The organism is Parasedimentitalea denitrificans (genome assembly GCF_011813015.1).
In the GTDB taxonomy this organism is placed as follows: Bacteria; Pseudomonadota; Alphaproteobacteria; order Rhodobacterales; family Rhodobacteraceae; genus Parasedimentitalea; species Parasedimentitalea denitrificans.
This window is the reverse complement of the sequence record NZ_QHLQ01000026.1, coordinates 1-40,471: the sequence shown is the minus strand read 5'-3', so window position 1 is coordinate 40,471 and position 40,471 is coordinate 1. Positions and strand designations below refer to the sequence as shown.

Annotated in this window: 29 protein-coding genes; 23 read left to right on the top strand and 6 right to left on the bottom strand. The window is 55.2% G+C overall.

Annotated features, from left to right (window positions below):
- Positions 1-54: 54 nt before the first annotated feature.
- Complete coding sequence (locus tag DL239_RS18900) at positions 55-1,482, top strand: phosphatase PAP2 family protein (protein WP_206188531.1); 1,428 nt, start codon at positions 55-57, stop codon at positions 1,480-1,482.
- Between the two features lie 18 nt (positions 1,483-1,500).
- On the opposite strand, the gene DL239_RS18895 is transcribed toward DL239_RS18900, so the two are convergent.
- Positions 1,501-4,371, bottom strand: coding sequence for a hypothetical protein (locus DL239_RS18895; protein WP_167685663.1), 2,871 nt, complete (start codon positions 4,369-4,371; stop codon positions 1,501-1,503).
- A gap of 786 nt (positions 4,372-5,157) precedes the next feature.
- Between DL239_RS18895 and DL239_RS18885 the strand changes: the two genes are divergently transcribed.
- From DL239_RS18885 to DL239_RS18855, 7 genes are all read left to right on the top strand, one after another.
- Positions 5,158-6,435 carry a plasmid recombination protein gene (locus tag DL239_RS18885; protein WP_167685661.1) on the top strand — a complete coding sequence of 426 codons (1,278 nt, stop codon included), beginning with the start codon at positions 5,158-5,160 and terminating at the stop codon, positions 6,433-6,435.
- Between the two features lie 190 nt (positions 6,436-6,625).
- Positions 6,626-6,877 carry a hypothetical protein gene (locus tag DL239_RS18880; protein ID WP_167685660.1) on the top strand — a complete coding sequence of 84 codons (252 nt, stop codon included), beginning with the start codon at positions 6,626-6,628 and terminating at the stop codon, positions 6,875-6,877.
- A gap of 558 nt (positions 6,878-7,435) precedes the next feature.
- The gene (locus DL239_RS18875; protein ID WP_167685659.1) at positions 7,436-8,512 is read left to right on the top strand and encodes a DUF2652 domain-containing protein; all 1,077 of its coding nucleotides are present in this window, start codon (positions 7,436-7,438) and stop codon (positions 8,510-8,512) included.
- A gap of 178 nt (positions 8,513-8,690) precedes the next feature.
- A complete protein-coding gene (locus DL239_RS18870) occupies positions 8,691-9,104 on the top strand; it encodes an ester cyclase (RefSeq protein ID WP_167685658.1) in 414 nt (137 codons plus the stop codon).
- A gap of 196 nt (positions 9,105-9,300) precedes the next feature.
- Positions 9,301-10,473: a YncE family protein gene (locus DL239_RS18865; protein ID WP_167685657.1), complete on the top strand. Its 1,173-nt coding sequence runs from the start codon at positions 9,301-9,303 to the stop codon at positions 10,471-10,473.
- A 61-nt stretch (positions 10,474-10,534) separates the two neighbouring features.
- Entirely contained in the window at positions 10,535-10,930 is a 396-nt protein-coding gene (locus tag DL239_RS18860; RefSeq protein WP_167685656.1) for a hypothetical protein, read from the top strand.
- Between the two features lie 32 nt (positions 10,931-10,962).
- The gene (locus DL239_RS18855) at positions 10,963-12,339 is read left to right on the top strand and encodes a hypothetical protein (RefSeq protein ID WP_167685655.1); all 1,377 of its coding nucleotides are present in this window, start codon (positions 10,963-10,965) and stop codon (positions 12,337-12,339) included.
- Between the two features lie 47 nt (positions 12,340-12,386).
- Here the strand turns inward: DL239_RS18855 and DL239_RS18850 are convergent, their stop codons facing one another.
- Together DL239_RS18850 and DL239_RS18845 are read right to left on the bottom strand one after the other, a co-directional pair.
- Positions 12,387-12,947, bottom strand: coding sequence for a hypothetical protein (locus tag DL239_RS18850; protein WP_167685654.1), 561 nt, complete (start codon positions 12,945-12,947; stop codon positions 12,387-12,389).
- Between the two features lie 27 nt (positions 12,948-12,974).
- Complete coding sequence (locus DL239_RS18845; protein WP_167685653.1) at positions 12,975-16,595, bottom strand: hypothetical protein; 3,621 nt, start codon at positions 16,593-16,595, stop codon at positions 12,975-12,977.
- Between the two features lie 281 nt (positions 16,596-16,876).
- Between DL239_RS18845 and DL239_RS18840 the strand changes: the two genes are divergently transcribed.
- The 13 genes from DL239_RS18840 (at position 16,877) to DL239_RS18780 (ending at position 34,316) form a co-directional block, all read left to right on the top strand.
- Positions 16,877-18,910 (top strand): multiheme c-type cytochrome, encoded by a 2,034-nt coding sequence (locus DL239_RS18840; RefSeq protein ID WP_240932005.1) that lies wholly within the window; start codon positions 16,877-16,879, stop codon positions 18,908-18,910.
- A 235-nt stretch (positions 18,911-19,145) separates the two neighbouring features.
- A complete protein-coding gene (locus DL239_RS18835; protein WP_167685652.1) occupies positions 19,146-20,732 on the top strand; it encodes an arylsulfatase in 1,587 nt (528 codons plus the stop codon).
- Positions 20,733-20,869: 137 nt separating this feature from the next.
- Positions 20,870-22,570 carry an alkaline phosphatase family protein gene (locus DL239_RS18830; protein WP_167685651.1) on the top strand — a complete coding sequence of 567 codons (1,701 nt, stop codon included), beginning with the start codon at positions 20,870-20,872 and terminating at the stop codon, positions 22,568-22,570.
- Between the two features lie 32 nt (positions 22,571-22,602).
- A complete protein-coding gene (locus DL239_RS18825) occupies positions 22,603-23,595 on the top strand; it encodes an AAA family ATPase (protein WP_167685650.1) in 993 nt (330 codons plus the stop codon).
- 15 nt (positions 23,596-23,610) lie between these two features.
- Positions 23,611-24,561 carry a DUF58 domain-containing protein gene (locus DL239_RS18820; RefSeq protein WP_167685649.1) on the top strand — a complete coding sequence of 317 codons (951 nt, stop codon included), beginning with the start codon at positions 23,611-23,613 and terminating at the stop codon, positions 24,559-24,561.
- Positions 24,558-25,046, top strand: a complete 489-nt coding sequence (locus DL239_RS18815) for a DUF4381 domain-containing protein (protein WP_167685648.1) — start codon at positions 24,558-24,560, stop codon at positions 25,044-25,046. The genes DL239_RS18820 and DL239_RS18815 overlap by 4 nt, the downstream gene beginning before the upstream one ends.
- On the top strand, positions 25,040-26,032 hold the full coding sequence (locus DL239_RS18810) for a vWA domain-containing protein (protein WP_167685647.1): 993 nt from the start codon (positions 25,040-25,042) through the stop codon (positions 26,030-26,032). Before DL239_RS18815 ends, DL239_RS18810 begins: the two co-directional genes overlap by 7 nt.
- Positions 26,029-27,555 (top strand): VWA domain-containing protein, encoded by a 1,527-nt coding sequence (locus DL239_RS18805; protein WP_167685646.1) that lies wholly within the window; start codon positions 26,029-26,031, stop codon positions 27,553-27,555. Before DL239_RS18810 ends, DL239_RS18805 begins: the two co-directional genes overlap by 4 nt.
- Positions 27,552-28,856 carry a BatD family protein gene (locus DL239_RS18800; RefSeq protein ID WP_167685645.1) on the top strand — a complete coding sequence of 435 codons (1,305 nt, stop codon included), beginning with the start codon at positions 27,552-27,554 and terminating at the stop codon, positions 28,854-28,856. The genes DL239_RS18805 and DL239_RS18800 overlap by 4 nt, the downstream gene beginning before the upstream one ends.
- A gap of 249 nt (positions 28,857-29,105) precedes the next feature.
- Complete coding sequence (locus tag DL239_RS18795) at positions 29,106-30,680, top strand: ABC transporter substrate-binding protein (protein ID WP_167685644.1); 1,575 nt, start codon at positions 29,106-29,108, stop codon at positions 30,678-30,680.
- Between the two features lie 110 nt (positions 30,681-30,790).
- The gene (locus tag DL239_RS18790; protein WP_167685643.1) at positions 30,791-31,744 is read left to right on the top strand and encodes an ABC transporter permease; all 954 of its coding nucleotides are present in this window, start codon (positions 30,791-30,793) and stop codon (positions 31,742-31,744) included.
- A 10-nt stretch (positions 31,745-31,754) separates the two neighbouring features.
- Positions 31,755-32,678 carry an ABC transporter permease gene (locus DL239_RS18785; protein ID WP_206188530.1) on the top strand — a complete coding sequence of 308 codons (924 nt, stop codon included), beginning with the start codon at positions 31,755-31,757 and terminating at the stop codon, positions 32,676-32,678.
- Positions 32,679-32,681: 3 nt separating this feature from the next.
- Positions 32,682-34,316, top strand: coding sequence for an ABC transporter ATP-binding protein (locus tag DL239_RS18780; protein ID WP_167685642.1), 1,635 nt, complete (start codon positions 32,682-32,684; stop codon positions 34,314-34,316).
- Between the two features lie 81 nt (positions 34,317-34,397).
- Here DL239_RS18780 and ilvD read toward each other — a convergent pair whose 3' ends face one another.
- Both ilvD and DL239_RS18770 read right to left on the bottom strand, forming a co-directional pair.
- Positions 34,398-36,233, bottom strand: a complete 1,836-nt coding sequence (gene ilvD, locus DL239_RS18775) for a dihydroxy-acid dehydratase (protein WP_167685641.1) — start codon at positions 36,231-36,233, stop codon at positions 34,398-34,400.
- Positions 36,234-36,331: 98 nt separating this feature from the next.
- Positions 36,332-37,528, bottom strand: coding sequence for a benzoate/H(+) symporter BenE family transporter (locus DL239_RS18770; protein WP_167685640.1), 1,197 nt, complete (start codon positions 37,526-37,528; stop codon positions 36,332-36,334).
- 101 nt (positions 37,529-37,629) lie between these two features.
- On the opposite strand from DL239_RS18770, the gene DL239_RS18765 reads away from it, so the two are divergent.
- Together DL239_RS18765 and DL239_RS18760 are read left to right on the top strand one after the other, a co-directional pair.
- A complete protein-coding gene (locus DL239_RS18765) occupies positions 37,630-38,187 on the top strand; it encodes a helix-turn-helix domain-containing protein (RefSeq protein WP_167685639.1) in 558 nt (185 codons plus the stop codon).
- Between the two features lie 91 nt (positions 38,188-38,278).
- Positions 38,279-39,136: a DMT family transporter gene (locus DL239_RS18760; RefSeq protein WP_167685638.1), complete on the top strand. Its 858-nt coding sequence runs from the start codon at positions 38,279-38,281 to the stop codon at positions 39,134-39,136.
- Positions 39,137-39,207: 71 nt separating this feature from the next.
- On the opposite strand, the gene DL239_RS18755 is transcribed toward DL239_RS18760, so the two are convergent.
- Positions 39,208-40,020: a helix-turn-helix transcriptional regulator gene (locus DL239_RS18755; protein ID WP_167685637.1), complete on the bottom strand. Its 813-nt coding sequence runs from the start codon at positions 40,018-40,020 to the stop codon at positions 39,208-39,210.
- Positions 40,021-40,471: the final 451 nt, after the last annotated feature.

Sequence of the window (40,471 nt, the reverse complement as noted above, 5' to 3'; positions counted from 1 at the left end):
AGAAATTAGACTGGTAAGATTTCAAGTCCATTATACAGGATAAGGAGAATTCAGATGACGTCGTCAAGGGGCATGGGTAGCGGCATGGGCATGGGTAGCGGCATGGGCATGGGTAGCGGCATGGGCATGGGTGGCGGCATGGGCATGGGTGGCGGCATGGGCATGGGTAGCGGCATGGGCATGGGTAACGGCATGGGCATGGGTAACGGCATGGGCATGGGTAGCGGCATGGGCATGGGTGGCGGCATGGGCATGGGTGGCGGCATGGGCATGGGTAGCGGCATGGGCATGGGTGGCGGCATGGGCATGGGTGGCGGCATGGGCATGGGTAACGGCATGGGCATGGGTAATGGCATGGGCATGGGCATGGGCGCGATCCCGGTTGGCGCAGATGGCGGCATTGGCTTCATCCGTAGCTACTACGCCACCCCTATCGAGCTGGCGCTGTTGCCCTGGTCGCTCAGCTTCACGCCTGACAACGCGGGCAACGCACCGTTTCCGCTGGCCTATGTCATTAACCCTTACCAGCCCGACAAGCCGCGGCTACAGTGGACGACGGAAGACTGGGACCCGGCGCTGCGCTTCTGGACGGTGCCATTCGATGAGCATCTTGGCGAATGGCTGCGGGCAGCCGAACGCGCCGAGCCTGCGACGCTGGCCGCGCTGGAATTTGCAGGGCATTACGAAAAATGGCTACCCCTGACTGAAAACTCCGATCCTCTGAACTGTTTTGAAGTGAACGATCTCGCCTGGCGACCTGCAACCGACAGCACCGCTGATCGCGCCATCGCATTTGAGTTCATCAAGGGCGAGTTGGAAACGCTCGTGCACTACATGGAGGATGAGCGGCAAAGTTACCTTGTGGAATCGGATGTGCAGGCAGACGGCCTGCCGGCCTATCTGGTCCATTTCCTCGGTATCAATTCCTTCGATCACCCCTACACACTGAAACTGATCGACATTGGTCTGGCGCTCGGTAACGTGGCTTACATGTCCTACAAGGCATTTTTCAAAAGGGTGCGCCCGTCGATCTTGCGCCCTGGGCTAACAGTGCCTTTCGGCCCGCCTGCCCATCCGGCCTTTCCCAGCGGGCACTCCTTCCTCGCACATCTGATTTCGCTGTTCCTATGCGAAATTCCAGGTGTCGCGTACCGCTACGGCGTTTTGCCCACGGGCGCGTCACCGGGGGATGGCGGATTGTTGCAAAAACCGCAAAAGAGCGATCTCGACGGGCGCAAGATAATTAATTCGCCGCTATTCACTATCGCACAGCGGATCGCGGTCAATCGCGAACGTATCGGGGTGCATTACCCATCCGACAGCTACGCCAGCCGCCATCTTGCGGCTGCGATCTGGGAACGGCTGATGAAGGACAAATCAGATGGCGACAGTATCGATTGTCCGACACTGGATACGATCATCGCACACGCCAAAAGCGAATGGCCGACGCCCTGGGGCGAACCAGCGCAGAGCAACTCATGAAATTTGAGCTGTCAGCGCTCAGGGCAGGTCGATCAGCATCAATCCGAGATTATTGTCGCCCGCGACCAGATCGGCCAGCGCACGGGGTTTGACTGGCGGTTTGTCACCGTTGGCATTGTCAATCTTAGCGGCGAGCAAGGCCTGCGGGTCCGAATTGGCCAGATCGTCGTCACAACTGCTCTCAAGCAAAATGACGAACGTCGCGCCGCCCATTTCCATTTGCTGGGTGAACATATCAGGGATCTCGACCTGGTCCTCTCTCCCTGCGATCAGCTCCGGCACTTCGTCGGCAACTGGATGAAACAGTATCCAATCGATGTTGTCGCCAAGATCCCAGTGATCCTGAGACATGTCGCCCAGCAACCTGCCAAGCCACATCCGCCGACGGATCCCTCCGGCAGGTTGCTGCCCGCGATTGCCAATGGTGAATCCCAGTCCATTGTCCACCATCCATTTTCGGTCGCCGGTCCAGTCAAGCGAGACGGGCGCGTAACTGCCGGGCCCGTAGATCGTGGTGCCGCCGGGCAGAACTTCGTCCGTTGGCCTATTGTCAAGGACATAGATATCTACCGGGGCCGCAAGGCCTGGCCCGTTGGTGGTCTTCAGCACGTCTTCGACAAACATACCCTGCGCCTCAAAAGCCCACCGCACCACCTTGTGTGAAACTCCGCCAGACCAAGTGTCCCCAACCGGTGGCGCGGGAGCGTAATCAAAGATGCCATGCGGCGGTGCAGGCACGTCGATGGGGGTGGTCATCAACTGGCTTGCGTCTTCCATGCCAAGCTCTAGCATCTCCGCTTTCGATGGCGACTGCGAAAACGCTGCGATCGCGCGGATCAACAGGTACAGCGTCATGAAAGAGGCGCGGTAACGGATGTAGTGGTCCGGGGCGCCACCAAGATTCGTGTCGCCGCCAATCGCGCGGTATAGCCGGAAGATCGAGGACGACAGAACCTGTTCGGTGAGATACCCTTTGAGGGTCTCACAGTTTACCGGTGGCGCGGCAAGTACGGACCGGTTCAACGAGCCATACCACGCCCAGCCCAACAGTGGCGACCGGTCGTGCCGCCGGGTTGTGAAGACAAAGGGGTAGGTGATCCCGCGAAAGTTCTCGCTGACATCGCCGCGCGTGTGGTTCAGTCGCGAATACGGATCGTACCAGACTGCCGCCAGCGCATCGCCCGCGCTGTGCGCAAAGTCGAACTCCAGCTTGCCCAGACGCGCGGCAATCAGGTAGTGCCCGAACTCATGCAACATCCAGCGACCGCTTGATGCGATCCCCAACGGTTCGGGACGCAGGAACCGGTCATCCGGGTGCGAAGACGGTGTGGCGTTCGGGTTTTTCGGCCGCGACCAGCGGTTGAGATTGGCCAGCGCCAGACGTATCTGTATCTTGGGCTTGTTGCTCTGTGCGGCCTCTTCACAGTCGAACGCAACCTGCGCATTGATCGTCCGGCCACTGCGTCCAGGGCCCGGAAAAATCCCATAACGATAAAAAACCTCGACCGTTTTTTGCGCCCGCACCACGAAAAGACTTGGGGGCAAACCGATATCGTTCAGAAAATTGAAAAAATCGAGGCTGTAGCAATAGGCCATGATTGCCGAATAATCGTTGCGGCGCGGGGCCGGGGCCTCTCCGCCGGGCAAGGGTACAGATTTTACACCGGGGCCTGCGGACTTGTCGTCAGGGACATAATTCGGGCAGCGGCGCACCTCAAAGCCGTCGGCCTCCAGTTTCATGCCCGTGGCAGGTCCTATGTCACGCGCGAGACGGTATGTCTCCAGCACCTCGTCTTCTCGCGTTGGCCGTCGTAGCGTGTAAAGGTAACTTATTCCACTTGGCTCCACCCATCCGGACGGCGTCTGAACGAAGACTTCGGCCGCGCCTGGATTGGCGGCATTTGAGACAAGAGGACATACCTCGGTGGACGCCAGCGAGTCCGTTGCGATGGGCAGATCGAAAGCTGAGACGATTTGATAGCTCTGCGATATCGGAAACTGCGATCTTACGCTGTAGTCGGCATCGACGGGTGCTGTGGACGCCGCCTTGGACACCAATGTCAGTCGTAACACCGACGCAGCGTCTGGCGTGGGTGGCGACACTGAAAACAACAATTGTTCTGCGTTCATTGTAGATTGGTCGACAAACGCGCTCTTGGCACTGAGCGCGGTGAGTTGGCCCAGGATTGAAACGCTTAAAGCGTCCCGCGAAGGAGTCCGCAATGGTGTCAACTGATCCAGAAGATTGTTGTCTCGCGAGGCCCAGCCCTCGGTGACACTAAAATAGCCTTTGGCGGGATGCTCTACGGTTATCGACCGGATGATCACCCGGACCTCGCTGCCCAGAGCCTCTACTGCCATCGGCACGCGGACGCCGAACGAATACGACATGACGTCTTCGTCCGGGAAGTATACCTCGGCGCCAGTCATCACGACAAAGGCCGGCAGGCCGCCATCTGCTTGTTGCGATAGGTTCCACGATGCAAGTGTGGGTGAGTCAGGGTCTGTGGTGGTGCCGATCGGGGGCCATATGTTGAGCCACTTGATCTCTCCCGGATCGGGCAGGTCGGCGCTCGGACCAAGCGCATCATGCCAGCTGTCCGGCATCAGTGGCTTCACGTCCGGCGAGGCCGTTTCAGGTTCCGGCGACTGCCAGTCGGAACCGAGCAGATCGCGGACACTTTCGAGATATTGGGCCGCAACCGTTTTCAGGGCCGCTTCGAGGTCGGCTTCGCCGCTGATCGTCGCCAAGTAAGGAACGTTGTTATGTGCCAGCAGCCGCGAAGGGCGACCGGACTCTGGATATTCGACCTCGTACCTTAGCCAATTTGGTGGCCAGAAATTTGTTTGGTATTTGTCAGGCGGCCATTTGTGGGTGGTGATTGTCATTTCCGATATCCTGTAGGCACATTCTAAGAAAACGGTTCATGAAATGTGACGAGGGTAACACAAGAAGTGCTTTCTGAACACTGAAAGGCAGAAACGCAGCTGTTGCAGCTTTCAGGCGCAGTAATCTTTTCCACCTGTCCGGACACTTGCTTAACCGTTTTTCTGCGCAGGACAGATAGGGACAAACTGCCAAGACAAAACAACTTTTCACCGATCAGATTCACTCAACCGAACAGGCACCTCTGTTCCAAACGCTCCGTGCCCCGTCACGCTTCGTATGCTGTATATTCATGCTGCAGAGGCCTATGACCGAGTTGTCCGCAACTCGGTCATAGGCCCCTGCGATCTCGCTGCGCCCACACTGGATGGCGGTTTTCATGTCAGGGCCGCAGCGTGGCGCGGGTCGATCAGGTAGACTGATTTTCTGCGCCTAACAAAGAATTGATTTGGATGCAGCGGCTGTGGGTTCCTACCAGCTGCGCACCGCGCGAATGGAAACAGCCAAGAATTTGCAAACTCCGTTAAGTGCGCTTAGCTGCCGTCGGAGCAGATAGCAGCGCACGGCAACAACCCGCCCTTATTGCGGAAATATGCAAGGTGCTGCAACCTGGCCCTTCCATTGTCCCCTACAATTGAGAATGGCCTTTCCCCATGATGCTTAAATGGAATTTGCAGTGCGGGTCTCTGCTCTGAAGCTAATGAACATTCTTGGTCTAAGATAAACCAGTTTTCCGTAATCGAACATGCGAACCCACGTCCCTCCCGAATTCAACGGGAGACGGAAACATGCCGACAGATATACCAAGCAAGAAGTATCCGGTGGTGCTTCGGTTTGAAGGCCTGTGGCCGCATCAGCTGGCCGGTTACGAGATGCACAGAAAACGAACCGGTGGTGACTTGGGGCACGTTGACCAGGATTGCTTCCATCCGAACAAGCGACTGATCGGTGAAGAGGACTGGGCCAGGAAAGCTCAGGCAGAGGTCGCGCAGATGCGGGCCGAGAACTTCGCTGATGAGCTTGACGGTTTGACACGTCGCAAACGGAAGTCGGATATCAGAAGACGGATGGTCGAAGGGCCGAAAGAGCCCTGGCGCAACTCGAAACACGGGCCAATGCGTGAGATCATTTTGACAGCCCACAAGGGTTGGTTCGAAGATGATATCGACGGGTTTCTGGGGCTGACATCTCGCGAAGAACAATTTGAAGAGCACGCCGTGTCTTGGCTGAAGGAAACATTCGGGGATGATGTTGTTCATGCTCGAGCAGATCGCGATGAGAAAACCTATCATGTTCACGCGGTGATTTTGCCACGCGCTGTCTCCGGCAAGGGGTCAGCCACCCGGCGGATGCTTCAGCCGTCAAAGCATGAAGTGATCAAGGACTATGAGGTAGCGCAAGACAGTGTTGGAAAGTGGTTTGCTGGACTTGATCTGACCCGGGGTGAAAACCATGCCGCCAAAATACGGGAAGCACGTGCCAAAGGGGAAACACCACCACCAAAGAAACGCCATAGCCGAACGCAAGAGTGGCGGGCGGAGCAAGAATTGAAAATTAAGGCCGACCGAGAGACGCTCGATCAGCAGGAACAGAAAGTTGCTTCTCGAGAAGAAGATGCTGATGCGATCCTTGCTGTTGCAGATGGATTGTCCAGTGGCTTGATCAAACTTGATGAGGTTGATGGCGCTGTACAGTTCAAGCAAACTGAAGCAGGAAAACACAGCCCAGACTCACCCGGACTTGCTGACAGGATCCGGAAATCGCAAGGCGGTGCTGAACGTGCTCGGCGGGCCTTTGGCAGGGCCTGGCGACTGATGACCGAGCGCGCGGATGCGCGAGCCTTAGCCGAGGCAAAAGCCAAGCTTGTCAAAGAGTATGAAGAAATCAGAGCGGCCGATACGGCGATCGTGAATATTACCGCTATGTTGCCGCACAGACTGGTCCGCCAGATTGTTAAGGCTCGCAAGTCACTCACCAAAAGCATTCTTGAACTAAAGAGAAGTCGCGGCCTCAAATCAGACGACCCGAAATCGAATTCGAGGAATGAGGACCCCGCAGAAAAATAACTCAAAAAAACCAGTCAAACCGTTTCCGCAAAACACCAAACGATCTGATGTGTTTTCTAGCGAAGGAATAATCCCCGCCAATAGCTGACACACCAAAGGATTACACTATGTCTAATGCTAATTTAACTGCCACTGACCGCGCGTTTAACCGGTTTAAAGAAGCGGTCGAAAAGACCAGAAGAAGGTCGTTGTGACCGATCTCGCACGCGAAAAAGCGTTTGGGCAAACCGTTAAGGCTTGGCTGTCCGCGCTTCCCCATGAGGAGTTAGTCCAAGCTTTCGTGCAATTTGAACAGGCTGCTTCTGCAAGCAATGCCAAGAAAATCGCAACCCACCCCATGCGTCCGGCAGCGGTTGATGCGTTGCTCGAACGAGAGCAAGCTAAGCGTCCGGCGGCGAAGCAAGAACAACACGCCAAGGTCGAGGATGTAGCCAAGAGTTGATCTAATCTATTGTAAAGCAAAAGCCGCGGTGAGGACTTCCTCCCCGCAGTTTTTTGTTTTGTGCTGTCGAACGTCGGAGCCAATTAATGGCGAACCTCTCCGTGCCTGGGAGGGCAGATCAAGGTAAGAGATCGCGATGAAAGGGACTGTCGAATTGGTGGTTCATTTTGAGACACAGATATCGGGTGAAAATCCTGAATATCGACATCAAACAGGTCAACTTACGGTGAAATCATGCTCCCGTAATCAAGACTTTGTCATAGAATACAATGCGCTATCGTCCTTCGGGGCGCTTCTTGCGTTCGGGTCCGAAGTCTTGGAAGCACTGTGGAAGTATTTGACGTTAAGTCTGGGCTGAAGGTTCCCACTTCGAGGCAGAAAGCATTGGTCTTGGTGCCTTGGTTGGTTTCTGCCGCTGACGCCAGAATGCTCAAATTCGGAAAATACAGGCTCAGCCCAGCGACATTTGTGGTCTTCCCTTCATTCCACCCCAGTTCATTTCATCAAGAGCGGGTGAATATGGATGTTCGGCCCGGCAATTGTTCAGGAGATAAACTGATGACAACGCAATATGGCTATTTGTTGATCGCAGATATCTCTGGTTATACCCAGTTCCTGACAACCTCTGAGCTTGAGCACGCCAACCCGATCTTGCAGTCATTGCTCAGCACTATGGTCGAGCAAATTGGCGAGCCTCTACATTTTTGGAAGATGGAAGGCGACGCGGTGCTGGCCTATTCAACCCAGCAAGGCTTCCCCACTGGTGAAACCTTTCTCGCGACATGTGAGAACCTGTACAATGCATTTGCCACCCGCCGACAAAACATCATCGCGAATAACACTTGCACTTGCCAAGCCTGCGCCAATGTAGACGGGTTGGATCTGAAAATCATTGCTCACCACGGTGGGTTCGATGAAATGCAAGTTGGCCCTATGAAAGATATTTCGGGCGCGGATGTGATTCTTGTCCACCGGATGACAAAGACGGATGTCAGCGCTGTCACAGGCATTCGTAGCTATGCGCTTTTTAGTGACGCAGCAGTTAAGGCCATGGGGGTGGACGCTGCGCTGGTGCCTTACTCGCAGCCGTTTGAACATTTCGGTGACGTCTCGATGCAGGTTTACGATCTTGCGAAGGCTTGGGAGAGTTTTCGCGCTGGATGCGATCATTACTATCTGGAGGAGGAGGACGGCGTGTGGACCTACCGCCGTCACTTTGATTTGCCTTTGGTTGCTGTCTGGGACGCACTTACCGCACCGGAGCTAAAGCAGCGGTGGATGGATGGGATGATTTCTGTGACAGTTGACCGGCCCAAGGGGCGCATCGGTGCTGGTTCGGGATATCACTGCGCACATAACGCTGCGGATTTTCGTTACTGGGTCACTGATTGGGAGCCGTTTGAGTACTTTTCCACCCGCATCCACGATCCGGGGCGTGAAGGCATCAGCATGCCCGAGACTTACAATCTGAAACCCACCGAAACAGGAACTGATTTTCGCTATACGATTGGCCAAGCGCATGATGCCGATGGCAACCGGTCCGAGGTCTCAGAACAAGAAGCGGTTGGTTTTCTATCTGAGTTCTGGCCAGTTTGCTTTGACGAAATGGAGATTATGCTTAGGGAGGCGAAGTAGATGGAGGGACAAGATCTCACTTGTCTATATGTCTCTTGTTCGTCCCGCTCTTGGCAAGCCGGGACGGTTTTGAGTTGAAAATTGCATCTCTGCCACGTTGTCTGGCGAAGTGATTGAAGCGAGCTACCTTAACGCGATCAAACCGCACAATGACGGTTTATTCAGACCGGAGGACATCATGACAATTAAGCAAACCGCCTGGGAATTTTTTGACGCCTGCGAAACCGGAAAAGGTTGGGACACCTGCAAACAATGGTGTCACGATGATGCTGCGTTTTCTGCCCAAGCGGATGCCCTTGGCGAGGTGACAACCCTCGAAGGCTACACCGATTGGATGAAGGGCTTGCTTACCCCCATTCCGGATGGCCGCTACGAGCTGAAGTCGTTTGCTGTGGATGAAGAGCGGGGCAATGTGACAGCTGCTGCAGTGTTCCACGGAACGCATACCGTTGATGCCGGAACAGGTGCGCCAACGGGTAAGGCTATCGCTGCCGACTATGTTTATGTGATGGATTTTGACGGTGATAAAATCAAACACATGACCAAGATCTGGAATGATGGCCATTCCCTGAAGCAGCTTGGGTGGGCATAAACACGACTTCGAAATCTTCGTGAGCATCGTTCCAGCGCCCCACCGATCACATTGGCGGACGCGAAACGGGAAAACTGGCCAGACAGCGCTACACTCACCGGAAGGGTATGGCCTGCAGTGATAGGGTGGCACGGAAAGTAACTTCGCCAATTCCTGCAGTACCGGCCTAACTTGATAGGTTTGGAGGAACGGTCTCATGAAGAAACGAATGACGCTACTCGCGACATGCGCGTTGGCTCTCTCTACCAGTGGAGTGTCTGCCGAAATCTTGGCGATGATGAGCTATGAAAGCAAACCGGCAGAAGATCTAAGAAGTCTGAAACTTTCTGGGACAGAGGAACGGCGCGAAGGGATCGCGATTATCGATGTTGATCCCAATAGTTCTAAGTTTGGGGAGTGGCTCGTTGATATCCCGTTGGATGCAACCGGAGTAGCGCACCATCTTTTCTATGATCGTACGATGTCCAAACTCTACCTGACCAGTTTAGGCCAGCCCGCACTGCAGGTTATGGAAATGAGTGATTTCCCGCCGCGTCTAAAGACGATCGATATTCCCAACTGCTCGATGGGTGAGGATATCATTATCGATGATGACAATGAGTATTGGTACCTGACCTGCATGAATTCGGGCAATGTGTGGCAGGGGCGGGTGTCTGACGATACGGTCACTGGAGAGATCAAGCTGCCCGGTACCAACCCACATGGGTTGGCCGTTGATACCAACATAGACCGTATTCTTGTCACTAGTACCATCAAAGGCGATTTAACCGATCCGGGTGAAACCATTTCGATTGTAAAGGCCAGTACGCTGGAGCTGCTTGAGGAAATCAAGGTATCGTCAAAACCCTCTCCATCCGGAGAAGCACCTGTCGAATTGCTTCGTGTGCCTGGTGGTGGGCCACCAACTTTCCTGGTTACCAATATGTTTGGTGCAAGCATCTGGGCTCTGACTTGGAATGAGAGCAGGCAAGAGTTTTCGGCCGAAATGGCGGTGGATTTCAGCCCTATGAAAGTTGGGGTGCCGTTGGAGATGTATTTCAATCCAGAAGGCGACAAGATGTTTGCCACCACTGCCGCGCCGGGGCACCTGCATGTATTCGATATCTCCGAAGGTATCATGGGGCCTAAGTTGTTGAATACTATCGAGACAGGTAACGGTGCCCACCATGTAGCGTTCACGAAGGACATGAAATACGGGTTCGTGCAAAACTCGTTCATCAACCTGCCCGAAATGCGGGATGGTTCGGTCTCGGTGGTGGATCTGGAAACGTCCGAGGTCGTAGCTTCGATGGATACCCTGAAAGATGCAGGTCTGAACCCGAATGTTATTGTGCTTCTACCTGAGTGGAATGCACTTGCCGGGCATTGAGACCGGTTAGTCAGAGGGCTGTGCCGGGAGTCTGGCACAGCTCCAATTGGAGCAACCACACATGAAATCCATTTTATTTAAGGCGATTACAATTTTTGCTTTCGTCATGGCCATTGGTCAGACTGAGGCCCACGAGACATCCCTTACAGATGCACATGAGACAGCTGATGATGGACCTGTGTTGGAGTTGACGGTCATGGTCAACCAAGCCGGTCCTGCTCCTGTTATTCAAATTCCAAAAGGGAGCAATGTGCATCTGGCGGTGACCGGTGCTGAGGGCCATGAGTTGCACTTGCACGGTTATGACATCGTCAGCGTTGGCCAAGCCGGGAACCCAGCGGTTTTCGCGTTTCTAGCCGTTCATACAGGACGGTTTGCTATTGTCGTGCACGGGGTAGAGGACCTCTTGGGGAGGACAGAGAAGGCTGTTGTCTATCTTGAGATCCGCACGCCATGAATAGGTGTTTGCTAGCGGTCACTCTCCTCTGTGTGGCTGTACCAGATGCAAGTTGGGCGCATGCGTTTGGCCAACGGTATGATCTGCCGTTGCCACTTGGTTTTTACCTTGCCGGTGCCGGGTTGACGGTGGCTCTTACATTTCTGGGATCAGCTCTTTTTCTGCGTGTCGAAAAACACATGCGATCTGCAATTGGCATCCGTGTCCCATATCAAGTAACCCGATTTATGGCTCCGTTGTTTCGAATGTTGGCAGTACTTGCGCTGGCTCTGATCCTGACAGTTGCCTTGTTTGGCCCCGCGTCGCCTACTCAGAACCTTGCAACGATTTTTATATGGGTCATCTGGTGGGTAGGCTTTGTTTTGTTAAGCGCATTGGTCGTCGATCTTTGGTCGAGCCTGAACCCATTTGCGACAGTCGTGGATGCTGCTCTGGCCCGATTTGAGCCCCGTAAACGTCGTTCTCATCCACCGGCTTGGGCCGGTTGGCTTGCGGTTTTTGGATTGATTTTCCTATCCTGGATCGAACTTGTTTCGGATTGGTCCGAGAACCCTAGGGCAATGGCTCTCATTGTTCTGCTCTATACCCTTGGGCTTTTCCTGGGGGCTTTCTGGCTGGGGCGATCAGCCTGGTTTCAGACTGCTGACCCGCTGACGCTACTGTTTGGATTGCTTGGGCGGCTTGCCCCAATCGGCATCCAACGTAATCGGGTGGAACTTCGTCTTCCAACATCAGGTCTGATCGGGCATTCCCTGAGTGTATCGCAGTCCGTATTTGTCGTAGCGCTTATTGCTATCGTCCTATTTGATGGAATCTCAGAGACACCAATCTGGTCCGCAGCTCTCGAATGGGTAACAGAGTCGACGACGCTGCGGCCCTGGTTGCTGACATTGCGCGAACACGGCGTGGATCTGCTGAAACTCATCCTTAGTATCGGGCTGATCAGTACAATCCTAGCCTCGTGGGTGCTCTATACCGCGCTATCATTCGCAATCTGGCTGGCAGCGGGTCGCGGTACAAAGTTTAGCAAGATATTTACCGGGTTTGCGACATCACTGTTGCCAATAGCCGTTGCCTACCATCTGGCGCACTATGTGTTCTTTCTAATGCTGGCCGGACAATTGATCATCCCTGCATTAAGCGATCCATTTGATCTTGGCTGGGCGCTTTTAGGAGACACAAATGGAATGATCGACGTTGGTGTCATGACTGCAGAGGACGTGTGGTGGATAGCCGTGATCGCCTTGGTGACTGGCCATGCCCTGTCGGTTCTTCTTGCCCATATCGAAGCCAGCCGCCTGTTCAAATCACATCGTCAGGCCGTTCTAAGCCAACTGCCCATGATGGTGTTCATGGTTCTGCTGACATCATTCAGCCTCTGGGTGCTTGCACAGCCGGTGGTCGAATAAGGGCTGCACTCGGTTCGTGAATGAACGGAATTACAATTGCGTAGACCTTAATCCGAGCTGTGGGTAACCGTTTCCAAACTCTCCATAAAGGCGCGGTCTTCTTCTGACAGTTCGCCTTCATCGTCGAACTCTTCATCGTCTTCCACAGGTTCTAGGTCCAACGCCTTGTAGCTGTCCTCGCTCACAGAGGCTATTGCACCCAGGCTGGTCTCGACCCGGTAGGGCAATCCGGTAAATCCATCGCGTGCGAAGAATACCAACTGGTCGTTGACTAGGGACGGGGCCTGAATTTCATCAAAGTCAGGCACACCAAAGTCGACCAGACGTATGACGCCCTCCTGCCACGGTGTATTTACATCCTCGCCTGCCAATTGTGCATTGTAGGCTTGGGCAAATGCGGATGGGTCAGTGATCACGGAAAAGCCACGCCCCTGAGAGATGTGGTTCACCGCCTTGGCGAGCGTCGTCGCTGCCTCGGGCTGCGCTAATCCCGGCACCATGGTCAGAAGTTGAGTAAGGTCAGCCGTTTTCTGCGCGTCATCAATGATGACCACATATTCTGCTTCGGCGGTGCGGACGAAATCAATATTAGGAAGTGCGTCAGCCATTTGTTTCGCCTTTCATCAGTTTGTGTTTCATCGAATTGATGCCCATTCTGCCTTGGCCCAATCGTCGGTCGCGGGGCGCATACTGCCCGGGGGAACGGTTTTCTGCCACAGCTGGGGTTCACCTGTTGTTGGGTCGGGTGCAATGACAAAGAAGGTATGATCTTCGGCGCTGCCCCAATTGCTGTCAGCAATTACAAATTCGGGTGCGCCAAGATCGCGCATCATGGCTGTTTTGGATTCACCGGCGGCCTGTTTCTTGAACCAAGCCTTTGCTTTGGCTTGATCAGTGTAGCCCTTTGCCTTTTCTGTCAAATAGGCATCAATGGCATTTTCGACAGCCGCATTTATCTCGGCTGGGGTGCAGGCATCACTTGGCCGGTGCGCTGTTGCGCCCTGTTCAAGGAGCGGGAGAAGCGTGGCGTCTCCGTCTATCTTCTTACGCTCAAGCTCGATCTGCTTGTCGAACAGATAGGCAGCACGTTTTTCCTCGATATCCGTGTCTTTCAATGCCTTACCAACGTCTATCAAATGAGTTTTTACGTTGGCCTCAATCTCGTCCTTGGTGTCACCCTTGAGCTTGGCAAGTGAAGGATCATTGGGCAACGCATTAAAGCCGTGCATTCCGACGGTGCGGATTGTGATCATCTCTTCCGGAGCGCCCGTGAAGGTTGAGAGCATGTTCCCCAGCAGCTCTTCGGTGCGATCCCCCATGTCGACAATACTGGTTTCCTTATCGACAAACTTCTTCTGTTCCATCTTGTCGCCAAACAGAGTTTTTGTTGCCGCCGTTGTCTGCCCGCCAGAGCTTTGCTCCCATGGTAGATAACGCGAGCCATCTGAATACTCTGGTGTGACGGAGTCGATGAAGGCATCCGTGCTTACAAAGGTGCGGACCTCATCAGCCTCATCCGAGGTCGGGTCCAATTCAGCAAAGGCAATTGCCACGTTGGCGATCTCGGTTGCAAAAGCGGCCTTGCTGCGGATCTCGTTGTTGTTGGTGTTGTTCACCAGGATATACCGACCGGTGGTAGAGCTTCCGTCGCTTGAATCGGTGATTTTTGAGGTCGGATCATAGGTGAATTCAAACGAATCTGCGATCGCGGTACGCAACTTATCTGCCTTGAACAGGCCTAAAACTCGTTCCTTGAGTGACCCAAACAAACCGGACAGGCCGCCTTTTTCTGACGCTTTGTCAGACAGGATATCCGTCAGTTTATCGGACAGGGCATCGGTTCCCTTATCCATTGCGGATTCAAAGCTCTTGGATCTCGACGATCCGGCGACCCTGGCTGTGGAGGTGGCGAGGGAGTATTCCCAACTGCGCATCAGCGGGTCTTCGTTTCTGGGCAGGTTGGTTACTGCCGCGACCTCAGGGCCAAAGGCTGGTTTGTATTTCCCTGTCCCGGCGATCGATGCATAGGCTTCCATTGCCTTAAGCGGTTCCGTCTCGCGCATGCGACGTGCCGGAGCGGTGGCAAAGCATGAGCCAACTGGCCCTTGGTCCAGAGGTTTCAGCATTGATGCCATCACTGCGGTTTGTGCATCGCCTTTTCCAACGGCGTCTCGGCCACGTTTGCGCAGTGCCTTGCGTACCAGTTTGCGGGATGTCTTGGTCGTGGTTTCCGGAATGTCCGATAGAATGCCGTTGGCCGCCTCGGCGTTGTCTGCGTCGCCCATGAATTCCAACGTCTTTACGACGTGCTCGTTCATGGCTGGCATTGGTTCACGCAATGAATGTGGGTTGAACAGGAGGTCTCCGACTGCGTCCTTGGCCTCTTGTGTGGTCAGGTCGATCTGCCCGTCTTTCAACAGCGCCTTTCCGACAACAGCAGAACGTTTCTGCGCCTTTGCAGTTTTGTCGGCGATCCGCATGTCGCCCATAGGGTCGGTAACATGTTGGCGCCCGGACGCCATGTAGTCGTCCATCCGCTCAAAGAACTCAGGGCCAACTGTTGCGCCCATCGTCAGCAGGTCTTTGGCGTATTTCTCGGCTACTTCTGGTTTAGCAAAGGCCTTACCTGTGGAATCGGCGAAACCCGTTTCGCGTTGGTCAATGATCTTACCTAGCCCCTTGGCCACTGCGTCGGGGTGTTTAGCGGTTTCGGCGGCTGCTATTGCGGCAGTGGTCAGGTCTGGATCCTTGCTGAACCCTTCGATCAGTGCCTTGGCGGCATCATCCGAGAAGGACTGCGCCGAGTTGGGGGAGAGTGGTCCAAATGCTAAGGCCTCGGACAGGCCTTTTTTGCCACGTGCCGCTTTTTCAAACTCTTTGGCGTCCTTTACTCTGTCCTTTAGGCCGTCAACGTCCAGCTGGGCGAGCCGAATGGCTTCGGCCTTGTTGGGGCCGTCTGCCAGTTTGTTGGCCTTGGCAAGTCGGGCCTCGGCCTTGGCCAAACGCTCTTCGGCTTTGGCAATTCCGTCCTTGGCCGCAGTCAACAGCTCTGGTGTTACCTCTTGATCGCCCAGCACGGCTGCAAAGCCGTCCATTGCGTCTTTGGCGGCAACAGATGCGCCGGGGTATTTTGTCTGAATGGCGGCGGATTGTTCGTAGCGATCAGCCGGAGCAGGCTTTCCTTCGGCTGCAAGGATCGCGTCTTTGGCAAGGTCCGCCGCGCTGCGGGCCGGTAGGTTGGCAAGCTGGGCCTCTAGGAACTTTTTAAGCGTAGAGACGATGCGCTCTGTCTTCTTCAGATCAGTGTCTATTGTTGCGCCAAATGCGTCGTGCAATTGTTTTGCTTTGGCGGTCAGGGATTTATCTCCACGCCCTTGGAAATCTTTGTACTGGTCCTGAAGTGCCGCAAACGCTTGGGTCAGCTGGTCGCGCAAGGCGTCTTGGTCTTCTTGCGCGGGCGGCTTAGCAGGCGGGTCTTCGGGCAGAGGTGGAGCATCTGGAATTGCTGCTTTGGCCTTGGCTTGAGCTTTCTCAAGCGCAACCTGTACCTTTTCAGCGGCTGCAGCTGCGGCCGAGACCTTGCCGCTTTTCATTGCGGCGACAACCTTTGCAAATACTTCTAGCAACGGCGCGCCAACGTCTGATGGCAGCGCTGCTAATTCGGGTTTCATCGCCACCAATTTCTGGGTCAATTCTTTTGCGGCTTCGGCCTTAGGATTCGGTTTTTCTGCTTCTTCCTGCTCTTTCTTGCCATCCTTAGTGGCCGGGGCAGGTTCAGACGCTTTTGTCGGTTCTGAAGGGGCCGAGGGACCTGACGGCGTGGAGGGGCTAGAAGGTGCGGAAGGTTCAGCTGGCTCTGTTGGTTTAGTTTTTTCCGCGCCCACTTCAGGATCATCTGGAATGTCGTCACTAATGTCGGATTCCAAAACTTTCCCAGTGGCATCGCAAATTTCTACGTTCAGCGGAACTTTCTGAGTGCGCAGATATTTCTTGAGCTTTTTGGCCATTGCGGGGAGCACAACGTCGCACTTTAGCGACAAAAGTTTGCCGTCTAGAGTTGCGGTGCCAAAAGCCGCCTTCGCGCCATCGCCAAGTTTCTTGGCTTCTTGCCCCAGCACTTTTGGTGGTTTTCGCTTGTCCAATCCCAGATACTGGGGATCACCCTTGCCGGGATTGTACGCGAACGAAATCTGTTTGTTGCGAGCTACCTTAAGCAGCTTTTTGATCTCTGGGCCTTCGACCTTGAAGCTACTCATAGTGAACTCCGCCGGGAACTGATCAGTGAATTTAGAAACTAATGAATAAAAGTAGGATAGCCGTATCTACCTATCTGTCTAGTGGCTTCCAGAGGCTAATACGAGTTGAACTGCTGCATAATCGAGTGTTTGGGTGGTTTCGAATTTGTGCTGTCTCATCAAATGATGTTGTGTTGCGCCAATGATCGTCGCTAACAATGTGGAGTAGATGGCGCGTAGGGTTGCTACGTCGCTGACAGCGGTATTTTGGATCAGCGGTGGCATAGCAATTGATTAGCATTTTGAACTGGAGATTTCCGAGGTTAGATCAACCGCTGGCTATTGCTGTTGTGTTTTTGATTTCTGGCCTGACGGCACCGGCCATCGCAGACGAAACCAATCCACCCCAGTATGTAGGTTCGGACACCTGTGTATCCTGCCACTCTGACGAGGTCGCCGATTGGCAAGGTTCACATCATGCCTTGGCATGGACAAAACCGACGGCGGAAACGGTGGCGGGTGGCTTCGACGGGCGCAGGTTTACACATCAGGGCAGTACAACGCGTTTTCTGAAGGACGGCGGTCAATACGTCATCGAGACTGAAGATGCCAAAGGGGGCAAACGACGGTTTGAGGTTACGGGCGTGGCAGGGATCGAACCGCTACAGCAGTACATCATTGAGACCGAACCGGGGCGTATGCAGTCGTTTGATGTGGTGTGGGATGTGGAGGAGGAGCGCTGGTTTCACCTTTATCCAGATCAGACCCTAACACCCGACGATGGCCTGCATTGGAGCGGCTCCTATAAAAACTGGAATGCCCGCTGTGCGGAATGCCACGCGACCGGGTTTGAAAAGAATTACGACCCCAAGAGGGATTTGTATCAAAGCCGCCAGGTGGAAACTGGGGTTGGGTGTGAGGCCTGCCATGGTCCGGCGCAGGCACATGTGGAATGGGCGCAAACAGACAATCGTCTGGACGGGACCAAATGGACTGGCACCAATGACATTGGGTTGCTGATCAATTTGCCTTCGGATGGTTCTGCTGAGGCTGAATTGCGTGGATATTTGGCCGGGACGCAGCAGCGGCTTAGCCGGTTAAGCAACTCAGAAACACAGATCCAGCAATGTGTCGGGTGCCACTCGCGCCGCGAACCATTTGAAGGTGGCAACCCGCTCCCCGGTACGCCGTTCCATGATGCCTATCGACTAAGCAATCTGCGCGCAGGGTTGTATCACCCGGACGGGCAGATCGAGGACGAGGTTTATGTCTATGGGTCGTTTTTGCAATCCAAGATGTATGCCAATGGCGTCACCTGCACAGATTGCCACAATCCCCATACCGCCGAGGTGAAGCTGGAAGGAAATGCCCTATGCGGGCAGTGCCATTCTCTGGCCGGAAACCCGGATTTCCCTACGCTTGCGCTCAAGGAATATGACGATCCTTCACACACCTTTCATGTTGAGGGCAGCAAGGGTGCGGAGTGCAAAAGCTGTCACATGATTGAGCGCACCTATATGGGGGTTGATGGCCGCCGGGATCATTCGTTTCGCATCCCGCGTCCGGATCTGAGCCTGCAAACACAGGCTCCGAATGCCTGCAATGATTGCCACAGCGATCAGACACCGCGCTGGGCGGCGGATGCGGTTGCCAGCTGGTACCCAGACAGCACAAAGGGTGGGCCGCATTTCTCTCAGATTTTGGCTGCCGGTCGCAATGATTTGCGCGGACAGGGTGAGGCGCTGGTTGGTTTGGCAGAATATGATGCGTTACCAGCCATAGTGCGTGCCACCGCGTTGGATATGCTTGTACCACTAACCAATCCGGCGCTGGCGACACGGCTAGAGCCGTTGTTGTCCAGCCCCGAACCGCTGATCCGGGTTGCGGCTATCTCTATTCAGCGCGGCGCCCCCGAGACAGAACGGTCTGCGCGGATTGTTGGACTGCTAGGGGATCCGGTCAAAGCTGTGCGTATCGCTGCAGCACGTGGCTTTTTGGGCATGCGCATCGCCTATATGCCCGAGAAGATGAACCACGATCTGAATACAGCAATGGGTGAATGGCAAGCGTCGTTGGCAGCCAAGGCGGATTTCCCTGAGGCGCAACTGGTTCTGGCTGGCATTGGGCTGACCACACGGCGGATGGATGTCGCGCTGAATGCCTTTGGCGAGGCAGTGGAAATGGATCCGCAGTTGACCCAGGCTTGGGTGATGATGGTTCGTATTCATGATGCGCTGGGCGATAGGCTGGCGGCGATTAAAACAGTTCGAGAGGCATTGGAGAGAAATCCAGAAGATGTGCAGCTAAACCTGATGCGAGCGGATATCGGCGGATAACCTGCAGGCAGCAACGTCATCAAACAAACTCCTAGACCCCTGTACTATGGAATGCTTATGTTGGTTGAGGTGGTGGGTGAGCTTCTACATTCACTTTGTAATTGCAATGTGTTAGCGATTTTGAACGAAGTGTATCCGACTTGTTGAGATATAACTGACCTAATTCTAACGATTAATCGCTGTCCGCACCCCATGTGTTGGTAAATGCGTAAGAACTCAATTTTGGGAGTTAAAAATGATCAAAGACATTCGTGACAAGGGTACGGGTCTATTGCTGGGCCTAAGTACGTTGACCGCTGTGGCGGCCTTGGCTGCGGTCCCTGCGGTGGCGCAGGACAAGCCAAACATTTTGGTAATCTGGGGCGATGACATCGGCCAGTCCAACATCTCGGCCTATACGATGGGGTTGATGGGCTACCGCACGCCCAATATCGACAGCATTGCTGCCGAAGGCATGATCTTTACCGACTACTATGGTGAGCAATCCTGTACTGCTGGCCGCTCATCCTATATCATGGGGCAAAGCGTGTTCCGCACCGGCCTGTCCAAGGTTGGCCTTCCTGGCGCCAAAGAGGGCATGCGGGTTGAAGACCCGACCATTGCTGGTTTGCTAAAGGCCGAAGGTTATGTGACCGGTCAATTTGGCAAGAACCACCTGGGCGACCTGGACGAAATGCTACCAAGCAACCATGGCTTTGATGAGTTTTTTGGCAATCTGTACCACCTGAATGCGGAAGAAGAGCCTGAAAACGAGGACTATCCAACTGATGTAGTTCTGGCTGACGGACGCACGTTCCGCGAAGCCTTTGGTCCACGTGGTGTTATCCGGTCCTCGGCGGATGGCACAGTCGAAGATACCGGCCCGCTGACCAAGAAACGTATGGAAACGGTTGATGATGAAACTATCGCCGCTGCACTGGACTTCATGCAGCGGGCGGTGGATCAGGAAAAACCGTTCTATGTCTGGTGGAACGGCACCCGGATGCACTTCCGCACCCATGTCAAAGACGAACTGCGGGGTATTTCCGGTCAGGATGAATATTCGGATGGTATGGTGGAACACGACCGGCATGTTGGCCAGTTGCTGGACAAGGTTGACGAACTGGGCATCGCCGACAATACCATCGTGCATTACTCGACCGACAATGGCGTGCATATGAACACTTGGCCCGATGCTGGCATGACCCCGTTCTTTGGTGAGAAAAACACCAACTGGGAAGGTGGTTGGCGGGTGCCGTCGATGGTGCGCTGGCCCGGCAAGATTGAAGCCGGATCGGTTAGCAATGAAATCATGCACCATATGGACTGGTTGCCGACCTTTATGGCAGCTGCGGGCAACCCGGACATCAAGGCTCAGCTGAAAGAGGGCGGTGTTCAGGCTATTGGGCGTGAGTACAATGTCCACTTGGATGGCTACAATTTCTTGCCCCACTTGACCGGTGAGCAAGAAGAGGGACCGCGCAAAGAGGTTTTCTATTTCTCGGACGACGGCGACCTGACAGCGCTGCGCTATGAAGACTGGAAAATGATTTTCCTAGAGCAAAAAGCCTATACCACTTTGCGTGCTTGGGTTGAGCCTTGGACCGAATTGCGTGTTCCGCTGATCTTTAACCTGCGCCGCGACCCATATGAGCGTGCCTATCGCACATCCAATACATATTGGGATTGGGTGATTGATCGCGTCTATCTGCTGGTACCTGCGCAGGCCTACGTTGGGCAGTTCCTGGCTACGTTTGAGGAATTCCCACCCCGTCAAAAAGCAGCGTCGTTCTCGCTGTCGCAGGTGATGGAGAAAATGACCTCCAATCTGGGTAGTCAATAAACTTATATGCCTCCAAATGTGGGGCGAATATGGCGCCGAGGGAAGTCCGTCGGCGCCGTTTCATTTATCAGTTTTAGGCGCGATTGTTTCAGCACCCCCTTGGGGACGGCCTTCCGTCGCATTTGAAGAGGTTTCCCATGTTGCAACAGTCTGTGAAATTCTATGCGGCCTTGATTGGTGCGGGCCTTATGGCGGCGACCGGCGGAGCAGCGCAGACCACGTCCTCTTCGCCGCGTTTGGTATTGCAAATCACCGTTGATCAGCTACGCGCCGATCTGATCGCGCGGTACTCTCAGGGGTATGGTGACGGTGGTTTTAACTACTTGCTGCGCACTGGTGCGGTGTTTGGCAATGCCCATCACCGTCATGCCAACACAGAAACCATTGTTGGCCATGCAACACTGGCAACTGGTGCTGATCCGGCAATTCACGGTATGGTGGCCAATCTTTGGTACGACCGCAAAGCGGGGCGGCAGTACTATAATGTGCAGGACGAAGACTTTCCGTTGTTGGGCGCGCAGGGAGTCGACCAAGACGGTGAGATAGACCCTACGCAACGTTCAGCCACCACGGATGGCCGATCCCCGCGCGCGATCTTGACCACGACCGTTTCCGATGAAATTGCAGATTTCTTTGGCCCGGATGCAAAAGTGTTTGGTGTCTCGGTCAAAGATCGCGGTGCCATTTCCATGGCGGGCCATGCCGGGACAGCCTATTGGTTCTCAAAATCCGAGGGACGGTTTGTTACCAGCACCTATTATCGCGATGCCTATCCTGACTGGGTTGGAGCCTGGCAGGATAAGGGACTGGTTGAATCCTATGCAGGCATGCAATGGACGCTGTCGCAACCTGTTGAGTCCTACCGCTTTGCCGAGCTTGATGATCAGCCTTGGGAAACAGAATTACCGGGTTGGGGCACCGTGTTCCCGCATGAATATGGCCCGGCGGACAACCCGTATTTCACCACTTTTCTAACCCTTAGCCCGGCAGGTGATGCGCTGACTGTGGATTTTGCCAAGACCCTGATAGATGTGGAGCAGGTCGGCGCGGATGAGGTCACTGATTATCTTTCGATCAGCCTGTCGTCGACTGACTATGTTGGCCATATTTTTGGTCCTTCCAGCTTGGAGTCCGAGGACAATCTAAAACAGCTGGATGGGCAGCTTGCCGACCTGCTTTCCTACGTCGATGCGCGTGTTGGGTTGCACAATACGCTGGTCATTCTATCCGCTGATCATGGCGGTGCCGAGAATCCGGGGTACCTGGAAACTCTGGGAATTGAGGCGCAGATGTTCAGCTTTGACAGCCTGGATACAACACCGGGTGCGCAGCGTTTGAAGGATGCATTTGGCGTTGGCCGGGAGCTGATCCAGAATTTCTCGGCGCCCTATGTCTATCTTGATCAGGATTTGATTGCAGAATTGGGATTGGATGCAGACGAGGTTGAAGGTGCGGTGGCGCAGGAGCTTCAGCAACTACCGGGTATTGCCTTTGCGGTTTCCAGCTCTGCCCTGCGACGTGGGCAGGTGGCGGACACGTCGATCAGCAAGTCGGTGCTGCGAAATTTTCACCCGGATCGGTCAGGCGACATCTATGTGGTGTTTGAACCGCATTGGTTCATCGGTGATTTGGATGGGTTAAGCGTTGCGGCCGCACATGGCTCGCCGTGGAGCTATGATAGCCATGTGCCGCTGATTTTTGCAGGACCGGGAATTCAGGCAAAAACTGTGGTGCGCCGGGTTGAAACTGTCGACATCGCACCGACAATCACCACCTATCTTGGCACCAAGCTGCCGTCTGGCGTTAGCGGTGTGCCGCTACCGGAAGTCTTTGAATGACACGGCACACCACACCTTTAGCGAGGTTCTAAATGAACGCACATGACGATATTTTAGCTCTGCAAGACCGGATAGCCCAATCGATCATTGGTCAGAAAGCCGTGGTAGAGAGTCTGGTTATTGGCGTTTTGGCCAATGGCAATCTATTGGTCGAGGGCCTGCCGGGGTTGGCCAAAACACGTGCGATCAAGGCGCTGGCGAAAAATCTGGATGCGCAGTTCTCGCGCATTCAGTTCACCCCGGATCTGTTGCCGTCGGATGTGACCGGAACCGAGGTTTATACTCAGACGGCCGAAGGCGGCAGTTTCCGGTTCGATCCGGGACCTATCTTTGCCAACATTGTACTGGCGGATGAAATCAACCGTGCTCCGGCCAAGGTGCAGGCGGCCTTGCTAGAGGCGATGGAGGAGCGGCAGGTGACCGTCGCGGGCGCCACGCACAAAATGGAACCGCTGTTCACGGTAATGGCCACCCAGAATCCCATTGAACAAGAAGGCACCTATCCACTGCCCGAGGCGCAGATGGATCGCTTTCTGATGCACGTCAATATTACCTATCCACCGGTCGAGGATGAGGTCGAAGTGATCCGCTTGGTGCGTGGGGAAGAGATTGCGGTCCTGGAAGGTCGCAAAGGAAACAAGCCCAAGAAAGAAAAACCACCGGCCATTTCACAAGAGGCTGTCTTTACCGCGCGGGCGGAAATTGGCCAGATTCATGTCTCGGATGAAATGGATCGCTATATGGCTGATCTGGTGCAAGCGACCCGAACGCCCGGTGCCGTCAGCGATGATCTGGCGCGCTGGATCGAAATTGGCTCTAGCCCGCGTGCGTCACTGGCACTGGATAAATGTAGCCGAGCGCATGCCTGGCTACACCATCGTGACTATGTTGCCCCGCAAGATCTGCGCGCAGTGGTGCATAATGTGCTGCGCCACCGTTTGACGCTCAGCTTTGAGGCGCAGGGCGATGGCAAGCAGCCTGATGATGTCGTGGATGAAATTGTCAAACTGGTGGCATTGCCCTAACCGCACGAGGCCCGCATGTCACAACGTGACGCCATCACTGAAAACGATCCGCGTATTCAGGTCAGCGCCGACCAATTGCGCAGGTTGGGACCGCGCGCCCGTTCGCTGAGCCTATTGCCGCACCAGCCGGCACAATCGGTATTGAACGGGCGACATGCGTCACGGCTGCGGGGTAGGGGCCTGAATTTCGAAGAGCTGCGCAATTACATGCCAGGCGACGATGTTCGAACCATCGATTGGAAGGTGACCGCACGTACCGGTGAACCTTATGTGCGCGTCTACAGCGAAGAACGCGACCGTGCGACATTGTTGCTGGTGGATCAGCGGATGTCGATGTTCTTTGGCTCTCAGGTGTACATGAAATCGGTCGTTGCCGCCGAAGCCGCTGCAATTGCTGCGCAGCGGGTGCTGGCGCAGGGCGATCGGGTTGGCGGTTTTGTGTTCGGGGACGAGGTGATTGCAGAACACCGACCACAACGTCGCGCCGTTGCTCTTCACCGGTTTCTGAATTCAGTGACCAAGGCTAACAACTTGCTGAATGCAGACTTGCGCCCGCAAAACACAATTGAGCTGAACGACGTGTTGCAAAGGGCCGCTCGTATTGCGGGCAGCAATGCGCTGGTTCTGGTGTTTTCCGATTTTGATGGGCTAAATAGTCATAGTGAATCTCTGATCCGAAAACTGGCCGCTGCAAATGACCTGATCCTTTTTTCGGTCACCGACCCATTGGCCCGGAACTTGCCAGCCAGGATGCGCGCGGCAATTTCAGATGGAGAGCTGCAGGCCGATTTTGATGCTAGTGATCCGGCCCTGCGCGACAAGGTGCAGCAAGCCTTTCGCAATCGAACCCGTGAATTGGAGCACTGGTCACGACGCTATGGGTTTCCGCTGGTGCCATTGGGCACCGAACGACCCGCACTCGATCAGATGATGCAGCACTTTGGTCTGCGGGCAGGTGGGGGATGAGCGATCATCTGAATGGTTTGAATCTGGTTGAACTGCTGGACCTGTTGGATCCGCCTCCTGAACCAGTACGAGTGGCGATGGTGCCGCAGACATCCGGCTGGATCGTGCTGGGGCTAGTCGTGGCGCTGTTATTGCTATGGGGGGCAGTGACCCTGTTGCGCCGCTATAGGGCCAATGCCTATCGCCGGGCGGCTTTGGGTGAATTGAATGAACTGACCCGCGATGGTGAAGACCCTGCCCAAATTTCGGTGTTGCTTAGACGGACAGCTTTGGCTGCCTATCCGCGGGGGCAAGTGGCAAGCCTGCATGGTGACAACTGGTTGCGGTTCTTGGACGCTCACTTCCCTGGTGAGGGGTTTTCTACGGGTCCGGGGCAGGTGCTGGCGACGGCCCCTTGGCGACCTGTTGCGGCTGATCCAGCGCTGACTGCGCTGGCCCGTGATTGGATACTGACACATCACCCACAGGGAGCCGTCGAATGCTGACTCTGGCCTTCCCTTGGGCGCTGGGCCTGTTGCCATTGCCTTGGTTGGTCTGGCGCTTTGCCCCGCCTTGGCGCAACCGGGTGGCCGCAATACGCATTCCGTTTTTCCGTCGGGTGACCGAGGCCGCCGACCTAAAGCCGCAACCGGGTGCGGTGGTGCTGCGTCGCAGGCCGGTGCAAATGATCGCGGCCATTGTGGTTTGGGGATTTGTTGTACTGAGCCTAGCGCGCCCTGAACGGTTGGGTGAGCCGATCGTAATCACCAGCGCCGCCCGCGATATTGTGCTGGCGTTAGATATATCTGGTTCAATGGATGAACGCGATTTTCTGACCCCAGATGGCAAGCCCAAACAGCGGTTGGCCGTGGTCAAGGACGTGATGGCTGAGTTCATTTCCGAACGAGATGCCGACCGAATGTCCCTGATCATATTTGGTTCTCGCGCCTTTGTGCAGGCACCATTTACCGAAGATCTGGACAGTTTGCAGGGGTTTCTGGATCAGACCGTGGTGGGCATGGCCGGGCCGCAAACCGCGCTGGGTGATGCGATTGGCCTGGCCATTCGCAGTTTTGAATCCAGCGAGGTGGAACAACGGCTGGTCATCCTGCTGAGTGATGGGGCTGACACATCGAGCAAAATGACGCCGGTGAATGCGGCAACGTTTGCAGCCCAGAAAGGGGTGACAATAACCACTATCGGTGTTGGCGACCCAGAGGCGAGTGGCGAAGGCCGGGTTGATCTGGCTGCGCTTGCGGATATTGCAGACCGAACGGGTGGATCATATTTCTTTGCCGATAACGAGGCGGGGTTGAAACAGGTCTATGACCAGATCGACGCATTGAACCCACGTGAGACCGAAACCCAGTCGTTTCGTCCGCGTGAAAGTCTGGCACATATTCCCCTAGCCATTGCCTTGCTGCTCATCCTTGTCACCTCAACTGTTCTTCACCTGCGCAGCTTGCGACATGGCCAAGGATCAAAGGCATGATCGAAGCGCTTGATCACTTCCACTTTTTGCGTCCGGTGTGGTTGGTGCTGATCCCGGTGATTATCGGGCTTTGGTTTTGGATAAGATCTCAGCCCAAGTACCAAAACAGCTCACAGGCCAGTTCGATTGCCTCACATCTGCAGGCTGCACTGCAGGTCGGTGGGGCGGCGCAACAACGGTTGCGACCCATTGATGGTGTGCTGCTGGCGGCAGGTCTGTTGGTGCTGGCTGTGGCTGGCCCCACATGGAGCCGCGAGCCAAATCCGTTGCTGGCAAACTCAGCGCCGCTCGTGGTGGCGCTAAAGGTCACTGACAGCATGTTGAACACCGACTTGACGCCGTCGCGGTTGGATCGTGCCCGGTTCAAGCTGCAAGACCTGATCACTCAGCGTGCTGGAGCACGCACGGCGGTCATTGCCTACGCAGGATCAGCCCACCGGGTATCGCCGTTGACCGAAGACGCCAATATTCTACGACCTTTGCTGGATGGGCTGTCGCCAGACATCATGCCGGTTGCAGGCAATGATGCGGGGGCTGCCTTGGTTCTAGCCCAAGACGTGTTGAGTACGGCTGACACGCCTGGAGCGATATTGTTCTTGCTGGATGATTTTGATCCATCGGATCTGGCTGCATTTGAGCAAGACAATGACCGGCCACGCCCGCCAGTAATTTTTCTAGTTACAGCCCCAGACAGTGTTTCATTGCCACAGCTAAACAGAGTGTCGAACGCTGATGTGATCCGGCTGACAGCAGATGACGCGGATATGGCCCATATCAAACGGCGCCTAAGGGCCGTTTATATTGCGGCATTGGCTGGTGATGAACGTCTACGTTGGCAGGATCGGGGCTGGCTGTTTGCTTGGCCGGTGGCAGCCTTGGCGCTGATCTGGTTTCGGCGGGGGTGGACCATGCGCTGGGTGATGGTTGCAGCAGTGGTGCTGGCGGGGTTTAGTCCGAGGGCAGCACGTGCTGACGGTTGGATGGATTGGTTTTTGACACCAGACCAACAGGGGCAGCGTGCCTATGATGACCTAGAATTTGCCAAGGCCGGAGAGCTGTTTGCTGATCCGTATTGGCGTGGATATGCCAAGTCTAGAGCCGGTCAATATGATGAGGCGGCTCAGGTCTTTACTAAAATCGACAGTCCTGAGGCAGCGCTGGCCGAGGGCATGGCGCTGATCCGAAACCGGCAGTACCGTCCAGCAATCGCTGCGTTCGAAACCGCTCTGAAACGTCGCCCGGATTATCCCGAAGCTCAGAACAACTTGGAAGTTGCCCGTGCCGTATTGGAGTTTGTGGAGACCACGAGAGAGCAATCAGACACCGGTGAAGATACCGGTATAGGTGCCGACGATGTGGTGTTCGATAACGAAGCAACCCGAGGCGCGGACAGCAGCATTGTCGTACCAAAGGAGGATGCCGCACCATTGACTGGTGATCAATGGATGTCGGCCATTGATACCGACATGGGAGATTTCCTGCGCAGCCGGTTCCTGCTGGAACATTCGGAGGCGCAAAGATGACTTCCCTGCGTGCTCTCTTCACTATGGCCTGCCTTTTGTTCGGCATGCAAGTTGCGGCACAGGACCAGCCGCAGGTGCAGGTAACCCTGTCCGACGCGCCGTATATCGTTGGACAGCCGATAACTCTGCGCGTGAAGATCCTTGTTCCTACCTGGATGCCAAAACCACCAATCTATCCTAATTTTGAGCAACCCGGCCTTTTGGTGCGGCTCCCAGAGAAATCCACTCACCCCATCAGTGAAACAGTGTCTGGGCAAACATGGTCTGGCACAACGCGGACCTATAGGATCTATCCACTGGAACCGGCCTCCTATCGCATCCCCGAGCAAACTATCAGCCTTACCTACGCCGATGATAAAGCGCAGCCAGTTCAAGTGGATCTGACCGTTGAACCGATTGAGTTTCAGGCGGTGTTGCCCGATGGGGCGGGGGACATGACCGCCCCTGTGATCATCGCCACGGGCTTTTCACTGGAGCAAGAGCTGGCTGAAACAGGGCATTTGGCTGTTGGTGAAACCGTGACGCGACGGGTGACGGCGCAGATCGACGGTACTACAGCGATCCTGATTCCGGCGTTGATCTCTGACTTGATAGAAACCTTCGATGACCCGGACACAGACAACGTGCCTCCACTACGGGCCTACCCCAAGGACCCCACAGTAGAGGAGACCGAGGTTGCCGGAATTCTGTCAGGAAGCCGTAGCGAAGAAATTACCTATCTGGCTCAGTCGGGCGGGGAGGTAACCTTACCGCCGATAGAAATGGATTGGTTCAATCTGACGACTGGCACAATCGAAACTGCCCGCCTAACGGGAGTGACATTTCAGATAGATGAGCCGCCAGCGCCGCAAATGGAGCGTCGCCAAGTTGTGATTTTGGTGCTGACGTCGTTGGTGTTTCTCTTTGTGCTGATTTGGTTGGGGAGCAAGGTTTTACCCAGATTAAAGAAGGGTGTGAAAACACTGGTGAAGCGATGGCATGGATCAGAGAATTACGCGCGCCTAGCGGTGCACCGAGCGATCCGATCGCAAAGTTTGGATCTGCTGATGGGCCAACTGACACTATGGTGTCGGCATTACCCGCGCCTTAGCGCGACAGAGCTGCTGGAATTTGAAAAGTCAATGGCCGACATTGGCCGAAATTCCTATGGACCGAAAACTGATGGTACGGTGAGCAGGGGCGCGAACTCTGATCATGATTGGGAGGAGGTTGCGAAGCAATTCAAAGTCCTGTGCCGTAAGGCAAGGGAACATGTTCGTCGTGCAAAGGCGGCTTCTGCCTTGCCCGAGCTCAATCAATAAACTTGTGGGTCCTTATATGAATCCTCATCAGAGGGGGGAGTCGTTAGATTGATGAGACAGGTCGCGTTTGACCCAACCCAGCCCCGAACCAAAGCTATCTTAAATCTCGACAGATTGCCGTGGATGAGCGTTTTGTGGCGTCGCCACGGTTGCGAAGAGTAAGGATTTAGAACATGGGTTGCACCGGAAACGTGTTGCAATACCGGATAATAACAACACAATAACGACAAAAAACAGTGGAGTGATAATATGACCAACTCAATCAACCGCAGCGCGGGCCTGTCCCGACGCAGCGTACTACGCGGCGCAACGGCGCTGGGCGCGGCGGCCTTGATCCTGCCGGCTGGCATGCGTGCAGCTTCGGCTGAACCCAAAAAAGGCGGTATCCTGCGCATTGGCATGGGTCATGGTAGCACTTCGGACAGCTTGGATCCGGGCTCATGGGACAATGCCTATTCGCAGGTGTTTGCAACCTCGCGTCACAACTACCTGACCGAGATCGACGCTGATGGCGCGTTGCAGCCTGAAATCGCTGAAAGCTGGGAAGCCTCTGCCGATGCTGCGACATGGACGTTCAAAATCCGTCAGGGTGTGACCTTCCATTCCGGCAAAGCGCTGGATGCAGAAGACGTGATCGCCTCAATCAACTACCACCGTGGTGAAGACAGTAAGTCAGCTGCCAAGCCAATCGTAGATGGCATCACTGACATCAAATCCGAGGGCAGCCATACTGTCGTCGTGACACTGGACGCTGGCAATGCTGACTTCCCGTTCATCATGTCAGATTACCACATCGCAATGCTGCCAGCCAAAGACGGCGCGATTGACCCAACAACAACTGACGGCTGTGGCCCATACGTCGTTGATCACTTCGAAGCCGGTGTCGAAGCCAAAATGACCCGCAACCCGAACTACTGGAAGTCGGACCGGGCACACTTTGACGGCATTGAACTGCTGCCAATCGTTGATGGCGCTGCCCGTCAGAACGCTTTGATCAGTGGTCAGGTTGACGTGATCGACCGGGTTGACCTGAACACTGTCCACCTGCTGAAGCGCGCTCCGAACATCAATGTTCTGTCGGTTACTGGCTCGCAGCACTATGTATTCCCAATGGATTCCCGTGCGGCACCATTCAGCGACAACAATGTCCGGATGGCGATGAAGCACGCGATCGACCGCGAAGAGCTGGTTGAGAAAATCCTGAACGGATATGGCTCTGTTGGTAACGACCACCCAATCAGCACTGCCAACCGGTTCCACGCTGGCGACGCGATTGAGCAGCGTACTTATGATGCGGACAAGGCCAAATGGTACCTAAAGCAGGCCGGAATGGATTCAATCGATCTGGAACTGTCGGTTAGCGATGCTGCTTTTGGTGGCGCTGTGGATGCTGGCGTTTTGATGTCGGAAAAATCAGCCGCTGCTGGCATCAATCTGAAAGTCACCCGTGAGCCAAGCGATGGATACTGGTCCAACGTCTGGATGAAGAAGCCATTTGTCGCCAGCTACTGGGGTGGCCGTCCAACCGAAGACTGGATGTTCAGCACCGCCTATAAGTCAGGCGTAAACTGGAACGAAAGCTTCTGGGAAAATGCCCGCTTTGACGAGCTGCTGGCAGCAGCTCGCTCTGAGCTGGACAACGACAAGCGTCGTGAGATGTATGTCGAAATGCAAGGCTTAGTCCGCGACGAAGGCAGTACCGTTATCCCGATGTTTGCCAGCTATGTGATGGCGCATACCAACGCAGTGGCAACACCAGAGAAAGTTGCCCCGAACTGGACCATGGATGGGTTCCGCATCGCTGAGCGTTGGTGGTTCGCGTAAATACCGCTACTCTATAAATACTTGCAGCCCCGAGGTGTATGCTTCGGGGCTGTTTTCCCGGCGGCAGATAACAATAATAAGCTGCCGGATACACGGAGGAACTAGGACAGATGGCTCATGTCTGGCGCATGATCGCCCAGCGTCTCGCCCTTGGCTTTTTGACGCTTTTTGTGGTCTCACTCTTGATTTTTGGTGCTACCGAATTGTTGCCCGGCGATTTCGCCGAGGCTATTCTCGGTCAATCCGCAACACCCGAAACCATCGCCGCAATTCGCCGCGATCTGGGGCTCGATCAGCCCTTTCACACACGCTATGTCAGTTGGCTAGGCGGAGTGTTACAGGGCGATTTCGGAAACTCACTGGCTAACGGGCAACCGGTGATCGAGCTGATCACCAAGCGATTGGGCAATACGCTGTTCCTGGCTCTTTACGCGGCTGCGATGGCGGTACCCTTGTCCTTGGCTCTGGGCATTCTGGCCGCGCTGTTCCGCAATTCGATCTTTGACCGGATGTCGAACGCTCTGGCGCTGACGTCGATCTCGTTCCCTGAATTCTTCGTCGCCTACATTCTGATCCTCTGGTTTGCGCAGTCCGGCATGTTCCCGTCGATTGTGCGACTGTCTGAAGGCATCAGTTTCGGCGAAACATTATACCGCTGCTTCCTGCCAGCGCTGACCCTGACCTTGGTGGTGACGGCCCACATGATGCGGATGACCCGGGCGGCAATTATCAACTTGCTGGCCAGTCCCTATATCGAAATGGCACGCCTTAAAGGGATGAGCCCGATCCGGGTGATCCTGCGTCATGCGTTGCCTAATGCGCTGGCACCGATCATCAATGTGGTGGCGCTGAACCTAGCCTATCTGATCACCGGTGTGGTCGTGGTCGAGGTGGTGTTTGTCTATCCCGGTCTTGGCCAGTTGATGGTCGACAGCGTGTCGCGTCGCGACATTCCAGTGGTACAGGCCGTGGCGCTGATCTTTGCCTCTGCTTATGTCCTACTTAATCTCACCGCCGATGTGCTTTCGACCTTGTCGAACCCTCGGCTGATGCACCGGCGCTGAGGGGGACACTATGAGCACTCTGATTTCTATACTCTGGTTTGCCGTCGCTGTGGTTGGTGCCATGGCGTTGGGCTGGCTGTTTCGAGCCCTTGTTGTCGCTGTTTTACCGCAGCGTCGGGCGCATGAGATGCGCAAAGCCCCACTGACCGCCAGCTTTGGTATTTTGGTTATTCTAGTCTATGTGCTGGTCGCTGTGTTTGCGCCAGTCATCGCGCCATTTGGCGAAAGCGAAGTGGTCGGCGGCGAGTTCCTGCCTTGGGATTCGACCTACCTGCTGGGCACCGACAATCTGGGGCGCGATATGCTGACCCGGATGATTTACGGCGCTCGTAACACTGTCGGCATCGCCTTTATCATCACTGCACTGGCGTTCTTTGTGGGCACTGTTCTGGGCCTATTGGCGGCAGTTGTCGGTGGCTGGCTTGACCAAGGGCTCAGCCGATCGGTTGATGTGTTGATGGCGATCCCATCGCTGATCTTCTCACTGTTGCTTCTGACGATCTTTGGCACTTCGGTTCTGTCACTGGTTCTGGTGATTGCCACTGTCGACGCGACCCGAGTGTTTCGCCTGGCACGGTCGGTGGCGCAGGGCATCGTGGTGATGGACTATATCGAGGCGGCGCGACTGCGTGGCGAAGGCAAATGGCGGTTGATCACTCGTGAAATTCTGCCCAACGCAATGGCACCTTTGGTGGCCGAATTTGGGCTTCGGTTCTGCTTTGTTTTTCTGGCGATCTCCGGGCTGTCGTTCCTTGGGTTGGGTATTCAGCCGCCAACCGCCGATTGGGGTGGCATGGTGCGCGACAATGCGACGCTGATCACCTTTGGCGACCTCACACCGTTCTTGCCGGCTGGCGCAATTGCCCTGCTGACTGTGGCGGTCAACTTTGTGGTCGACTGGCAGCTACATAAATCCAGCGGATTGAAGGAATAGACGATGGCGGATCAAAACAACGCGCAAGATCGCCTGCTGACCATCCGCAATCTGTGGATCGAAGGGCAAAGCGAAGACAAGTGGTCACCGATTATCAAGGGTGTGGATCTGGATCTGAACCGGGGTGAAGTACTGGGGCTGATCGGTGAATCTGGGGCAGGTAAATCTACCCTTGGTCTAGCGGCGATGGGCTTTACTCGCGATGGCTGCCGCATCAGCGATGGTACTGTGGAATTCGACGGCATTGACCTGCGAAATGCACAGGCGGGCGAGCGGCGCGCATTGCTAGGCAAGCGAATTGCCTATGTGGCGCAATCCGCAGCGGCCAGTTTCAATCCGGCTCACAAGCTGATTGATCAGTACAGCGAGGCCCCGGTGGTGCATGGGGTGATGTCGAAGCAACAGGCCGAGACCGACGCCACCAGCTTGTATGAACAGATGCAATTGCCAGACCCGGGCCAGATCGGCTTTCGCTATCCGCATCAGGTGTCCGGTGGCCAGCTGCAACGGGCGATGACGGCGATGGCAATGGCCTGTCGCCCCGACCTGATTATCTTTGACGAGCCGACCACAGCGCTGGATGTAACCACTCAGATCGAGGTTCTGGCGGCAATCCGCAATATCGTCAAAGAGTTCAATACTGCTGCGATCTACATTACCCACGACCTTGCGGTTGTGGCGCAGATGGCAGACCGCATCAAGGTGCTGTTAAAGGGCGAAGAGGTTGAAGAGGCCGACACCCGCACTATGCTATCCAGCCCACAAGAGGACTATACAAAGTCACTTTGGGCTGTGCGAAGCTATGCCCGTGCTGAACAAGAAGAGACAGACAAGGGCACTCCGGTGGTTTCGGTGCGCAATGTGACTGCTGGGTATGGCGATGCAATTGTGCTCGACGATGTGAGTTTCGATTTCTACCAAGGGCGCACGGTTGCCGTTGTCGGCGAAAGCGGATCGGGCAAGTCGACAGCCGCGCGGGTGATAACTGGTTTGCTGCCACCCAAAAAGGGTGAAGTGTTGTTTGATGGCAAGGTCATGCCTGCAGACTACCGTTCCCGTGATCGCGATCAGCTGCGTCAGGTGCAGATGATCTATCAGATGGCCGATACTGCGCTGAACCCCAAGCTGCGCCTGCGCGAGCTGATCGGGCGTCCGGCGCAGATGTATCTGGGGCTAAAAGGTAAGGCGTTAGAGGAACGGGTGCGTAGCCTGCTGGATCTGATCGAACTGGAGCCGGATCAGTACATCGACCGCTTGCCGTCTGAACTGTCTGGCGGACAGAAACAGCGGATCGGCATTGCGCGAGCACTGGCGGCTGAGCCGAAGTTCATCATCTGTGACGAAGTCACCTCGGCACTGGATCAGCTGGTGGCCGAAGGTATTTTGCGACTACTGGATAACCTGCAGTCCGAGTTCAATCTGGGCTACATGTTCATCACCCATGATCTGGCGACGGTTCGGGCCATTGCCGATGACGTCGTGGTGATGCAGCAGGGTAGGGTGGTTGAGCAGGGGCGCAAGGCCGCAATGTTCCAGCCGCCGCATCATCCCTATACCGAATTGCTGCTCAGCTCGGTGCCGGAAATGGATCCGGATTGGCTGTCCGAGTTGCTCAAGTCTCGAGCAGCGGCTGGCTGACAAAAAAGAGGGACCTAATAGGCCCCTCTGTACTACCGATGATCTTGAATTTGGCCTGCCGATTTGGCAGGCCAGTTTCGTTTAGTCGACCTGACGAACCGCACCTTTGGCAGCGCTGGTGGCCAGCTTGGCATAGGCCTTCAGGGCGGTAGAGACCTTACGCTTGCGCGGCTTGGCGGGAACCCAACCGCTTTCCTCTTGAACCTTGCGGCGCTCGGCCAGAACGTCGTCCGAAACCACCAGTTGGATAGAGCGGTTGGGGATGTCGATCTCGATCTTGTCGCCATGCTCCACCAGACCAATGGTGCCACCCTCAGCTGCCTCGGGAGAGACGTGACCGATGGACAGGCCAGAAGTCCCACCCGAGAAACGACCGTCGGTCAGCAGGGCGCAGTCTTTGCCTAGACCTTTGGATTTCAGGTAGCTGGTCGGATAGAGCATTTCCTGCATACCAGGGCCACCGCGTGGGCCTTCATAGCGGATAACCACAACGTCGCCAGCCTTGACCTTGCCGGTCAGAATGTCGCTGACAGCCTGATCTTGGCTTTCACAGACATAGGCGGAGCCAGTGAACTGTAGGATGCTGGCGTCCACGCCAGCGGTTTTCACGATGCAGCCGTCCAGAGCGATATTGCCGAACAGAACTGCAAGGCCGCCGTCCTGGCTGAATGCGTGTTCCTTAGACCGGATCACGCCATTTTCGCGGTCAGTGTCCAATTCTTTGTAGCGGTTTTCAGTTGAAAAGGCTTGTGTCGTGCGCACGCCACCCGGGGCCGCTTTGAACAGCTCTTCGGCCTCGGGGTTATTGGCGACCTTGATGTCCCACTTGGCAATCGCCTCACCCATGGTGCTGGAGTGCACGGTGGAAACGTCGTTGTGCAACAGGCCCGCGCGGGACAGCTCGCCCAGGATCGAGAAAATACCACCGGCCCGGTGGATGTCTTCCATATGCACGTTTTCGATGTTTGGCGCGACCTTACACAGGCACGGGACCTGACGGCTAAGACGGTCCATATCGGTCATGGTGAAATCGACTTCACCCTCGTGGGCAATGGCAAGCAGGTGCAACACGGTGTTGGTTGAGCCACCCATCGCAATGTCCAGCGACATGGCGTTTTCAAAGGCGTCGAACGTGGCGATGTCGCGTGGCAGCAGGCCTTTTTCCTCGCCCTCGTAGTGGCGCTTGGTGATGTCGACGATCTTGCGACCCGCTTCAAGGAACAGGTGCTTGCGGTCAGCGTGAGTGGCCAGCGTCGAGCCGTTGCCCGGCAGCGCCAGACCCAGCGCCTCGGCCAGACAGTTCATCGAGTTGGCGGTGAACATGCCTGAACAGGAGCCACAGGTTGGGCAGGCGTTTTCTTCGATATGCTGAACCTGTTCGTCGGTCATGGTTTCGCTGGCGGCGGCAACCATGGCATCGACTAGGTCGATCTTTGTCATGTCCAAATCTTCGATGTCGATCTTGCCGGCCTCCATCGGGCCACCAGACACAAAGATCACCGGAATGTTCAGGCGCATGGCGGCCATCATCATGCCGGGTGTGATCTTGTCGCAGTTTGAGATGCAGACCATGGCGTCGGCACAGTGGGCGTTGACCATGTATTCGACCGAGTCGGCGATGATCTCGCGCGACGGTAGTGAATACAGCATTCCATCGTGGCCCATAGCGATGCCGTCATCCACCGCAATAGTGTTGAATTCTTTGGCAACGCCACCTGCGGCCTCAACCTCGCGGGCGACCATCTGGCCCAGATCCTTAAGGTGAACGTGGCCGGGCACAAACTGGGTGAACGAGTTGACGATAGCGATGATTGGCTTGCCGAAGTCATCATCCTGCATACCGGTGGCGCGCCAAAGGCCGCGTGCACCCGCCATGTTGCGGCCGTGGGTCGAAGTTCTTGATCGGTAAAATGGCATTGTGCTGTTTCCCTATGTTTGCCCTCAGGGACACGATTTACGCAACAAACGCAATATGTCGGGGCTGTGTTTGGTTGTTTTGTTCCGTTTGACCCGCGTTAGCGGCTCTGATGGGCGGTGGTTGGTGTATTTGACTGTGTTTGGCGCGTCAGAAGATGATCGACGGTCAAGCCGATGGCCAGCGCCCAAAAGGCGGACCCGATGCCAAAGAAACTGATGCCCGAAACCGTGGTCATAAAAGTGATCAAAGCAGCCTCGCGGTTCTGGCTGTCGGATAATGCATGGGACAGGCTGTTGCCGATAGTCGAGAGCAGGGCGAGGCCCGCGATGGTGGCCACCAGTGCCTTGGGCGCGATCAAAAACAGGCTGATTACGGTGGCGCCGCCCAGCCCAACTAGGCAATACAGAACACCGGCGGTGGCACTGGCAAGGTAGCGGGTTTTGGGGTCGCCATCCGCTTCGGGTCCAGCACAGATTGCGGCGGTGATGGCAGCAAGGTTGAAGGCATATCCGCCGAATGGGGCTAGTAGTATCGAGGCAATGCCGGTCACCATTAGGCTGGCTGAGACCGGCGGTTGGTATCCGGCGGAGCGAAGAGTGACGACGCCAGGCATGTTTTGCGAACACATGGTGACAATATATAGCGGTAGGCCAACGCCGATCAGAACCGGAACGGAGAATCCGGGCATCACTGGCATGGGGAGGCTTAGACTGAGGTCCAGCTGCTGTATGTCTCCAAATGATCCGGCGAACCCTGCCCAGAGGCAACCAGCCAGCAGAACCACGGGTATGTTGTAGCGGTGAAACCATAGTCGACCAATCAGGAAGTTAACCCCCATAATTGCAACCAGCGCCGTGTCGTCATTCAAGGCCGTAAATGCGGAGAGGCCAAATTGGAACAGAATTCCGGCGAGCAAGGCATTGGCCAGTGTGTCCGGAATCAACTGCGATAGACGCTCGAACCAGCCAGTAAGACCAGTCAGAGTGAGCAACACGCCGCAGAACACAAAGGCGCCAATGGCTTGGTCCATTGGCACATCTTTCAGTCCAACAACCAATAACGCTGCACCGGGAGTGGACCAGGCCGTCAGGATTGGCATCCGGAACCATAGCGACAGGCCCAGGCTGGTCAGTCCCATGCCCAGACCTAGGGCAATCAGCCAGCTGTTGGCTTGCGCCTGTGTCGCGCCTACTGCCTCGATCGCCTGAAAAATGATGGCTACCGAACTGGTGTAGCCCACCAGCACAGCAATTGCCCCGGCAGCGAGATGGGAAAGTCTCAGACTTTTCAGCATGCGGGTTTTCCTTGGCTGGCTACTCGAGTAGGGTGCGTGCGTTATAGCGCACAATAGGCGTCGTGCGCTATAACGCACAAGTCTTTTTATGGGCGGAATTGATGAGCGACGACACTATCACTCTTAACCTGCGGAATATTCGCGCTGAATCAGGCTTGAGCCTGACCAAGGTGGCAGAGCTGACCGGAGTCAGCAAAGCGATGCTGGGCCAAATAGAACGCGGCGAATCAAGCCCGACGATTGCAACGCTTTGGAAGATCGCCAAAGGATTTCATTTGCCGCTTTCGGCTCTGATTGATGAAGCAACCCGAGAGGAAACCGGCAAGACCCGCACCGCCAAAACAGTGCAGTTTCCCGGCAGTATCGCGGTGAAGATTGTTTTTCCCTATGACCCCAACATTGGGGGGGAGACATTTCAGATAAGTTTGAAACCAGGGCAAAGCCATGTCTCTCAGCCGCACGAGACAGGAATGATCGAAGAGGTGATTTTGCTTGAGGGGGAAATGGAGGTCCTGAGAGAGGATCTATGGGTCCCCCTTAACGTGGGCGAAGGAATTCGGTTCCGTGCCGATCGCGAGCATGGCTATTGCGGTGGACCTAAGGGGGCGGTGTTTCTGAACATGCACCATTATCGCCGCGCAGTTTTGTCGCAGGGATAACCCAAATAACACAGTTGTTTCACTTGTGAACGACACTGGTCATGCCTACCAATTGCGATTGCAGATTGGGCAAATACAGAAAGCAACGAATATGGACACAGTGCGTGGCAGCCTATTGATGGTGCTGGCTATGGCAGCTTTTGCCCTAGAGGACATGTTCATCAAGTCCGCCAGCCAGTCGTTGCCAGTAGGGCAGGTTCTTATCATCTTTGGCTTAGGTGGCATGGTCATCTTTATGATCATGGCGCGCGCGCAGGGGCAGCGAATTCTGCACCCGGCGATTTGCACGCGCCCGATGGTGTTGCGCTCGGTGGCAGAGGTGACCGGGCGGCTGTGTTATACCTTGGCAATTGCTTTGACGCCTTTGTCTTCGGCTTCGGCGATCCTGCAGGCGACACCTTTGGTGGTCGCGGCGGGGGCAGTGGTTTTCTTTGGTGAACAGGTCGGTTGGAAGCGCTGGCTGGCCATCGCTGTCGGGTTCTGTGGTGTTCTGTTGGTATTACGCCCCGGAGTAAGCGGTTTCGAACCTGCATCCATTTTTGCGGTAATTGGGACGCTGGGGTTTGCCGGGCGGGATCTGGCCACTCGCGCCGCGCCATCTTCTATGTCCAACCACCAGCTAGGCATCTACGGCTTCGCCATGCTTATTGTCGCCGGAGGAGTGGCTCTGGGCTGGACCGGTGGTGCCAGTTGGCCAAGTTGGCTGGTTTGGGCACAACTGGCAGCCGCTACGGTGATTGGAGTGATTGCATATAACGCCCTGACTGGCGCCATGCGCGCTGGCGAGATCTCGGTGGTGGCACCGTTTCGCTATACGCGGCTGGTGTTTGCCATGGTGTTAGGCGTGTTGGTATTTGGTGAGCGTCCGGACCTGCTAACCTTGTTGGGTAGCGCAGTCATCATTGGTAGTGGTCTGTTCACTGTGCTGCGCGAACGTCGGTCCAGATAGAGTAGATGTGCGGGTATTCAGGCCCCGTTGAAGCCGATTGGCAAGGGTAAGTTCAGGGCCTTGAGGACCATTTAGCTTTGTCGGGTTACACCCATTTTGCCAAATATCAGCTTTAGGTATTGGCGGGCACTGGCCTCGGTTAAACCGGCCTGTTGTGCTGCGTCGCGCAGTGAGATCCCGTTGACCAGGAGATTGGCCAAACGCGCCTGGCTGGGGGTCAGGCTATACATTCTGCTCAGCAGTTCGTGTCGGGATTCAACAGGTTGTCGCGGGTCACGGATGATCAAAATCGCAAGTGGGTCGCGCATGCCAGCCCAGCCTGACTTCAGGTGGTCACCAAACAGTGACGCAACAAGAACCGCCAGCGGATCACGCCCAGACGGGCGGTCGATTTGAAGGGGAATTCCACCTACTGAAGTGCCGGTTCGTGCCTGACTGATGACATTGCGGATTGCTGCTCTTAGGGCAGAGCCGGACTGGCCGGTAGCAATAAGACGGCCATTGGCAACGCTCAACCCGTCGTCGTCGCTCTGTAGATCCTGGGCGGTTCGGTTGCTGAATTTCAACCCACCTGATTGATCAACCACGCACAGACCAACAGCCATCCCATCCAGTGTATCAGCGGCAATGTTGCGTTCAAAGTCGATTGAGCTGATGTCTCTTTGCAGAAAGATCGCACGGTTCAGGTGCGGGATAAGTTCTTGCAGAAGGTCGCATTCTGAACTGCCAAACCGGTTTTGTGATTTGTTGCGTAGGGCCAGGAAATAGGACATCGACCGCGATTCCTCGGTCAAGTTTACCCCAATCGAGTATTCAACGCCGCCGGGTTCCAAAACCTCTTTATAAACCTCCGTTTCGTGCAACTCATTATCGGTGATGTTCATTCTGCAATGGATAGGCTTGAACGGGTTTTGCGCAAAAAATGGAAGCCGGGGATCCTGGGGCATCAATTTGTCGTATTTTTGATAATGCGCTTCGTCCCATTCATACCCATGCAGCCGACTGAAGGATAGACTGTGGTTGGTCAGATCATGGTGCCCAATTTGGGTGCCTTGGGATTCAAATAATTGAGCTGCTGCAGAAAGGAATACAGGCCATTTTTCCGGATCACAGGCGGCTGCGTAGAGCTGATCAATAGTATTTAGAAGTTGGCGGAGTTGTTCGGTCTGAATTTGCATTTCTAACAGCAGCACTTTCTCAATTGAAAATTCTAAATTTGGATATCGATGAACTTTAGAAGGCTTTGTTGCACAAATAGGGTTGAGGTCGGACCTCCCCTGACACCGGACGGATTTAGCCTATCGCCTCTGTCTTGGGGATGCCAAGTGCAGTAAA

Excerpts from the sequence above, each read along its gene's own strand:
- DL239_RS18900 (WP_206188531.1), top strand. The coding sequence starts at position 55 with ATGACGTCGTCAAGGGGCATGGGTAGCGGCATGGGCATGGGTAGCGGC.
- DL239_RS18895 (WP_167685663.1), bottom strand. The coding sequence starts at position 4,371 with ATGACAATCACCACCCACAAATGGCCGCCTGACAAATACCAAACAAAT.
- DL239_RS18885 (WP_167685661.1), top strand. The coding sequence starts at position 5,158 with ATGCCGACAGATATACCAAGCAAGAAGTATCCGGTGGTGCTTCGGTTT.
- DL239_RS18875 (WP_167685659.1), top strand. The coding sequence starts at position 7,436 with ATGACAACGCAATATGGCTATTTGTTGATCGCAGATATCTCTGGTTAT.
- DL239_RS18870 (WP_167685658.1), top strand. The coding sequence starts at position 8,691 with ATGACAATTAAGCAAACCGCCTGGGAATTTTTTGACGCCTGCGAAACC.
- DL239_RS18865 (WP_167685657.1), top strand. The coding sequence starts at position 9,301 with ATGAAGAAACGAATGACGCTACTCGCGACATGCGCGTTGGCTCTCTCT.
- DL239_RS18860 (WP_167685656.1), top strand. The coding sequence starts at position 10,535 with ATGAAATCCATTTTATTTAAGGCGATTACAATTTTTGCTTTCGTCATG.
- DL239_RS18850 (WP_167685654.1), bottom strand. The coding sequence starts at position 12,947 with ATGGCTGACGCACTTCCTAATATTGATTTCGTCCGCACCGCCGAAGCA.
- DL239_RS18845 (WP_167685653.1), bottom strand. The coding sequence starts at position 16,595 with ATGAGTAGCTTCAAGGTCGAAGGCCCAGAGATCAAAAAGCTGCTTAAG.
- DL239_RS18835 (WP_167685652.1), top strand. The coding sequence starts at position 19,146 with ATGATCAAAGACATTCGTGACAAGGGTACGGGTCTATTGCTGGGCCTA.
- DL239_RS18830 (WP_167685651.1), top strand. The coding sequence starts at position 20,870 with ATGTTGCAACAGTCTGTGAAATTCTATGCGGCCTTGATTGGTGCGGGC.
- DL239_RS18825 (WP_167685650.1), top strand. The coding sequence starts at position 22,603 with ATGAACGCACATGACGATATTTTAGCTCTGCAAGACCGGATAGCCCAA.
- DL239_RS18820 (WP_167685649.1), top strand. The coding sequence starts at position 23,611 with ATGTCACAACGTGACGCCATCACTGAAAACGATCCGCGTATTCAGGTC.
- DL239_RS18815 (WP_167685648.1), top strand. The coding sequence starts at position 24,558 with ATGAGCGATCATCTGAATGGTTTGAATCTGGTTGAACTGCTGGACCTG.
- DL239_RS18810 (WP_167685647.1), top strand. The coding sequence starts at position 25,040 with ATGCTGACTCTGGCCTTCCCTTGGGCGCTGGGCCTGTTGCCATTGCCT.
- DL239_RS18805 (WP_167685646.1), top strand. The coding sequence starts at position 26,029 with ATGATCGAAGCGCTTGATCACTTCCACTTTTTGCGTCCGGTGTGGTTG.
- DL239_RS18800 (WP_167685645.1), top strand. The coding sequence starts at position 27,552 with ATGACTTCCCTGCGTGCTCTCTTCACTATGGCCTGCCTTTTGTTCGGC.
- DL239_RS18795 (WP_167685644.1), top strand. The coding sequence starts at position 29,106 with ATGACCAACTCAATCAACCGCAGCGCGGGCCTGTCCCGACGCAGCGTA.
- DL239_RS18790 (WP_167685643.1), top strand. The coding sequence starts at position 30,791 with ATGGCTCATGTCTGGCGCATGATCGCCCAGCGTCTCGCCCTTGGCTTT.
- DL239_RS18785 (WP_206188530.1), top strand. The coding sequence starts at position 31,755 with ATGAGCACTCTGATTTCTATACTCTGGTTTGCCGTCGCTGTGGTTGGT.
- DL239_RS18780 (WP_167685642.1), top strand. The coding sequence starts at position 32,682 with ATGGCGGATCAAAACAACGCGCAAGATCGCCTGCTGACCATCCGCAAT.
- ilvD (WP_167685641.1), bottom strand. The coding sequence starts at position 36,233 with ATGCCATTTTACCGATCAAGAACTTCGACCCACGGCCGCAACATGGCG.
- DL239_RS18770 (WP_167685640.1), bottom strand. The coding sequence starts at position 37,528 with ATGCTGAAAAGTCTGAGACTTTCCCATCTCGCTGCCGGGGCAATTGCT.
- DL239_RS18765 (WP_167685639.1), top strand. The coding sequence starts at position 37,630 with ATGAGCGACGACACTATCACTCTTAACCTGCGGAATATTCGCGCTGAA.
- DL239_RS18760 (WP_167685638.1), top strand. The coding sequence starts at position 38,279 with ATGGACACAGTGCGTGGCAGCCTATTGATGGTGCTGGCTATGGCAGCT.
- DL239_RS18755 (WP_167685637.1), bottom strand. The coding sequence starts at position 40,020 with ATGAACATCACCGATAATGAGTTGCACGAAACGGAGGTTTATAAAGAG.